This is a genomic window from Acetobacter fabarum (genome assembly GCF_022483405.1).
GTDB classification, from domain to species: Bacteria; Pseudomonadota; Alphaproteobacteria; order Acetobacterales; family Acetobacteraceae; genus Acetobacter; species Acetobacter fabarum.
Genome location: NZ_JAKVNI010000001.1, coordinates 1 through 54,936, shown reverse-complemented (window position 1 = coordinate 54,936; position 54,936 = coordinate 1). Strand labels below are relative to the sequence as shown.

The 54,936-nt window shown below is 60.7% G+C and carries 62 protein-coding genes; 40 read left to right on the top strand and 22 right to left on the bottom strand.

Going from position 1 to position 54,936, the window contains the following annotated elements; translation table 11 throughout:
* Positions 1-49: 49 nt before the first annotated feature.
* Entirely contained in the window at positions 50-430 is a 381-nt protein-coding gene (locus tag LKE65_RS00310) for a TIR domain-containing protein (protein ID WP_278741705.1), read from the bottom strand.
* Positions 431-1,000: 570 nt separating this feature from the next.
* Here LKE65_RS00310 and LKE65_RS00305 point away from each other — a divergent pair.
* Positions 1,001-1,411 (top strand): TIR domain-containing protein, encoded by a 411-nt coding sequence (locus LKE65_RS00305; protein ID WP_278739938.1) that lies wholly within the window; start codon positions 1,001-1,003, stop codon positions 1,409-1,411.
* 8 nt (positions 1,412-1,419) lie between these two features.
* Entirely contained in the window at positions 1,420-2,289 is an 870-nt protein-coding gene (locus tag LKE65_RS00300; RefSeq protein WP_278739936.1) for a DUF4231 domain-containing protein, read from the top strand.
* A 255-nt stretch (positions 2,290-2,544) separates the two neighbouring features.
* Here the strand turns inward: LKE65_RS00300 and LKE65_RS00295 are convergent, their stop codons facing one another.
* On the bottom strand, positions 2,545-3,987 hold the full coding sequence (locus tag LKE65_RS00295; RefSeq protein WP_278739935.1) for a DUF6880 family protein: 1,443 nt from the start codon (positions 3,985-3,987) through the stop codon (positions 2,545-2,547).
* Positions 3,988-4,266: 279 nt separating this feature from the next.
* On the opposite strand from LKE65_RS00295, the gene LKE65_RS00290 reads away from it, so the two are divergent.
* The 3 genes from LKE65_RS00290 to LKE65_RS00280 all read left to right on the top strand — a co-directional run bounded on the left by LKE65_RS00290 (position 4,267) and on the right by LKE65_RS00280 (position 6,694).
* Positions 4,267-4,947, top strand: coding sequence for a DNA methyltransferase (locus LKE65_RS00290; RefSeq protein ID WP_278739934.1), 681 nt, complete (start codon positions 4,267-4,269; stop codon positions 4,945-4,947).
* 361 nt (positions 4,948-5,308) lie between these two features.
* Positions 5,309-5,725 carry a hypothetical protein gene (locus LKE65_RS00285; protein WP_278739933.1) on the top strand — a complete coding sequence of 139 codons (417 nt, stop codon included), beginning with the start codon at positions 5,309-5,311 and terminating at the stop codon, positions 5,723-5,725.
* Positions 5,726-6,376: 651 nt separating this feature from the next.
* Entirely contained in the window at positions 6,377-6,694 is a 318-nt protein-coding gene (locus tag LKE65_RS00280; protein WP_025861645.1) for a DUF736 domain-containing protein, read from the top strand.
* A gap of 51 nt (positions 6,695-6,745) precedes the next feature.
* On the opposite strand, the gene LKE65_RS00275 is transcribed toward LKE65_RS00280, so the two are convergent.
* Positions 6,746-6,997 carry a helix-turn-helix domain-containing protein gene (locus tag LKE65_RS00275; RefSeq protein WP_278739932.1) on the bottom strand — a complete coding sequence of 84 codons (252 nt, stop codon included), beginning with the start codon at positions 6,995-6,997 and terminating at the stop codon, positions 6,746-6,748.
* A gap of 272 nt (positions 6,998-7,269) precedes the next feature.
* Between LKE65_RS00275 and LKE65_RS00270 the strand changes: the two genes are divergently transcribed.
* The 10 genes from LKE65_RS00270 to istB all read left to right on the top strand — a co-directional run bounded on the left by LKE65_RS00270 (position 7,270) and on the right by istB (position 14,271).
* Positions 7,270-7,476, top strand: a complete 207-nt coding sequence (locus LKE65_RS00270) for a transcriptional regulator domain-containing protein (protein WP_278739931.1) — start codon at positions 7,270-7,272, stop codon at positions 7,474-7,476.
* Positions 7,477-7,621: 145 nt separating this feature from the next.
* A complete protein-coding gene (locus tag LKE65_RS00265) occupies positions 7,622-8,056 on the top strand; it encodes a DNA -binding domain-containing protein (protein ID WP_278739930.1) in 435 nt (144 codons plus the stop codon).
* Positions 8,057-8,152: 96 nt separating this feature from the next.
* Positions 8,153-8,449: a helix-turn-helix transcriptional regulator gene (locus tag LKE65_RS00260; RefSeq protein WP_278739929.1), complete on the top strand. Its 297-nt coding sequence runs from the start codon at positions 8,153-8,155 to the stop codon at positions 8,447-8,449.
* Positions 8,446-9,522, top strand: a complete 1,077-nt coding sequence (locus tag LKE65_RS00255) for a replication initiator protein A (RefSeq protein WP_278739928.1) — start codon at positions 8,446-8,448, stop codon at positions 9,520-9,522. The genes LKE65_RS00260 and LKE65_RS00255 overlap by 4 nt, the downstream gene beginning before the upstream one ends.
* On the top strand, positions 9,519-10,007 hold the full coding sequence (locus tag LKE65_RS00250) for a DUF2840 domain-containing protein (RefSeq protein WP_278739927.1): 489 nt from the start codon (positions 9,519-9,521) through the stop codon (positions 10,005-10,007). The genes LKE65_RS00255 and LKE65_RS00250 overlap by 4 nt, the downstream gene beginning before the upstream one ends.
* A complete protein-coding gene (locus LKE65_RS00245; RefSeq protein ID WP_278739926.1) occupies positions 10,004-10,633 on the top strand; it encodes a S26 family signal peptidase in 630 nt (209 codons plus the stop codon). The genes LKE65_RS00250 and LKE65_RS00245 overlap by 4 nt, the downstream gene beginning before the upstream one ends.
* A 58-nt stretch (positions 10,634-10,691) precedes the next feature.
* Positions 10,692-11,033: a DUF736 domain-containing protein gene (locus tag LKE65_RS00240; protein WP_278739925.1), complete on the top strand. Its 342-nt coding sequence runs from the start codon at positions 10,692-10,694 to the stop codon at positions 11,031-11,033.
* Complete coding sequence (locus LKE65_RS00235; RefSeq protein WP_278739924.1) at positions 11,030-11,701, top strand: lytic transglycosylase domain-containing protein; 672 nt, start codon at positions 11,030-11,032, stop codon at positions 11,699-11,701. The genes LKE65_RS00240 and LKE65_RS00235 overlap by 4 nt, the downstream gene beginning before the upstream one ends.
* Before the next feature lie 277 nt (positions 11,702-11,978).
* The gene (istA, locus tag LKE65_RS00230; protein WP_165926476.1) at positions 11,979-13,502 is read left to right on the top strand and encodes an IS21 family transposase; all 1,524 of its coding nucleotides are present in this window, start codon (positions 11,979-11,981) and stop codon (positions 13,500-13,502) included.
* Positions 13,492-14,271 carry an IS21-like element helper ATPase IstB gene (gene istB / locus LKE65_RS00225; protein WP_025437151.1) on the top strand — a complete coding sequence of 260 codons (780 nt, stop codon included), beginning with the start codon at positions 13,492-13,494 and terminating at the stop codon, positions 14,269-14,271. The genes istA and istB overlap by 11 nt, the downstream gene beginning before the upstream one ends.
* Positions 14,272-14,378: 107 nt before the next feature.
* On the opposite strand, the gene LKE65_RS00220 is transcribed toward istB, so the two are convergent.
* Positions 14,379-15,992: an ISL3 family transposase gene (locus tag LKE65_RS00220; protein WP_278739923.1), complete on the bottom strand. Its 1,614-nt coding sequence runs from the start codon at positions 15,990-15,992 to the stop codon at positions 14,379-14,381.
* A 180-nt stretch (positions 15,993-16,172) separates the two neighbouring features.
* On the opposite strand from LKE65_RS00220, the gene LKE65_RS00215 reads away from it, so the two are divergent.
* On the top strand, positions 16,173-16,865 hold the full coding sequence (locus LKE65_RS00215; RefSeq protein WP_278739922.1) for an aspartate/glutamate racemase family protein: 693 nt from the start codon (positions 16,173-16,175) through the stop codon (positions 16,863-16,865).
* A gap of 36 nt (positions 16,866-16,901) precedes the next feature.
* On the opposite strand, the gene LKE65_RS00210 is transcribed toward LKE65_RS00215, so the two are convergent.
* From LKE65_RS00210 to LKE65_RS00195, 4 genes are all read right to left on the bottom strand, one after another.
* A complete protein-coding gene (locus LKE65_RS00210) occupies positions 16,902-17,312 on the bottom strand; it encodes a gamma-glutamylcyclotransferase family protein (RefSeq protein ID WP_278739921.1) in 411 nt (136 codons plus the stop codon).
* Between the two features lie 47 nt (positions 17,313-17,359).
* Complete coding sequence (locus LKE65_RS00205) at positions 17,360-17,902, bottom strand: hypothetical protein (protein WP_278739920.1); 543 nt, start codon at positions 17,900-17,902, stop codon at positions 17,360-17,362.
* Between the two features lie 93 nt (positions 17,903-17,995).
* Positions 17,996-18,418 (bottom strand): hypothetical protein, encoded by a 423-nt coding sequence (locus tag LKE65_RS00200; protein WP_278739919.1) that lies wholly within the window; start codon positions 18,416-18,418, stop codon positions 17,996-17,998.
* 75 nt (positions 18,419-18,493) lie between these two features.
* The gene (locus LKE65_RS00195) at positions 18,494-18,643 is read right to left on the bottom strand and encodes a hypothetical protein (protein ID WP_278739918.1); all 150 of its coding nucleotides are present in this window, start codon (positions 18,641-18,643) and stop codon (positions 18,494-18,496) included.
* A gap of 173 nt (positions 18,644-18,816) precedes the next feature.
* Between LKE65_RS00195 and LKE65_RS00190 the strand changes: the two genes are divergently transcribed.
* The 12 genes from LKE65_RS00190 (at position 18,817) to LKE65_RS00135 (ending at position 30,766) form a co-directional block, all read left to right on the top strand.
* Positions 18,817-20,817 carry a conjugal transfer protein TraG gene (locus LKE65_RS00190; protein ID WP_278739917.1) on the top strand — a complete coding sequence of 667 codons (2,001 nt, stop codon included), beginning with the start codon at positions 18,817-18,819 and terminating at the stop codon, positions 20,815-20,817.
* A gap of 7 nt (positions 20,818-20,824) precedes the next feature.
* Positions 20,825-21,256 carry a CopG family transcriptional regulator gene (locus LKE65_RS00185; protein ID WP_278741704.1) on the top strand — a complete coding sequence of 144 codons (432 nt, stop codon included), beginning with the start codon at positions 20,825-20,827 and terminating at the stop codon, positions 21,254-21,256.
* A 148-nt stretch (positions 21,257-21,404) separates the two neighbouring features.
* Entirely contained in the window at positions 21,405-22,382 is a 978-nt protein-coding gene (gene trbB, locus LKE65_RS00180; RefSeq protein ID WP_278739916.1) for a P-type conjugative transfer ATPase TrbB, read from the top strand.
* Positions 22,379-22,711 carry a TrbC/VirB2 family protein gene (locus LKE65_RS00175; protein WP_278739915.1) on the top strand — a complete coding sequence of 111 codons (333 nt, stop codon included), beginning with the start codon at positions 22,379-22,381 and terminating at the stop codon, positions 22,709-22,711. Before trbB ends, LKE65_RS00175 begins: the two co-directional genes overlap by 4 nt.
* Positions 22,711-22,986: a VirB3 family type IV secretion system protein gene (locus tag LKE65_RS00170; RefSeq protein ID WP_278739914.1), complete on the top strand. Its 276-nt coding sequence runs from the start codon at positions 22,711-22,713 to the stop codon at positions 22,984-22,986. The genes LKE65_RS00175 and LKE65_RS00170 overlap by 1 nt, the downstream gene beginning before the upstream one ends.
* Before the next feature lie 13 nt (positions 22,987-22,999).
* Complete coding sequence (gene trbE / locus LKE65_RS00165) at positions 23,000-25,438, top strand: conjugal transfer protein TrbE (RefSeq protein WP_278739913.1); 2,439 nt, start codon at positions 23,000-23,002, stop codon at positions 25,436-25,438.
* Complete coding sequence (trbJ, locus tag LKE65_RS00160) at positions 25,435-26,208, top strand: P-type conjugative transfer protein TrbJ (protein ID WP_278739911.1); 774 nt, start codon at positions 25,435-25,437, stop codon at positions 26,206-26,208. The genes trbE and trbJ overlap by 4 nt, the downstream gene beginning before the upstream one ends.
* Positions 26,209-26,213: 5 nt before the next feature.
* A complete protein-coding gene (trbL, locus tag LKE65_RS00155) occupies positions 26,214-27,665 on the top strand; it encodes a P-type conjugative transfer protein TrbL (RefSeq protein ID WP_278739908.1) in 1,452 nt (483 codons plus the stop codon).
* Between the two features lie 5 nt (positions 27,666-27,670).
* Positions 27,671-28,354: a conjugal transfer protein TrbF gene (gene trbF / locus LKE65_RS00150; RefSeq protein ID WP_278739907.1), complete on the top strand. Its 684-nt coding sequence runs from the start codon at positions 27,671-27,673 to the stop codon at positions 28,352-28,354.
* Positions 28,351-29,358, top strand: coding sequence for a P-type conjugative transfer protein TrbG (gene trbG / locus LKE65_RS00145; RefSeq protein WP_278739906.1), 1,008 nt, complete (start codon positions 28,351-28,353; stop codon positions 29,356-29,358). Before trbF ends, trbG begins: the two co-directional genes overlap by 4 nt.
* Entirely contained in the window at positions 29,355-30,536 is a 1,182-nt protein-coding gene (locus tag LKE65_RS00140) for a TrbI/VirB10 family protein (protein WP_278739905.1), read from the top strand. Before trbG ends, LKE65_RS00140 begins: the two co-directional genes overlap by 4 nt.
* Positions 30,533-30,766, top strand: a complete 234-nt coding sequence (locus LKE65_RS00135; protein ID WP_278739904.1) for a DUF2274 domain-containing protein — start codon at positions 30,533-30,535, stop codon at positions 30,764-30,766. The genes LKE65_RS00140 and LKE65_RS00135 overlap by 4 nt, the downstream gene beginning before the upstream one ends.
* Before the next feature lie 2 nt (positions 30,767-30,768).
* On the opposite strand, the gene LKE65_RS00130 is transcribed toward LKE65_RS00135, so the two are convergent.
* The 5 genes from LKE65_RS00130 to LKE65_RS00110 are packed head-to-tail and all read right to left on the bottom strand — an operon-like array spanning position 30,769 to position 36,212.
* Positions 30,769-31,683, bottom strand: a complete 915-nt coding sequence (locus LKE65_RS00130) for a LysR family transcriptional regulator (RefSeq protein ID WP_278739903.1) — start codon at positions 31,681-31,683, stop codon at positions 30,769-30,771.
* 46 nt (positions 31,684-31,729) lie between these two features.
* Positions 31,730-33,148: an efflux transporter outer membrane subunit gene (locus LKE65_RS00125; protein ID WP_278739902.1), complete on the bottom strand. Its 1,419-nt coding sequence runs from the start codon at positions 33,146-33,148 to the stop codon at positions 31,730-31,732.
* Positions 33,145-34,686 (bottom strand): MFS transporter, encoded by a 1,542-nt coding sequence (locus tag LKE65_RS00120; RefSeq protein WP_278739901.1) that lies wholly within the window; start codon positions 34,684-34,686, stop codon positions 33,145-33,147. The genes LKE65_RS00125 and LKE65_RS00120 overlap by 4 nt, the downstream gene beginning before the upstream one ends.
* Before the next feature lie 8 nt (positions 34,687-34,694).
* Positions 34,695-35,816 carry an HlyD family secretion protein gene (locus LKE65_RS00115; RefSeq protein ID WP_278739900.1) on the bottom strand — a complete coding sequence of 374 codons (1,122 nt, stop codon included), beginning with the start codon at positions 35,814-35,816 and terminating at the stop codon, positions 34,695-34,697.
* A 12-nt stretch (positions 35,817-35,828) separates the two neighbouring features.
* Entirely contained in the window at positions 35,829-36,212 is a 384-nt protein-coding gene (locus tag LKE65_RS00110) for a carboxymuconolactone decarboxylase family protein (protein WP_278739899.1), read from the bottom strand.
* Positions 36,213-36,390: 178 nt separating this feature from the next.
* On the opposite strand from LKE65_RS00110, the gene LKE65_RS00105 reads away from it, so the two are divergent.
* Positions 36,391-37,119, top strand: a complete 729-nt coding sequence (locus tag LKE65_RS00105) for a TetR/AcrR family transcriptional regulator (RefSeq protein ID WP_278739898.1) — start codon at positions 36,391-36,393, stop codon at positions 37,117-37,119.
* On the opposite strand, the gene LKE65_RS00100 is transcribed toward LKE65_RS00105, so the two are convergent.
* Both LKE65_RS00100 and LKE65_RS00095 read right to left on the bottom strand, forming a co-directional pair.
* The gene (locus tag LKE65_RS00100) at positions 37,058-37,456 is read right to left on the bottom strand and encodes a GlcG/HbpS family heme-binding protein (protein WP_278739897.1); all 399 of its coding nucleotides are present in this window, start codon (positions 37,454-37,456) and stop codon (positions 37,058-37,060) included. The genes LKE65_RS00105 and LKE65_RS00100 overlap by 62 nt on opposite strands.
* Before the next feature lie 135 nt (positions 37,457-37,591).
* Positions 37,592-38,470, bottom strand: a complete 879-nt coding sequence (locus LKE65_RS00095) for a LysR family transcriptional regulator (RefSeq protein WP_278739896.1) — start codon at positions 38,468-38,470, stop codon at positions 37,592-37,594.
* A 221-nt stretch (positions 38,471-38,691) separates the two neighbouring features.
* On the opposite strand from LKE65_RS00095, the gene LKE65_RS00090 reads away from it, so the two are divergent.
* The 3 genes from LKE65_RS00090 to LKE65_RS00080 all read left to right on the top strand — a co-directional run bounded on the left by LKE65_RS00090 (position 38,692) and on the right by LKE65_RS00080 (position 41,458).
* On the top strand, positions 38,692-39,375 hold the full coding sequence (locus tag LKE65_RS00090) for a type 1 glutamine amidotransferase domain-containing protein (protein ID WP_278739895.1): 684 nt from the start codon (positions 38,692-38,694) through the stop codon (positions 39,373-39,375).
* Between the two features lie 10 nt (positions 39,376-39,385).
* Positions 39,386-40,465 carry an SDR family oxidoreductase gene (locus LKE65_RS00085; protein WP_278739894.1) on the top strand — a complete coding sequence of 360 codons (1,080 nt, stop codon included), beginning with the start codon at positions 39,386-39,388 and terminating at the stop codon, positions 40,463-40,465.
* 102 nt (positions 40,466-40,567) lie between these two features.
* Complete coding sequence (locus LKE65_RS00080; RefSeq protein ID WP_278739891.1) at positions 40,568-41,458, top strand: aldo/keto reductase; 891 nt, start codon at positions 40,568-40,570, stop codon at positions 41,456-41,458.
* A 23-nt stretch (positions 41,459-41,481) separates the two neighbouring features.
* Here the strand turns inward: LKE65_RS00080 and LKE65_RS00075 are convergent, their stop codons facing one another.
* A complete protein-coding gene (locus LKE65_RS00075) occupies positions 41,482-42,075 on the bottom strand; it encodes a glutathione S-transferase family protein (RefSeq protein ID WP_278741703.1) in 594 nt (197 codons plus the stop codon).
* 109 nt (positions 42,076-42,184) lie between these two features.
* On the opposite strand from LKE65_RS00075, the gene LKE65_RS00070 reads away from it, so the two are divergent.
* The 4 genes from LKE65_RS00070 to LKE65_RS00055 all read left to right on the top strand — a co-directional run bounded on the left by LKE65_RS00070 (position 42,185) and on the right by LKE65_RS00055 (position 45,085).
* Complete coding sequence (locus tag LKE65_RS00070) at positions 42,185-42,739, top strand: TetR/AcrR family transcriptional regulator (RefSeq protein ID WP_341461202.1); 555 nt, start codon at positions 42,185-42,187, stop codon at positions 42,737-42,739.
* On the top strand, positions 42,736-43,254 hold the full coding sequence (locus tag LKE65_RS00065) for a GNAT family N-acetyltransferase (RefSeq protein WP_278739887.1): 519 nt from the start codon (positions 42,736-42,738) through the stop codon (positions 43,252-43,254). The genes LKE65_RS00070 and LKE65_RS00065 overlap by 4 nt, the downstream gene beginning before the upstream one ends.
* Positions 43,248-44,252, top strand: coding sequence for a zinc-binding dehydrogenase (locus LKE65_RS00060; RefSeq protein ID WP_278739886.1), 1,005 nt, complete (start codon positions 43,248-43,250; stop codon positions 44,250-44,252). The genes LKE65_RS00065 and LKE65_RS00060 overlap by 7 nt, the downstream gene beginning before the upstream one ends.
* A gap of 308 nt (positions 44,253-44,560) precedes the next feature.
* A complete protein-coding gene (locus LKE65_RS00055; protein ID WP_278739885.1) occupies positions 44,561-45,085 on the top strand; it encodes an alpha/beta fold hydrolase in 525 nt (174 codons plus the stop codon).
* A 354-nt stretch (positions 45,086-45,439) separates the two neighbouring features.
* On the opposite strand, the gene LKE65_RS00050 is transcribed toward LKE65_RS00055, so the two are convergent.
* A complete protein-coding gene (locus LKE65_RS00050) occupies positions 45,440-46,387 on the bottom strand; it encodes a GlxA family transcriptional regulator (RefSeq protein WP_278739884.1) in 948 nt (315 codons plus the stop codon).
* Between the two features lie 81 nt (positions 46,388-46,468).
* Here LKE65_RS00050 and LKE65_RS00045 point away from each other — a divergent pair, with 81 nt between their 5' ends.
* Positions 46,469-47,164 carry a DJ-1/PfpI family protein gene (locus LKE65_RS00045; RefSeq protein ID WP_211555683.1) on the top strand — a complete coding sequence of 232 codons (696 nt, stop codon included), beginning with the start codon at positions 46,469-46,471 and terminating at the stop codon, positions 47,162-47,164.
* A 530-nt stretch (positions 47,165-47,694) separates the two neighbouring features.
* Here LKE65_RS00045 and LKE65_RS00040 read toward each other — a convergent pair.
* From LKE65_RS00040 to LKE65_RS00030, 3 genes are all read right to left on the bottom strand, one after another.
* Complete coding sequence (locus LKE65_RS00040) at positions 47,695-48,171, bottom strand: MBL fold metallo-hydrolase (RefSeq protein ID WP_278739882.1); 477 nt, start codon at positions 48,169-48,171, stop codon at positions 47,695-47,697.
* Between the two features lie 114 nt (positions 48,172-48,285).
* Entirely contained in the window at positions 48,286-48,693 is a 408-nt protein-coding gene (locus LKE65_RS00035) for a tautomerase family protein (protein WP_152832560.1), read from the bottom strand.
* A gap of 16 nt (positions 48,694-48,709) precedes the next feature.
* Positions 48,710-50,353: a GMC family oxidoreductase gene (locus tag LKE65_RS00030; protein WP_152832562.1), complete on the bottom strand. Its 1,644-nt coding sequence runs from the start codon at positions 50,351-50,353 to the stop codon at positions 48,710-48,712.
* A 166-nt stretch (positions 50,354-50,519) separates the two neighbouring features.
* Here LKE65_RS00030 and LKE65_RS00025 point away from each other — a divergent pair, with 166 nt between their 5' ends.
* Complete coding sequence (locus tag LKE65_RS00025; RefSeq protein WP_152832564.1) at positions 50,520-51,395, top strand: LysR family transcriptional regulator; 876 nt, start codon at positions 50,520-50,522, stop codon at positions 51,393-51,395.
* A 174-nt stretch (positions 51,396-51,569) separates the two neighbouring features.
* On the opposite strand, the gene LKE65_RS00020 is transcribed toward LKE65_RS00025, so the two are convergent.
* Positions 51,570-52,652 carry an IS5 family transposase gene (locus LKE65_RS00020; RefSeq protein WP_278741702.1) on the bottom strand — a complete coding sequence of 361 codons (1,083 nt, stop codon included), beginning with the start codon at positions 52,650-52,652 and terminating at the stop codon, positions 51,570-51,572.
* A gap of 77 nt (positions 52,653-52,729) precedes the next feature.
* The gene (locus LKE65_RS00015; RefSeq protein WP_034927508.1) at positions 52,730-53,092 is read right to left on the bottom strand and encodes a winged helix-turn-helix transcriptional regulator; all 363 of its coding nucleotides are present in this window, start codon (positions 53,090-53,092) and stop codon (positions 52,730-52,732) included.
* Between the two features lie 115 nt (positions 53,093-53,207).
* On the opposite strand from LKE65_RS00015, the gene LKE65_RS00010 reads away from it, so the two are divergent.
* The gene (locus LKE65_RS00010) at positions 53,208-54,332 is read left to right on the top strand and encodes an alkene reductase (RefSeq protein ID WP_278739881.1); all 1,125 of its coding nucleotides are present in this window, start codon (positions 53,208-53,210) and stop codon (positions 54,330-54,332) included.
* Between the two features lie 16 nt (positions 54,333-54,348).
* Positions 54,349-54,936 (top strand): aldehyde dehydrogenase family protein (locus LKE65_RS00005; RefSeq protein WP_278739880.1); only part of this gene is annotated, 588 nt, incomplete at its 3' end.

The window sequence follows — 54,936 nt, the reverse complement described above, 5'->3', positions numbered from 1 at the left end:
TTTGTCACTATATCTCTAATAATAGTTCTCAGATCTAATTCTCTGCGAATCAGTATCCAACTTTAGCCTCTTTGAGGGCATCGACGATGCGATCGCGTTCAAAGCTGGTCGCCCAAGATGTGCCGACGTTTAATAGACCGGCAGGGGTGATGTTGGCCTTATTCAGTTTTACTGCAGCTAACTTAATCTTGACGTCATCCTGCTTGGCTCGTGCTATCTCCCATGCTATCCAGTCGCTGGTGCTGCTTTTTTCACCCACAATCACCAACAGATGCGTGGCAGATTTGAGCAATTTCGTCAAAGAGGCCTTAATCACTGCTGAATTGTCACTATCGATTGGAATATTTGGACCACGACTGTCGAAAAGAAGATATTTGTATGAAGCATCTTCTGAATGATCATAGCTAACGAAAACTTTTGTCTTTGCGATTGCTGTTTCCTGATTGCACTCAAATTTATTAAGAATTTTAACTTGGAGGCAGAATCATGGCGATAGCGTGTTGACGCTTATCGCGATTCTTTTTGTTCCCTGACCATAAACTGTAAGTATCGATGTGATCTAATTCTATCGAGGCGGATCAGAAAGTTGGACTGAAAGTGATAAACTATTCCAATCGTAATACAGGGTATTTAGGTAAACTTATGAGGAAACGGTATTCGGGTCAAGCCCTAGGTGGCTCTTGGGCGATCCGTGGCGAGCAGACGTTGCCCGAACTGGCATCGAAATACGAGGTGCATCAGAGGGTGATCGCTCAGTGGAAGTGCTAGACGTTCGGGGGTGTTGCGGTGGTCTTATCTGGCAAGGCCATTGTGGTCTCTGCGGACAGTATAGCCAAACTCGAGAAGCTTCACGCGAAAATCGGTCAGGTTCTGATGGGACGTGATTTTTTGCACGATACCTCTATTCGATTGGGTATGATCAGAGGCGGGAAATGATTGCTCGCGGCGTCTTGGCACGGTGCCTTAGGTGGCATAGTATTCTGGAAACGAGAGGAATACGATGCCCTATCTGCATAACTACAAGCTCTTCATCAGTCATGCTTGGAAGTACAGCGAGCGCTATCAGCGTGCCGTCAGTTTCTTGGACAATGCGTCAAATTTTTTGTGGTCAAATTTCTCAGTGCCCGAGGACGATGCCTTTCCACGTATGAGCTCTGCGGAGCTAACCGAAGCCATGCGCCGCCAGATACGCCCAGTCCAGTGCGTTGTTATTGTATCTGGGATGTATGTGAACCACAGTCAATGGATTCAATTCGAGATGGATTTTGCAAAATCGCTCGGCAAGCCAATCCTTGGGCTAAAACGGTGGGGTGAGCAGCGAACGCCTCAGAGTGTGGTCGACATCGCCGATGAAGTGGTAGCGTGGAACTCTAATTCGATTGTTGCCGCGATCCGGCGCCTAGTTCCGTAGAGGCAAAGGTGTTCTCATATCCAGCGCTCTACACCTCAGCGGGACAGCTTTCTGCTGCGTCGCAGACCAGATATTTACGCCTCATTTTGGGTGAGTACGGCCTGCTCTTATTGGCCTCGATCCTATCGCTCGATCTGGATGAATCTTCACTTTACTATATTGCATATGCATTTGTTTTTCTGGCCTCATTAGCCACTCTGGTTACCCGTAACTGGCAGAAGCCGGAGCAAGATTGGTACAAGGGACGTGCTCTCGCGGAGTCAATTAAGACTTCCTGTTGGCGTTATTGTATGCGTGCTGAACCTTTCGGTGATGCTGATAATATTGTTCAGCGACGAGCAGAGTTTCGAAACCATCTTCGAGCAATCCTTGAAGCTAATCGTCATATCGGAGATAGAATACCGCCAGACGCAGCTGCAAATGACCAAATTACAGTATCGATGGAAGAGACTAGAGCGCTTTCTCTTCAGGGACGTAAGGATTTTTACGATCGGAATCGTATCCGGGAGCAAAGATCTTGGTATCAATCCAAAGCTATTGCGAACAAAAAAGCAAGTAGGCACTGGATGATTGGTGGAGTTGTTGCTTATGCAATAGCTATTTTTCTAGTTCTTCTGCGGATTGTGCATCCAGAACAGAAAATTTGGCCTATTGATCCGTTGATAGTTGTGGCGTCTAGTATCATTGGATGGACACAGGTTAAGAAGTTCAATGAATTGGCATCGTCTTATACTCTGACCGCCCATGAAATTGGAATCATTCAAGGACGTGTTCAGGAAGTCGACACGGAAGCAGACTTTTCTGACTTTATCAATGATGCTGAGCAGGCATTTTCGCGTGAGCATACCCAATGGGTTGCCCGACAACAGAGTCAATAACGCTTGTGCAACGAGGGCGTGGAGGTTAGCACAAGCCCGTGCTGCTCATCGGCGGAAACGTCAATCCTATGCTACTCAGGTAGGTAATAGTAAGTCTCGTGAGTAGCGGTGCAATAGTTGGTCGGTTTTTTGACGCCGCAGGCTAAACGTCTTGGCTACAGACATGACCGTCTCTGCCTTGAACGTCAGCGCTACGAGTAGTTGGCTTTGCATCGCCAATTATAATACTGTCCGCTCTCCCCCCAATCGCCGTCCTTACTGTTCGCCGATCAGCGACCAGAATCCCAACTTACGCTTATGGCGAGCCTTCAGCCGTGACATGAAGTCTTCGTGGCTTTCCATTCCATCTGCTGTGGTCAGCATTGGCGCAAGCAGCCGACAGGAGGCGAGATCCTTCGCTGCATAGGAATAATAGCGGGAAAGCGCCTTATCCAGCACGGCCTCGACCAGCAGGCGGTAAAGAAGCGTCGCCTCATTGGGATACGCTTCCGACAGACGATCAGCAGCCGGACGTAGTGTCCCGTAATCACGCCCGTCCAGTTCTGCCGTATGCTCCTGCACGAGACGGGCAGCGGCGTCGAGCGCTGGCCATTCAAGAAGAGTGGAAAGGGCTACGCTCCTGACTGGGAAATTGCGGATGTGAGCGAGTGCCTGTTCTTCAGCATCAATCGCATCGTAATCGCTGAGATGGCGTTGGTACGCCCGCCAGTGCGGCAGGCTCAGGCGTTGCTGAAAGACTTTCCATCGCAGGGACTGGGCCTGGTCGCGGTCGCCCACGGCTTCGCACGCTTCGATCCGAAGGTCATCGTTTTCCCAGTGGAACCGGGATGTCTCATCGGTCTCCCGGTCGAGCCACTCGAGTGCCTCCTGAGGGCGGTTCCTGTCCAGCAGGCGGCGTGCAACATCGCCGATAGAGGCGGACTGACGTTCACTCAGGTTGACTGCTTCGATATAGGCATCAACGTCACCCATCGCGTCGGCCAGATCCTTCAGGTGCCCGAGGGTCTGCATCTGCCCGATGTCGGTACGATAGTCTCCTTTCGCCTTTGAGGCGGGAAGGTCGTGCAATCGTGCAAGAAGCGTGCTTCTGAGTATGGCCGCGCCCGCAATCCCCAGTGCCTCGCCGCACGATGCGATTAGATGGTCACACGTGCCATACCTGTCGTTATCGAGAAGCGTGAGCAGATCCCTGACGGTCACAGCCGGATCCCGGCCAGCCTGTCGTCCCCAGAGGGTGCCAAGGTCGGAGGCCGCTTCGCGAAACACATCTGACAGGTAACCGGAACTGTCATCAGAGCGCTCATAGACGGAAGGAGCAAGTTCCACGAGAAGACGCATCGCGGAAATGGCCTGTCCGACATCCGTCGTTGCAACATCATCGAGAATGGATTGCCGCAAGGCATCGAGTTCCGTGGCGAGGGGTTTGATCCGGTCCCAGGGCAGGAAACCACGGGAGCGCTGAATCGATCGCAGCCTTTTCTCAATCTCCTTGCCAAGCTTGTCTTTCGCATGGGCGGCTGTCAGTGCCATGCGCAGCTTCCGGGTGAGCACGGCATCCTGTTCCGACAGCTCGACCAGAAGGTCTGCAAGCCGATCCGCACCAAGGGCTTTCAGATTGTCTTTCGTGACGGTCGTGCCGACTTTCGCGGATGCGGCGGATTTGCGGGTGGCAGATTTTGTAGAAGGAGTGCGGGCCATGAATGCAGATTATGACTGTGCCCCCAGGGACGCAAGCAAATGCCAGTGCCAATGAATAAAGAGGAAAAAGGGCTAATGGCGCTGCCCTCGCGCCGGCAAGGGTTCGCGTCAGCGCGCTGACGCCGCCCGATGGGGTGTCCCCGATCTTCCTGCGCTGCGCTCCGTGCAGATCTGGAGATACCCCTCCCCACCGGTCGCCCTTGCCGTTGCTACCCCGCTGCTCGCCGCGAGGCAGAGAAACAGCGGGGGCTGTTCCTCGCGGAACAAAGGGCAAAGACCATGACCGGCAACACCACCACGGCGACCGATTTCCGCAACACCATTCTCAACGGCGACAGTGTGCAGCTTATGCGCGCACTTCCACGCAATGCGGTGGACTTCATTCTGACCGACCCGCCGTACCTGGTGAACTATCAGGGCAGGGACGGGCGAAGGGTCCGCAACGACGATAATTCCCGCTGGCTCCGACCCGCCTTCAACCAGATGCACCGTGTCCTGAAATGGGGCGGGTTTGCCGTTTCGTTCTATGGCTGGAACCGCATCGACCTGTTTGCCGATGCCTGGAAGGCGGCGGGGTTCCGCATGGTCGGGCATATCGTTTTTCGCAAGTCCTATTCATCCTCTTCCCGGTTTCTCCAGTATGAACATGAAAGCGCCTACCTGCTGGCCAAGGGAAACGTGACGCCGCCAGCAAAACCTATCCCGGATGTGATCGACATGCCGTATTCGGGAAACAAGCTGCACCCGACGCAAAAGCCGGTGGCTTCGCTCCTTCCCTTGGTGGAAACCTTCTGCCCGGTGGGTGGGCTGGTTCTGGACCCGTTCGCGGGTTCGGGGGCATCGCTGGTGGCGGCGCAACATCTTGGCCGCGACTGGCTGGGGATGGAACTGGACCCGGACCACGCGGCCACGGCAACCCGTCGGCTGGCCTGGCATGGGACGGGGAGGGCGGCGGCGTAAGCCGCCCCCTTTCTTTGCCTTAGCGGGCGGCCAGAAAATCGCGCCGTTCCTTCGGGACCGGCGGCCGGGACGCGTCGTTGCCCGGCGCGTGCGGCGCTCGCCGGCGGGGCCGGCTCGCGGATAAGGTGGCCGGAAAGGGGACGTTCCTGGCGCGGTAGCCCCAACGCTACGAGGACAACGTGCCGCGTCCACGGCGCGAGCGGAAGGCGCCAACAGGGGGCGCCTCGGTCATAGTCCGGCGCGCTCCGCGCGCTGTCCCGATCGTGAAAACAGATCCACAAAAACCACTTCTATTTCATGGATATTCCTGAATCGTCGCGGCATGTGTGTGGTGTTCCCCCTCGTGGAAAGGACACGATCCATGCTGCTCGGTCTCGACATTGTCCTCGGCTTCGCCAGTATCGGTTTCCTGTGCTGGCTGCTGTTTCTGTGCGCGGTCTATGCCGCCCCTCTGTTCGTGGCGGCGATGGTCGGCACCATGCTCTACGACCATGGCGTGCTGTCCGGCGCGCACGCCACGCTCGCGGGCATCGCCGCCGGGATCATGGTCCTGGCATGCGGCCAGGCGATCCTCGCCTCCTCGCACGATCCCGCAATCCGGGGGGTGGTGTCGCTCCTGCTCGCCCTGCCGGCCGCGCTGGCGGGATTTGGCACGACGCTGGGTTTCTGCGGCATGGGCGAGATGGGCGTCGTCCCCGGATACCTGTTCGCGACGTTCGGGGCGCTGTGCGTCGGTGGAGCGGCATGGTCCCGGCTTTGCGCCATCCAGCCCGCGTAAGTCCCGGTGTCAGAATACCTGATCCGACCGGGTCAAGAAGGTCAGCATGGGGCGGTCAGTCCCCGTTGCGCGAGTACGGGCGGACCAAGGTTCAGGATAGGCAGCGCCTTCCTTCCAGCGAGAGAAGCCCGGTACAGGCCCAACCGGAGTGAAACGGCGGCCAGCTTCAGTGCGGAAAACGCATGTCGTGCTACCGGCGTGACCGGCGGCCTGGCGTCAACGTCCCGTTTGTTGAGCAGGAAGAGCAAGGAACATGGTACCGGCCAGCGGGTTCTCCCGGCGGCGGATACGGTTCGATCTGCATGTTGTCGGGAAACGGATGTCCCCCCGACAACCTGCGCCCCTGTTATGGAACACGACGGACTGAGCTGTCTCTCCACAGGGCTGACGGTACCGCACGTCATGGCCTTTCGATATGGCCGATCTGCCCGAAGACCGGCTCCGCCTCGCCCGGCTATGGCGCAACGGCGTCCCGCGACTTTCTTCCCCTGCCGGCTGCGCCGTCATTCCGCGCGGAGCAAGAAAGTTCTGGGCCGCCGTCCTCCGGGTTGCTCAGGCCTGCAAGCAGGTGCGCCGCCGGTCGTCTCCGGGCTGTCGATGGCCATCGAGGCCACGGTGGTCGCGGCCCGATACAAGCCAGGAGACAGGACAATGATCATCGGTTCATTCAAAAAGGTCGGCGAGGGGTACGAAGGCGAAATCGTCACCCTGACACAGAAAATCCGGGGTATCCGCTTCGTGCCCGAAGCCAACCGGGCCAGCGACAATGTTCCCAACTTCCGGGTGCAGATCGGCAAACTCGAAGCCGGGGCCGCCTGGATCAAGCACACCACGGACTGGCGCGAATATCTCAGCGTGAAGCTGGACGATCCGACCCTTCCCGGTCCGATCTTCGCCAGCCTCTTCGAAGAGGAAGGCGGCGCCTACAACCTGGTCTGGAGCCGCCAGCGTCCGCGCAACGGGGACTGACCGTCCCCAAGCCCCTCCGGCGAACCGGAGGGGCTTTCTTCTTCAGGCCGGTTATGGCTTCCCGCCGGTCGGTGCCTCTTCTGTAGCAACAACGTGGCTTTCATCCAGCAGCGCGGCCGGCCGCACGTCCAGCGCCTGTGACGCATGCCACAGCGAGAGCAGCGTCGCGTTCTGGCGCCCGGTCTCGATCCAGCTGATATAGGCGCGGTCCACGCCCATCCGTTCCGCCAGAGCCTCCTGGCTGAGACCGGCGGCGCGTCGCAGGCGCCTCACGTTCGCGCCGAAAAGTCCTCGGATGTCCATCCGCAGGATAGGAACGATTTGTGTATTATCGCGCTACGTATTATAATACACGGAACACCAAGCGCCTTTTCGTGTGATGCGCCACGGGCATCACGTGATGTCGCGCAAACCGACCTTTTCGGCCCGTCTGGCGTCAATATCCCCCCCGATATAGAAATAATCACGAGGCCACAGGATATTTTCGGGATCACCCCCCTGAGTCTTCGGGACTACCCGTTCCGGTTTCGCACCGGATACTGGGTCGAATCCATGACATATCGGGGGAGGGGGACGTGCCGACAATCCGGCCGTGGGATGCCGCACCCCTTCGTCGCGCCTTCGCCGGTCTCGACCCTGCCGGTCTCGCCCAGGAATGGCTGCGACATAACCCAGCCTATCGGCGCGATCATGCAGCAACCATGATGACGGGCAAGGTTGACGCCGAGGCATGGCGCGCCTTTGCCCGTCGCTGGGGGTTGCGTTTTCCCAGTCGATCCTGATCTCCCCGCCTGGCTTGCACCCGCGTTCTGGGATCCTGATGTTGTGCCGGAGGTCGCCGTGCGTGGCGATGGGGGTGACATTCTGTCCCGCCTCGCGCCATACGCGCGGGCACGGCATGATGGTACGGATGGCGTCCATCTCATATTGGACAGTGACTCTGGTCCTCTGCGCATCGTCATTGTCGTCGATCGGCAGCCCGGTGCGTCAGGAACCTGGTTCATCATCGATGACGGCCACCTCCCGACCCGTCTGGCCTGCGTTGCGCGCTTCGGCCGCCTGCTTGCCGGTCAGATGCCCGGTTCTCTTCCCTCCACGTTGCGCCTGAGTCCCCAGCAGAAACTCCGTCAGGTTCGCATGCTCTGCATCGCGGAAGGTCGGCGCAAGGGGGTGACAGCGAAGCGGATCGCAGCCGGTCTCCACGGTGCCCACGTCCTGCGGCTCTCAAACCGCGAGTGGCATGCCAGTTCATGGCACCGGGCTTTCCACCGCGATCTCGACGGTGCCGCGTTCTACCAGAACGGCGGCCACATTGCTCTCCTTCAGGGGCTGAAGCAGGGGGGTGACATTCTGGCGGCCTGAACTTTGTCATCCCTCCCCACAGTCGATTATCCGGCAGCGTCCTCCCATGAGCCGCGACATTCCGCACGCGGCCCGATCCACCGCGAGGAAGACCCCATGCGTGTCCAGCCGACACTGCCACCGCGCTATCTGCGCACCCCGGACGCGGCCAATTTCGTTGGCCTGTCCATCCGCACCCTCGAAAAACACCGCAGTTGCGGTACCGGTCCGCTCTACCGCCAGCTTGGCGGCCGGATCGTCTATGCCGTGGAAGACCTCTGCGCCTGGGCCGATCTAAACGTCCGGCTGTCCACCGGGGATGGTGGCGGCATTCCCATGCCGGCCGATCCCCGCGCCTATATCATCCGCTTGCAGGCCAGGCCTCGCAAGGCGCAGCGGAGTGCCGGACGATGATGCCGGCCGCCGATAGCTGGCGTCAGCCTGACCGCCGGTTTGTGGTCTGCGGGCCTGCCAGCCCGCGTGACATCCACGACCTGATGGATCGTCCGTTCTTCGCGCTCGGGAAAATGCCGCGTCATGAGCCGATCCGTCACCGGTCGGGCTACAGCGAGGTTCACGTCGTGTCCTCCGGCGACGCCGGGCTGGCGACACTCATGGATGCCGACGTGCTGCTCTGGCTTGCCGGGCAGCTCAGGGGCGCGCTGAATGAGGGGCAATGGATTTCCCGCCATGTCCGCTTCACGCCCTGGCGGCTGTTTCAGGACCTCGGCTGGGATGCCGGCGCGCATCAGTACCGCCGTCTGCGTGGTGCGCTGGCCCGCCTCGCGGCCACGATGGTGATGACGAATATCCGCAATGGTCCGGACTGGCGGGAACGTCCGTTCGCCTGGGTCAGTGATGTCCGTATCTCCCGCGACGATGGCGTCGCCCTGACACTGCCGGACTGGTTCCTCGCCGCTATCACTGAACCCACACGCGTGCTGACCGTGCATCCGGCCTATTTCCACATGGGGAATGGGATCGGACGCTGGCTTTACCGGTTCGCCCGCCGACGTGTCGGACGGCAGAAGGGACAATGGCTGTTTGATTTTACCGAATTGCATGGCCGTTCCGGCACACTGATGCAACGATATGATTTTGCGCTCGCGCTGGGAAAGATCGTTCGGGCGCAATCGCTTCCGGGATACCATCTTTCGACCTGTCTGCGACATGGCACCGACTATCTGCGGATTGAAGCAACGACGCCGTCCACAGGGCCTGTGGAGAAGCCTGTGGAACCACTCGTTGCCAAAACGGTGGAAAGACACGTTGGAACAGATACTGTTGTATCGTTGGGTCGTTCAAAAAACCACTATGTAACCCATTGTTCCAGAAGAAGAACCGCGAGCCGTAACTTCTTAACTTATAAGTACAATATTATAGGTAGTAGTACGAAGGGTATTTTTCGCGATAATTTCGACCCGTCCGGACAGGGCAAAAAAGAGGCTCGGGAAGCGGTCGCGGATCGCGGGGCAGGTGTCCCATGACCGCCCCCTCTCTCCGATCGCAGGGCGATGCGCTCACCACGGTCGAACTGACCTGGATCGAGACGCGCATCGAACACTGGGTCCGCTTCGGCCGTCCCGTCGAGGATCGGATTCTCGACCGTCGGCGCCGGCTGATGAGCTTCACGCCCGACAGCGTGTTCGCCTTCATCCGCTGGGCTGCCAACGATTTCGGCACCGTGGTGTCCTGCATCGACATCGTGCGGGCCGTGGGCGCTCAGGAAGCCTGCCAGACCGTGCCCTTCGTACGTCCCGGTGGCGAGAGCCTGCTGCGGCAGAGTGGATGGCCCAAGGTGCGGCGCGTGCTGGAAGCGATCGACGGCGTAGAGGCGCTGGGAATTGATCCTGTCGCAGCCTGTCCCGATCACTGGCGGCATCTGCATCACCGTCTCACGGCGGCGCAGGAGCCGCGTCCCTACACGCGTGAGCGCCATCAGGCGTGGTTGCGCAGGGGAGCCGTGTCATGACGCGGCGCGGCTGGTTCTTCGCCACGTATTTCGCCGTGCTCGGCGTGGGCGCCTCCCTGGCGTTTCATCCCGTGCCGCGCTGGGTCTGGAACGAGACGGCCAGCGTTCCGGTCGGGCTGTATCGCATCCAGTCCACCGTGCCCATCAGCGTCGGCGACATTGTCGCGCTCCGTCTGCCGGAGCGTGAGGCGACGCTGTTGGCGACGCGGGGCTACCTGTCGTTCGGCGTGCCGCTGCTCAAGCCCGTGGCGGCACTCGCCGGGCAGAGTGTCTGTCGCACCGGCATGCACGTCACGATCGACGGAAAGGCCGTCGGTGACGCGAAGACCGTCGATCATCGGGGCCGCAAGCTGCCGGTCTGGCAGGGCTGCCAACGTCTCGGAGCGGGGCAGGTCTTCGTCATGAACGCCGCCGTGCCGACCAGCCTGGACGGACGATATTTCGGTGTCCTGTCGATGGATACCGTCATCGGGCATGCCGTGCCGGTTCATGTCCGCACGGGTGAGGCGGAGCAATCGCCCCCGCATTTCGATCCCCTCCCGGATCTGCGCGATCCGGTGCGGGAACGGTCGCTTCTGGGACCGCCCATGATGCCCACGAAAGAGAGCGAGCCGCCCATCGAATGATGATCGTAGGGCACACGGATTTTCCATCATCCCTATCATTTCCGAAAGGATTTTTCTCATGAGCCAGATCGGATTTTTTACCCGCACCCCCGATGGTTTTGCCGGTCGCGTGCGCACCCTGTCGCTGGATGCCGAACTGACGTTCATGCCAGTGGAAAACAATGGCGCGGAGCATGCGCCGGATTATCGCATCCATCTCGGTGATGGAGACGCTGGGCCGGAAATCGGTGCCGGGTGGACCCGCACCGGGGAGCGTGCCGGCGAATATATTTCCATCGTCCTGGATGACCCTTCGTTCATGCAGCCGGTCCGCGCCACGCTGTTTCAGGCCGGGCGCGGCGGGCGTGAGTGGCAACTGGTGTGGAGCCGGCCTACGAAACGTCCGGGAGGCCGGGAATGAGTGCCCGGTTTTTCCTGCCCGGCCGCATGCTGGCCGTGCTCGCGCTGACGCTCTCGTCAGCCATCGCCCGCGCACAGGATTGGGACGATTTGGTGCGTCAGGCGGCGGAACGGAACGCGATCCCGGTGACGTGGGTAAGAGCGGTTTTGCAAGCCGAAAGTGCCGGAGATTCGCGTGCGGTATCCAGCGCCGGTGCGATGGGCCTGATGCAGCTCATGCCCGGCACCTGGCACGATGTTAGGCGCACGCTCAATCTGGGCGCTGATCCCTTCGATCCGCACGACAATATCGTGGCCGGGGCAACCTATCTGCGATGGCTGCACGATCGTTATGGCGATGCAGGTTTCCTCGCCGCCTACAATGCCGGTCCCGGTCGTTATGACGATCATCTGGCGACCGGTCGGCCACTGCCTGGCGAGACGGTCTCTTACGTGGAATTTGTCACGAGGTTGATGAAAAAACCATCGTCTGACCTTCATCTTCCCGTTTCTTTTATGCCCTTTCCGGCTCGTTCCTGGGTGACGGCCGCGCTCTTCGTTTCAGGCCAGCCCGATGCGTTTCGAGCACCCAAGGCACATCATGTCGCTGCTCCCGACAACCTCTTCGCAGGCCATGCCGGGGAGAGGTCCGGCATGGCCCCGCTGCGAGGATCGGAGCAGGTCCAGTGATGCGTGAAAACCCCGGAAAAGGACTGAAAAAGTGAGGGCTGGATAAAAGGCCGCACATCGCGGCTCGGTTGGGGTGGCTGTTTTCCGGGGTTTTTGAAGTCTTGTTGCGAGGTGCAGAGATTTTCCATACCTCACGTCGAGGCGTCATCTCTTTGATCCGACGTTGTTGATTTTCACTGAGAACTGACCCGGGTAGGGCGGAAATTTTCATCGAGATTTGACCCATGCCTTCACACTCCCCGGCATCATCTGCTGGGGGGTTTTTGGAGTGATTGACATGGAGCTTCTGAGTGTGATCCGCCGGTGGCACTGCCGGGATCATCTTCCGATCCGCGAGATCGAACGCCGGACGGGACTGTCACGCAATACGATCCGGAAATATCTCCGGGCACAGAGTATTGAACCGCGGTTCCAGGTCCCCGAACGTCCCAGCCGACTGGACCCGTTTGCTGACAGGCTGAGGGGATGGCTGGTCCTGGAAGCCGCTCGCCCCCGCAAGAATCGGCGCACGGCGCGACGACTGCATGAAGACCTTGTGGCACTGGGTTATGATGGATCCTACGGACGGGTGGCCGCTTTCATCCGGCAGTGGAAACACGAACAGCACCAGGCACGCCAGACAACGGGTCGGGGTGTTTTTGTGCCCCTGTGCTTCCAGCCCGGGGAAGCGTTCCAGTTCGACTGGGGCGAGGACTGGGCGGTCATTGCCGGCCGTCGCGTCAAGCTGCAGGTTGCCCACACCAAACTGTCCTTCAGCCGGGCCTTCATACTCAGGGCCTATCCCCTGCAGACCCACGAGATGCTTTTTGATGCGCTGACCGAGGCCTTCCGCGTGCTCGGTGGCGTGCCACGGCGGGGTATTTTTGATAACATGAAGACCGCCGTGGACCGGATTGGCTCTGGCAAGGCACGTCAGGTCAATCTGCGCTTCATGGCCCTGGCCAGCCATTACCTGTTCGAGACGACCTTCTGCAATCCGGCAGCCGGATGGGAGAAAGGGCAGATCGAGAAGACCGTGCAGGATGCCCGGCGCCAGATCTGGCAGGATCTGCCTGCCTTTCCTGATCTGGGGGCGCTGAATGCCTGGCTGGAAGCCCGCTGCCTGGACTGCTGGGAACGGCTGCAGCATATCGAACTGGCCCGGAGCATCGCCGAGGTCCATGCTAGCGAGCGTCCTCACCTCATGGTGCCGGGGCGTCCCTTTGACGGGTTTGTCGAACAGACCAAGCGCGTCTCACCAACCTGCCTGATCCAGTTCGATGGCAACCGCTACAGCGTGCCGGCCTCCTTTGCCAATCGTCCGGTCAGCCTGCGGGTTTATCCCGACAAGCTGCGCATTATCGCCGAAGGGCAAGTTCTGTGCGTGCATGACCGGATCATCACGCGTTCGCATGGTGTGCCAGGCCGCACGGTGTATGACTGGCGGCATTATCTGGCGGTCATCCAGCGCAAACCGGGCGCCCTACGCAATGGCGCGCCGTTTACCGAATTGCCAGCCGCCTTCCGGACCCTGCAGGATCAACTGCTCAGGCGGCCTGGAGGCGACCGGGAAATGGCTGAAATCCTGGCCCTTGTGCTGCAGCATGATGAGCAGGCTGTCCTCTGCGCGGTTGAACTGGCACTTGAAGACGGCGTGGCGACCAAGACCCATGTTCTCAATACGCTTCATCGCCTGATCGATGCCAAGAGAACCGTGGTTCCCCGGCTCGATGCCCCACAGGCCCTGGTGCTCGAACACGAACCGTGCGCCGATACAGGGCGGTATGACATCCTGCGAAGGGACAGCCGCCATGCGTCATGATCCTGCGGCTGCTTCACTTGTGGTCATGCTCCGTGGATTGCGGATGTATGGCATGTCCCAGGCCACGGCCGACCTCATCGAGCAGGGGGCACCTGCCTTCGAGGCGGCCATCCCCATCCTCTCACAACTCCTGAAGGCGGAACTGGCCGAACGCGAAGTGCGCTCCATCGCCTACCAGACAAAGACCGCCCGGTTCCCCGCCTACAAGGACCTGTCCGGGTTCTCCTTTGCCGATACGCAGGTCAACGAGCCCATGATCCGCCAGCTCCATAGCGGGGACTTCATCGAGCGTGCTGAAAATGTCGTGCTGATCGGCGGTCCGGGAACCGGGAAAACCCACCTGGCGACCGCGCTGGCCATCCAGGCGATCACCCATCACCGCAAGAAGGCGCGCTTCTGGTCAACGGTCGATCTGGTCAATGCGCTCGAACAGGAAAAGACCGCCAACCGGGCCGGGCAGATTGCCGACAGGCTGCTCCGCCTGGATCTCGTGATCCTTGATGAACTCGGTTATCTCCCCTTCAGTGCGTCTGGGGGCGCCCTGCTGTTCCATCTGCTCAGCCGCCTCTACGAGCGCACCAGTGTCATCATCACAACCAATCTGAGCTTCAGTGAATGGGGAGACGTCTTTGGTGACCCGAAGATGACAACGGCGCTCCTCGATCGGCTGACCCATCACTGTCATATCCTCGAGACAGGAAATGACAGCTACAGGTTCCGCGCCAGCACCGCCGCGTCAAAAAACAGAAAGGACAGATCCTCTTCTTGACCGCCCGCCCGACTGTGCCTGAAATAGCATCTGGCTGGGTCAATTCCTGATGAAAAACCCGGGTCAGTTCTCGGTTCTTCCGCACTTTTCGTGATGATGTTTTTTGATTATGCGGGCTGAAGGACACGCGCCCTGAGGAGTTCGAAGCCTGCTCTTCCGAACATGGTTCGCTTGATCATTTTCAGTCGGCTGATCTGTCCTTCAACCGGGCTGGTTGTCCAAGGTGTGACAAGAGACGCTTCAATGGCAGCCGCATCCCGTTCAAGCGCGGGAATCAGACGTGACAGCAGCGTCGTCTTTCCTTCTTCCAGCAGAGCCTTCAGATCGCCTCCCGTGCAGGTGTCACCCCTTTTACAGAGCAGGGTCTGCATTTTCCTGAGCCAGCAGAGTGTGACGGCAAGGTGCGGTTCAGCTTCCAGAAGGGCAGGAACCAGCAGTCCCTCCTGTCCGGCAGATAACGGATCCTCTGCGAGGAGAAGCCGCGCAAGTCTGCGTCCCCGAGGTGCAACGACATGCGCGGAAGGAACGGGTTTCGCGGAACATCCCTGTCGCGTCGCCACCCATTTCCAGACGGTGCCATATTGTCCTGCAAAGCCCTGCTCCAGGAGTTCCCGCCATAGCTGACGACTATTGCGACATCCTTCGGACCATCTCTTTTCCAGGTGGGCTGCGTAAGGCACGAGTATGCTGCGTAGCGGAACCGTCCTTTTCCATGGTGGTGCATGGCCCCGCTGAAACCAGCGCCGCACGGTTTTTCTCTCTACCCCGATCGTTGTGGCGATAGCCTGAATGCTGTGTCCCTCTGCTTTCAGGGCAAGAGCTTCCTTGAAAAGAATATCACGTCGTTCCCCAGAGGCTGACCTGACGACCGCCTGCGCCTCTTCTGGATGCGCTCTGATTGTTTCAGATATTTTGCTTACTGCCGTTGATACGTTCAGCTGTCGTGTCAGGGTCCTCACTGTTGTCGTAAAACGGTCCAGAATGCTGACAAAAGCGTCTGACAGGTTCTTCAGCAGATGCCAGCGGTCTGTCACCTGAAGAGCGGATGGTGCGCCTCTGCGGCATCCGTCTGCATAAGCACCGGCACGGTCTCTGGCAATGATTTCAATACCGGGATGGACCTGCAGCCATCGGGCAAGGGTATCAGCGTCCCGATCTGGCAGGAGGTCAATGACATCATTTTTCTCAAGATCAACCACAATCGTTCCATAGTGATGTCCCCGCCGCCATGCCCAGTCATCCACCCCCACCACACGTGTACGGGCCATGCCTTTTGTGGTGTTCTGCGCACGTGAGAGAAGACGGCGGACAAGAGTATCGGCGCTGATGGGGCAACACAGGCGCACGGTCATTCGTGCTCCAGCGGAACCGCCCAGGGTATGGGCGATATAATAATGAAGATCGGCAAGACGTGTGGTCTGTCTGCCATGACGCACGGTTATCCCCTCAAGGGGCATGACAAACGTCCGACGTGGACAAAGCATCGTCTGGCAGAAAAAGCGCGGCACAGAAACGATCAGCGTGGCTGGACGGCCCTGCCATGGAAGATCCGCGAGTTTTCTCTGATAGAAACTGTGAATGCGTCGTGTCGGGCACTGACAGTCCGGACACACTGCACTCCGCTTTCGCAGACCGACTTCGATCTCCACTCTGTTGTCCAGTGCAACAACACGACGAACGACGAGGGAACGGGGAAGATCAAGAGACCGAAGGCGTGACACTGGGGAATATCCATGAAAGTGAACGACTTTCTGGATTTCCCAGTTCCGGAACCTAAGTACAAGATACCCATCACGAAAAGTGCGGAAGAACCCAGTTCTCAGTGAAAATCAACACATTTTGTTCAAGACCCGTCCCCTGGCTTCGATAGTAACGGTCACGGACAGGAAAGGGAGAAGAAAATGCGCGTTCTTGGTCTTCTGGGTGGAATGAGCTGGGAAAGCACAGCGATCTACTATCGGCTACTGAACGAAGGCGTTCGGGCGCGAAAAGGTGGTCTGCACTCGGCCCCCTTGCTGCTCTGGTCACCGGATTTCGCGCCGATCGCGGACCGCCAATGTGAGGATGACTGGTCGGCGCTGGCGGAACAATTAGGCCGGGCCGGTCAGCACTTGAAACGGTCAGGCGCTGAGGCGCTGCTGATCTGCAGCAACACCATGCACTGTCTTCATGAGGCCATCGAATTGGCGACCGGAGTCCCGACACTGCATATCGCGGACGCAACCGGTGAAGCGTTGCAACGCGCCGGGCGTAAACACCCCGCGCTTCTTGCGACCCGTTTCACCATGGAAGGCACGTTCTACGCGCAACGGCTGCGCGATCTGTTCGGTATCACGGCCATGATTCCCGATGAGGATGCGCGGAGCGGCATTCATCGCATTATCTACGAAGAACTTTGCCGTGGTGTCATACGCGACGAAAGCCGGGCGTATTATCGTGACGTCATCAAACAAATGAAAGCAGAAGGAGCCGACAGCGTCATTTTGGGATGCACGGAAATCACCATGCTGGTCACGCAGGATGATACCGATCTGCCCGTTTTTGATACCACGGCGCTTCACGCCGAGGCAGGCGTTTCCTGGATGCTGGCTTGAAAAGCGTAATGGTCGTTCGGATGCCTCGATCAGGTTTCATAGTCTGTCGATATAGTGGGAAGGTAGGCCGACTTTCCGTGCCGCCTCACGGAGTTTTTCGCGATATTCGTTGTTGGTGATGCCTCTTTCCGGAGGTATAGGCAGATTGAAACAAAGGGCTGCGATGCTTGTGCCATCGGAGAGGCGGGCCAGGACAGCCTCTGGCCGGTATGAGGCGACGCTTTCGTCGGCGTAAAGACGGTCGATATGGTTTTGAGTCAGGTCCATGACTATTCCATGCACTGAACCAGATATGTCAGGGACAAGAGTGGCGCGGCTTCCGACACAAAGCGCCATTCCCGCGACCTCAGCCGGTCGAGGGTTCGCAGGTTTAAATCCCTGCGTCCGCAGGACATCCGCGTCCATGAACAGGCCATAGAAGAAAATCGCAATGGGGCGTGAAGTCATCTCCGCTCTCATTTCAATTTTTGCTCGTTCCGAGTTTGGTGTCGCCATCAGCGGAACAACAGGACGTTGGTGTCCGGCCGGAACCGGAGCAGAAGATCCATATCGCGGCTGTTCATGGACACCAGGATGGTATTCTGCTCGCGGGCGCTCAGGAAGAGTAGGGTGTCATTGATCAGCTTCCGGCGCAGGCCCTCCTGGCAGCACGCTTCAGCTGACGTCAGCGTGCTCTTTGGCTTTGCAAGATACTGCGTTCGGGCCAGGATACCGGCGATCGCTCCCGCTTCGGCCCAGGTTTCCGCGCTGGGAGCCACGATATCCGTCCGGTCGATCGCATCCAGCATATCTAGGACGACCTGGCGGTTATGTGGCGTGGCGGGATGAGCCGGATCGAGGATACCGGCGCTGATGGCCAGTTCGCTGCATGCGACACCGCTATGCAGAATCCTCCGGCTGGCTACGAAGGCAGCCAGATCCGGAGCGAGCTTTCCCTGGAGGCGCCGCAGATAGAAATTCGTGTCGAGCATGACCGGCAGGTCCGGCGGCTGGGCCGCGATGTCGAATGGAAGCTTCGTGTCGGGTCGCCGTGCCATCGCCCGTGTATAGGCACCGGGGTCATGCCGTCGAACGATGTCGGCGGCGGTTTCGTTGCCGCGCGGTCCTGCTGGCGTCCTCACGATCGCGGCTTATACAGCGAGTTCAAAATCGTCCGTGACCATGTTCTGGCTTTCCATGAGCCAGGTCTTGAAGCGGTCGGGCGCTGCCGCCATCGTCAGGCTGGCGTTGATGACGTCGGCATCGTTCGTCAGTCCGAATCGCTTCCGGGCCGCGTCCATCACGCCGGGATCGACCCGCGTCGAAATCTTCTTCGAGCGGACGCCGGTAACGACGCCCTGGTGCGTCAGGAAGACAACGGCGCGTGCAACAGCCGGATCGCGCTCCATCAGGTTCGCGAACGCCTTGCTCCGGAACACCCGTGTCATGTCACTTTCCGCTGTCGGCTGGCTGGTTTTCCCACGCTGGCGAGCCGGGCGGGCAGCAGGGCCGATACTGGCCGGTGCAGCCACGCCGGGCTTTCTGCCATCTTGCTGTCGGCTCGTATGTGCCATCGGAATCTCCCTTGTGTCGGACGTTTCTATCATAAATGTCCGACACATGCACGCTTCAAGTAGAGACGACCCGTTTCAAAGCGTCGGAAATTCATCGCTCAGGAAGCCGCGTCGCGTGTGCAATGCGTTCAGCGCGTCGATCACGTGGTTGAGCTTCCGCTGTTCCTCCGTGCCTTGCTGATCAACGGCGTCGGCAGACCGGGGCGGGTTCTGCGGGCCAGTCATGGCGCGACTCCTTCCGAGGGAACTCACAAGCATGATGCGCGGGTTTGGCTGTAGCCCGCAACGCGCAAGTATTTCTTCGCTCCAGCCCGCTCCTGTACGACGGCCTCCAGTTCGCGCTTGCACGCTGGAAAACCTCGGTTCTTCGCTGTCTCCCATGACAAGGGGAGGGATCGATGGACCAGCCGGGAACACGCATCCAGTGGGGACAGGCGCTCGTGGTCCTGTCCATGATCGTGCTGTCCTGGTGGACGGCGACACAATGGACGGCCTGGGAACTGGCGTTCCAGCCGGAACTCGGCCGACCGTGGTTCACGATCCTGCATCGCTGGCCGGTCTATGCGCCGCCGCTGTTTTTCTGGTGGTGGTACGAGTTCGACGCCTACGCGCCGACGGTGTTCGCGCGCGGCGCCTGGATCGCGGGTTCCGGCGGTGTGCTGGCTTTTGCAGCGGCCGTGGCGCTGTCCCTTCATCGCGCGCGGGAGGCGAAGCGGGCCGCGACCTATGGCTCCGCCCGCTGGGCCGAAGACACGGAAATTCGTGCGGCGGGGCTGCTGGGCGAGGATGGCGTGATGCTGGGCAAATATCGCCGCAGCTATCTCCGGCATGATGGCCCCGAGCACGTCCTGATCTTCGCGCCGACGCGTACCGGCAAGGGGGTGGGTATGGTGATTCCCACACTCCTGACATGGCCGGGGTCCGCCATTATCCACGACATCAAGGGCGAAAACTGGCAGATCACCGCAGGTTTCCGTGCAACCTTTGGACGGGTGCTGCTGTTCGACCCCACCAATCCTGCCTCGTCGGCCTATAATCCGCTGCTGGAGGTACGGCGCGGGGCGTCAGAGGTCCGCGACGTGCAGAACATTGCCGACATTCTGGTCGATCCCGAGGGATCGCTGGAGCGGCGGAACCATTGGGAGAAAACCTCCCATGCCCTGCTGGTCGGCGCGATCCTGCACGTGCTGTATGCCGAGGACGACAAGACCCTCGCCGGGGTGGCGAAATTCCTCTCCGACCCGAAGCGGTCGATCGAGGCGACCCTGTCCGCCATGATGCGGACACCGCATCTCGGGAAAGCGGGGCCTCACCCCGTCGTGGCCTCCGCCGCGCGGGAGCTGCTGAACAAGTCCGACAACGAGCGTTCGGGCGTGCTGTCCACCGCCATGTCGTTTCTCGGCCTCTATCGCGATCCGGTGGTGGCCACAGTGACCAGTCGCTGCGAATGGCGGATCAGTGATCTGCTGGAGGGTGACCGGCCTGTTTCCCTGTATTTTGTCATCCCGCCGTCGGATATCAGCCGCACCAAGCCGCTGATCCGCCTGATCCTGAACCAGATCGGGCGGCGGCTGACGGAGGATCTGTCCGGTCGCGCGGGCCGGCGTCGCCTGCTGCTGATGCTCGACGAGTTTCCTGCCCTCGGCCGTCTGGATTTCTTCGAGAGCGCGCTGGCCTTCATGGCGGGCTACGGGATCAAGGCGTTCCTGATTGCCCAGAGCCTGAACCAGATCGATAAAGCCTACGGCCAGAACAACAGCATTCTCGATAATTGTCATGTCCGGGTCAGTTTCGCCACCAATGACGAGCGCACGGCGAAGCGCGTGTCCGACGGGCTGGGGGTGGCCACCGAGATCCGGTCGCAGAAAAACTATGCCGGACACCGGTTGTCGCCCTGGCTTGGGCATCTCATGGTGTCGCGTCAGGAAAGCGCGCGGCCTCTGATGACGGTGGGCGAAGTCATGCAGCTTCCGGCGCGGGATGAGGTCGTCATGGTGGCAGGCTGTCCGCCGATCCGAGCACGGAAGGCACGGTATTTCCGGGATCGCCGTTTTGTCGAGCGCATCATGCCGCCACCCGATCCGGCACAATTGCCACGGCTCATCAGGCCCGATGACTGGAGTGGTCGTCCATCTCCTGCCACCCCGTCACCGGAGGAGACGGCACCGTCAGCAGCGCCTGACCGGCCCGACGACGCCGATAGTGATGAATCCCTCGGCACGGGACTGAAATGGTCGCGCGAGTATGACCCGGCGGAGGTGGGCAAGAACAGGCAACGCACAGTTCCCGATCTGTTTGGGGAGGAACTACCACCGGATCCAGAAGCGCGGGACCGTGCCGACCTGACGCGGATTGCCCGGCAGGCTGGCCTCGACCGTGGCAATGACCTTGGGGTGTGAGGGTGTGATGAGAACATCCCCGAAGAAGGCGCGGCTGTCGGTCTATCTGGAACCGAAGCTGCTGGACGCCCTGACCGCCCATGCAGCACGGCGCGACTTGTCTTTGTCACTTGTGGCGGAAGCCGCCATCACATCCTTCCTGTCGCCTGATGCCGATGAGCGGCGGGAAGCGGCAATGAGCCGCAGGCTGGACCGTCTCGATCGGCAGGTTGCCCGCATGGAGCGGGATCTCGGGATCAGCCTTGAGACGCTGGCCCTGTTCATCCGCTACTGGATGACGGTCAGCCCGCCCTTGCCGGAACCGGCGGCTGCTGCCGCGCGGGCACAGGGAGCGGAACGGTATGAGGCGTTCGTCGCCGCCCTTGGGCGGCGACTCAGTCGGGGGCCATTTTTCCGGCAGGAAATTCCTGACGACATACAACCTGCGCCGGAATCATGAGGTCCGCAGTCAGCAAGTAAAAACCGCATCCGTTACGATCCTGTACGATCGCAGGAGAATGCTGTTGAAAACGGGAGAAAACAGCACTCTCTAATGATCCCCGTCGTCGTCCGGGCAGGCCGGATGACCCAGGCAGACGGGGGCTTCCATGGCGTTCACACCGATTGAAAGTGGCGCCCGACAGCGTGGAATTTCCATGCTGCGTACAGCGATGGGACCGGCGATCGCGGGGCATCTTGTCGACCCGGCGGTGGTCGAGGTCATGCTTAACCCCGACGGGCGGCTGTGGATTGACCGCCTGTCCGAAGGGTTATCCGATACGAGCGAAACCATCACGCCTGCCAATGCCGAACGCATCGTGCGGCTGGTCGCGCACCATGTCGGGGCGGAGGTGCATGACGCGGCACCGCGCGTCTCGGCCGAACTGCCGACCGGGGAGCGGTTCGAGGGTTTGCTCCCGCCCGTGGTGACAGCCCCGAGTTTCGCAATCCGTAAACCCGCTGTCGCCGTGTTCACGCTCGACGATTATGTCGCAGTCGGGACTATGACGGCATCGGAAGCGGCATTCCTGCGTAGCGCCGTTGCAGACAGGAAGAACATCCTGATCGCGGGCGGAACCTCGACCGGCAAGACCACGCTGGTCAACGCCCTTCTGGCCGAGGTCGCAAAAACCGACGACCGTGTTGTGCTGATCGAGGATACGCGCGAACTGCAATGCGCGGCCCCCAATCTCGTGTCGCTCCGCACAAAGGACGGCATCGTCACGCTGTCCGAACTGGTGCGCTCGGCCCTGCGCCTGAGGCCTGACCGTATTCCCATCGGCGAGGTGCGCGGCCCCGAGGCGCTCGACCTGCTCAAGGCGTGGGGCACGGGTCACCCCGGCGGCATTGGCACGCTTCATGCCGGCACCGCCATCGGTGCTCTGCATCGCATGGAGCAGCTCATTCAGGAGATCGTCGTCACGGTGCCGCGCGCGCTGATCGCGGAAACCATCGACGTGATCGCGGTCCTGTCCGGACGGGGTAACGCCCGCCGGCTGTCCGAACTCGCCACCGTGGACGGGCTCGATCCCGCCAGCGACGCCTATCGCATTCATTCAATTGAGACCGATGGAGATTTCCAATGAACCTCACGCTGTTCCGCGTGCGTCGGCACGCGCCTGTCCTTTCCGCCATACTGTTGCTGTCCATCGCATGGTGCTCCTCGGCTCTGGCTTCGGGTTCCGACATGCCGTGGGAGGAACCGCTTAACCAGATCCTGGAATCCGTGCAGGGACCGGTGGCGCGCATCGTGTCGGTGATCATCATCACCGTGACCGGCCTGACGTTGGCCTTCGGGGAAACCTCGGGCGGCTTCCGTCGCCTGATCCAGATCGTCTTTGGCCTGTCCATCGCTTTTGCGGCGTCCAGCTTCTTCCTGTCGTTCTTTTCATTCTCGGGCGGGGCGCTGATCTGATGGCGGGATATGACGATGATGCGGTGCCGGGCTTTCATGTCCCGGTGCATCGTTCCCTGACTGACCCGATCCTGCTGGGTGGTGCTCCCCGCACACTGGCGATTGCCAACGGCACGCTGGGGGCGGCGATTTCGCTGGGTTTGCGGCTCTGGCTGGTCGGCGCGCTGTTCTGGATCGTCGGGCATAGCCTCGCGGTCTGGGGCGCGAAGCGCGACCCGCTGTTTGTCGAGGTGGGACGGCGGCATCTTCGCTACCCCGCCTGGCTCCGGGCATAGGGAGGGCAGGGCAATGATGTCCCTTGGCGAATACCGCAATCGGAATTCCCTCCTGTCCGACTTCCTGCCCTGGGCGGCGCTGGTCGAAAAAGGTGTCGTGTTGAACAAGGACGGTTCCTTCCAGCGCACGGCAAAGATACGCGGTCCTGATCTGGACAGCGCGACGCCTGCCGAACTGGTGGGTGTGACGGGACGCCTGAACAATGCGCTCCGCCGTCTGGGTTCCGGCTGGGCGGTGTTCGTGGAGGCACAGCGTGTGCCGGCGACACTTTATCCCGAGAGCGATTTCCCCGATGCGGCCAGCCAGATGGTTGATCTGGAACGCCGGGAGCAGTTCGAGGATGAGGGCGCGCATTTCGAAAGCCGGTATTTCCTCACGTTGGTCTGGCTGCCCCCTGCGGAATCTTCAGGGCGAGCAGAACGGTTTCTCTATGAGGGCAGGGAACATGACGGTCCAGATCCGCACGGCATGCTCCATACGTTCGTGGACCGCACGGATCGGATGCTGGCCTTGCTGGACGGGTTCATGCCCGAGGCAGTCTGGCTCGATGACGGCGAGACGCTGACCTATCTGCATTCGACCATCTCCACCCGTAACCAGCACGTCAGAGTGCCGGAAATCCCCATGCATCTCGACGCCCTGCTGGTGGATCAGCCTCTGGCGGGTGGGCTGGAACCCAAACTGGGTGATGGGTTCCTGAAAACCCTGACCATTACCGGTTTTCCCAGCCGTACTTTTCCCGGAATCCTGGACGACCTGAACCGGCTGGCCATGCCCTACCGCTGGTCCACCCGTGCCGTCCTGCTCGACAAGACCGACGCCACGAAGGTGCTGACGAAGATCCGGCGACAGTGGTTCGCAAAACGCAAGAGCATTGCCGCCATTGTCCGGGAAGTGATGACGAACGAGGCGTCGGTTCTGGTTGACAACGATGCGGCCAACAAGGCGGCCGATGCCGACCTGGCCTTGCAGTCGCTCGGCGCCGATGATGTCGGGCAGGCGTACATTACAGCCACGGTCACGGTCTGGGACGGCAGCGCCAGTATCGCAACCGAGAAGCTGCGTCTGGTGGAAAAGATCATTCAGGGTCGCGATTTCACCTGCATGGCGGAAAGCCTCAATGCGGTGGAAGCCTGGCTCGGGAGCCTGCCGGGCCATGTTTATGCCAATGTCCGTCAGCCTCCGGTTTCGACCCTGAACCTTGCCCATATGATCCCGCTGTCAGCGGTGTGGGCGGGGCCGGAACGGGATGTGCATTTCAAGGCGCCGCCGCTGTTCTACGGCAAAACGGCGGGGGCGACGCCATTCCGGTTTTCCCTGCATGTCGGGGATGTCGGTCACACCCTGATCGCCGGCCCGACAGGGGCGGGTAAATCCGTGCTGTTGGCCCTGATGGCGTTGCAGTTCCGGCGCTATCAGGACGCGCAGGTTTTTGCTTTCGACTTCGGCGGGTCCATGCGTGCGGCAACGCTGGCGATGGGTGGGGACTGGCACGATCTGGGGGGAGGGCTGACGGACGAGGGCGATGGCGATGGGCATCCCGCCGTTTCCCTCCAGCCACTGGCGTGGATTGATGATCCCGACGAACGCAAATGGGCGAGCGAATGGCTGGGGCAGATCCTTCTCGGCGAGGGGGTGATGCTTACCCCGGACGTCAAAGCCCATCTCTGGTCGGCCCTGAATTCCCTTGCGTCCTCGCCCAGCCATGAACGCACGATCTCCGGTATTGTGGCGCTACTCCAGTCCAACGCGCTCAAGCAGGCATTGGCGCTTTACTGCCTGGGTGGCCCTTATGGCCGCCTGCTGGACGCGGATGCCGAGCGGTTCGGGGATGCCGATGTGGTGGTGTTCGAGACTGAAGGGCTGATCGGCTCAGGCGCGGCGTCTTCGGTTCTCGCCTTCCTGTTCCATCGGATCGAGAGCCGTCTGGACGGTCGTCCGACCCTGCTGGTCATCGACGAGGGCTGGCTGGTCCTGGATGATGGCGATTTCGCCGGACAACTCCGGGAATGGCTGAAAACCTTGCGCAAGAAGAACGCATCGGTGATTTTTGCCACTCAGTCCCTGTCGGACATCGCCAATTCTCCGATTGCGCCGGCCGTGGTCGAAAGTTGTCCGACCCGGATATTCCTCCCCAACGAACGGGCGATCGAGCCGCAGATCATGGCGCTCTATCGGGATTTCGGTCTGAATGACCGGCAGATCGCGATCATCGCGCGCGCGGCGTCCAAGCGGGAATATTACTGCCAGACCCAGAGGGGAAACCGCCTGTTCGAACTGGGCCTCGGTCCTGTGGCGCTGGCATTGTGCGCTGCGTCCGGCAAAGACGATCATCGACTGATCGATAGCGTGCTGACCAAGCACGGGCGGGATGGTTTCCTGCCTGCGTGGTTCGAGGCACGTGGTGTCATGTGGGCCGCCGATCTTCTGCGGGAAGGGGGCGCGCCATGATGGAAAAACTTTTCCGTATCCGGGCAAAAGATTTCCGCTCCGGATATGTCGTGGCCGTGGGAACGGCTCTGGTTTTTCTCGTGCCGGTCGTGCCTGCCTATGCGCAGTGGGCGGTCTATGACGGCGCGAACCACGTCGAGAACGTGCTGATCGCGGCGCGCACGCTCCAGCAGATCGACAACCAGATCACATCGCTGGCCAACCAGGCACAGATGCTGGTCAATCAGGGACGCAATCTGGCAAGCCTGCCGCTCTCGACACTCTCCACGTTGCAATCGACAATTTCCCAGACCACCGTACTGCTCGCGCAGGCGCAGAACATCGCTTACAGCGTCCAGTCGGTCGAGCAGCAATACCAGCAGGCTTACACGTCCGTTTCGTCCGGCATGTCCGACAGCGCCCTGTTCAGCCAGGCACAGACACGCTGGCAGAATTCCGTCGGCGGGTTCGAGGATGCGCTGAAATTGCAGGCCCGCGTGGTCGGAAACATCCCGAGCGACAGTTCTGCCATGACGCAACTGGTTTCGGCCAGCCAGAGTTCAACCGGGGCGTTGCAGGCCGCGCAGGCGGGCAATCAGCTTATGGCCCTGCAATCCCGGCAACTATCCGACATTCAGGCCGAACTGGCCGCCAACGGTCGCGCCACGGCCCTGCAACAGGCGCGTGATGCTGCGACGGAAGCGGAAAGTGACGCGCAGTATCAGCATTTTTCGCAGCATGACGTCTATGTGCCGGGCACGGTGTCCATGTTCGGCAGCGGCGGGGACTGACGGCCATGGCCACCAATGACGTGGGCGTTATCGACAATTTTCTGAATACCTTCACGACCACGATCGACAGCGGTTTCGGGCTCCTGAAAGGGAATGTGGTTTCGCTGGCGGGATCGCTGTCCGTGCTCGACATCGCGCTGGCCGGGCTGTTCTGGGCGTGGGCAGCGGATGAGGACATCATCCAGCGTCTGGTGAAGAAGACACTGTATATCGGGTTCTTCGCTTTCCTGATCAACAATTTCGACCATCTCGCGAAGGTGGTGTTCGACAGTTTCGCCGCCATGGGCCTGAAGGCGGGCGGCGGCAGTCTGACACTGTCGGATTTCCTCCGTCCCGGACGGCTGGCCGCGACCGGGTTCGATGCGGCGCAGCCGCTGCTGGAGTCCGTTCATAATCTTCTCGGTCCCGTCGCGTTTTTCAAAAACTTCATCCAGATCTTCGTGCTCTGCCTATCCTGGCTGATCGTGCTGGCGGCGTTCTTCATCCTGGCCGTGCAGCTTTTCGTGGCGCTGATCGAGTTCAAGCTGACCAGCCTCGCCGGTTTCGTGCTGATCCCGTTCGCGCTGTTCAACCGGACGGCCTTCCTGGCGGAGAAGGTGCTGGGCAATGTCGTCTCCTCGGGCGTGAAGGTGATGGTGCTGGCGGTGATCTCTGGCATCGCCTCGGTGCTCTTCCGGCAGTTCAACACCTCGTATGGCGATGTCGTGCCGACCATCGGCCAGGCGGTCTCTGTCGTGCTGGCCTCGGTATCGATCGTGGGCCTGTCCATTTACGGCGGCAGCATCGCCAACGGCCTGATCTCCGGCACGCCCCAGCTTGGGGCGGGTGCGGCTGTTGGCACGGGTATGGCGGTCGGCGCCATGGGCGCTGCTGCCGTGGCCGCACCCGCTGCGATCGCATCCGGCGCTGGTGCCGCCCTCGGGGCGACGGCTGCTGCCGCACGGGGAGGGGCTGCGATCGCGGGGGCCGCCACGACGGCCTACAGCGCCGGAGCGGCGGGAGCAGGCGGGGCCGGAAGTCTGGCGGCCGGGATCGGCGGCATGGGCCGGGCGGCCGGTGGTGCTGCGGTGAACGCCGTGAAGGGCAGGGCCAGCGCGGCAGCCTCCTCATTGAAGGAAAGCTACGCCGCCGGTGGCCGCTGGGCCGCGCGTGGAATGGGTGGGGGCGGAAACGACGCTGGCGGCGCGGGTGGTGGGAATGGCGGTGGCGGAAGCAGCGGTGGTTCCGGCACGGGGCCAGGTGGCGGGGGCAATCCCGGCGCCGGTGGTCCGGCCGGTAGCGGTCCTTCGGGAGGTGGCGATGGCTCCGGCTCCCCGCCCGACGGCAAGCCGCCCCGGTGGGCACGGAGCATGAAGCGCCGCAATGCCGCGACCCATGCCGCCGAGGCTGCCCATATCATCCGTTCTGCCGATGGCGGCGGCGGAAGTTCCAGCATTGATCTCTCGGAAAAGGAATGAGGACGATGTTCCGTCGCTCCACCTCACGCTACGGGATCACGCCCGAACCGGTCACGCCCTATCAGAAAGCCGCGCAGGCGTGGGATGAACGGATCGGATCGGCCCGCGTGCAGGCCCGTAACTGGCGGCTGATGGCCTTTGGCTCCCTGTTCCTGTCCGCCGGTCTCGGGGCCGGGCTGGTCTGGCAGTCTGCGCGCGGCACCGTCGCGCCATGGGTGGTGCAGGTCGATCGGCTGGGTCAGGCGCAGGTCGTGGTTCCCGCAACGGCGGGCTACACACCGACCGATCCGCAGATTGCCTGGTATCTGGCGCAGTTTATCGGCGATGTTCGTGGCCTGTCATCGGATGCCGTGGTGGTTCGCCATAACTGGCTGCGCGCCTACGATTTCACTACTATTTCGGGGGCGCAGGCTCTCAACGATTATGCGCGCCTGAATGATCCGTTTTCGCGGATCGGCCGTGAGCAGGTCGAGGTGGACATCGCCTCGGTCATCCGGGCTTCTCCATCCAGTTTCCGTGTCGCCTGGACCGAGCGCCATTACCGTGACGGCGCGTTCACCGGCACCGAGCGCTGGACCGCCATCGTGTCGGTCGTGCTGCGCACGCCGCGCGACGCGGATCATCTGCGGAAAAACCCGCTCGGAATCTACGTCTCCGCCATCAACTGGTCGAAGGAACTCGGACAATGATCCGCATGGTCATGCGCGCCGTTCCACTGGCGCTGCTCACCCTGTCCGCCTGCGCGGGGCAGTATCATCCGCCTGTCATCCGTTACGATGACGCTGTTCAGGCCGTGCGCCTGCCGGACCCGCCGAAGCCTGTGCAGGTCGTGGAGGTGCCAACGCCGCTTCCTCTGCCGGGGCAGCTCAAGCCGTTGCCATCCCGCAGATCGACGGCGCGACGCATCGTAACCGAAGCCCCTGACCCGACGGTCCGGGTGACGCAGGCCAATCTGGCGGCGCGCATCCAGCCCACGCGGGCCGGTTACGTGAATGCGGTGCAGATTTACCCCTACAGCGCTGGGGCGCTCTATCAGGTCTATGCGTCTCCCGGGGAAATCACCGACATCATGCTCCAGCCTGGCGAGAAGCTGGTCGGAACCGGTCCCGTGGCGGCAGGTGACACGGTGCGGTGGATCATTGGGGACACGTCGAGCGGGACGGCGGCCACGAAGCGCGTGCATATCCTGGTTAAACCCACGCGTCCGGATCTGACCACCAACCTGATCGTCAACACGGACCGGCGGACCTATCTCGCCGAACTGCGCTCCACACCGGCTACCTACATGGCATCGGTGTCATGGGATTATCCCGAGGATGACCTGATCGCACTGCATCGGCAGGATAGTGCGGCTGATGACGAAGCGTCCATTGAAACGGGCCTCAATCTCGACGCCCTGAATTTCCGTTATGCCATTCAGCCGGTCAAAGGCGGGACACCACCCTGGCTGCCCAGTCGCGCCTTCGATGACGGCCACAAGGTCTATATCGCCTTTCCATCGGGGATCGGGCAGGGCGAACTGCCGCCGCTCTTTGTCCTGGGGGCGGATGGTGGCCCGGAACTGGTCAATTACCGGGTCCGGCAGAACTGGATGATCGTCGACCGCCTGTTCGCCGCCGCCGAATTGCGCCTGGGTGACAAACACTCCGAGCAGCGTGTGCGGATCGTGCGCACCGATGGACGGCGGACATGACCGGGCAGGCCCCGACAGCGGGAAGCCCTGCAGGTGCTGCGCTAGCGTCACCACCACCCGATCTGCGTCTGAGGGCTGATCGGCCGCGCGTGGTCCGTCTGTCGCGCACCGTGGTCTGGTCGCTGGGCGGGGTCGGCATGGTCGCGGTGGCCTTCGCGCTGGGCTATGCCCTTCAGGCCAGCCATCGGCCACCATCGCCGCCTGCCGCGCAGGACACTGATGTCCGTCCCTCGGCCGACGGGCTGGCCGGACTGCCGTCCGATTATGTCGGAAGCGGCGTGCCGAAGCTGGGGTCGCCGCTGCCCGGTGATCTGGGCAAGCCGATCCTCAACGCGCAGCGGCAGGGCCGTGCGGGGCCGGTTCCTGGCATGGGGGATCGTCGCGGCGACCAGGAGATCGAGGCCGCGCGGACTAGCCGACTTTTCGCGCAGGTTGAGGTGCGGGAGGGGCAGAGTGCGCAAGCGGTGCCGGTGATGGCGACCGCTCCCGGAGCGCAGGCATCATCGGCAGGAACCGACCAGCAGGCTGGCAATCGCGCCTTTCTGGCCGGCCAACCCGATCGTGCGACGGTCAGCCCGGACCGGATTATGTCGCCAGCGTCTCCCTATATTCTTCAGGCGGGCACTGTCATCGCTGGTGCGCTGAACACCAAAATCAGCTCCGACCTGTTAGGCCAGATCACCGGCCACGTCACCCAGAACGTCTATGACAGCCCGACCGGGCGGTATCTTCTGATCCCGCAGGGCAGCACCCTGTTCGGGGCCTATAACAGCAGCGTCTCCTTCGGGCAGCAGCGCACCCAGATCATCTGGACCCGCCTGATCTACCCGAACGGCGGCAGCTTCGTGCTGGAAAAACTGCCTGGTGGCGATGCCATCGGGCAGTCCGGCCTGTCCGACGAGGTCAATAACCATTGGGGGCAACTGTTCCGCGCAGCCCTCGTCACGACCCTGCTCAGCGTGGGCTCCGAAGCGGGCACGTCATGGAACGAGAACAGTCTGATGCAGGCCATCCGTAGCGGTGCATCTAACGGATTTTCCATGGTCGGCAATCGTTTGATCGACCGCAGCCTGAATGTTCAGCCCACCCTGACCGACCGGCCGGGGCTGCCATTCACAGTCCTGGTCGGGCACGATCTGCTGCTCAAGCCCTATCGGGATCAGGGAGATACACGATGACGGACCTGAAAATCAGGGAACTTCCCGACGAGAAACCGGTCAGAATGACCGTGGGGTTACCTCCCGATATCCATCGCGACCTGCTTGCCTACGCAGCACTTCTTTCCGGTAGCGGCGAGGCAATGGATCCAGCCCGGCTTGTCGCACCCATGCTCCGGCAGTTCATGATGTCGGACAAAGGATTTGCCAGGGCACGACGGCAGGCAAAAGCAGCGTCATCGGGAAAATAGGCTCACTTTCGATGAGATTCGAGATACCGGGCAAAGGTTTGGGCACAGGGATTTTCATTGTCGGGCCGCCAGGCAATGCCGAATTCCAGATGGGAGGAACCGTCCGTATCCCGGATTTCCATGATCGCGACGTCGTGGCCATGCTGATCGCGGATCAACGGCAGCCACGAGGCAGGAAGCAGGGCGATGCCTTCGCGGCTCTGGACGAGTGCGATGACCCGGTTGCTGCCGATATCATGACGGCGGATTCTGGGATGGATATCGGTTTCACCGAGTTTTCGCCGGATAAGTTCCTTGAAATCCTGACCGGCATTATCACGTCCGATCAGGAATGTTTCATGACGTAGATCTTGCCATGAGATTTCCCGGCGTGTCGCCAGAGGGTGATCAGCGGAGAGTGCCGCCACGATGCGGTCGCTCCAAAGGGGCGTGACCCGCAGGGCTGGCGCCAGATTGCGACGCGTGACGACGGCGAAATCGATCTGTCCGCGCAGAAGTCGACGCAGTAGTCTTTTGCCTGTGCCTTCGGAGTAAAGAAAAATGATATCGGGATGTGTGGTGCGGAACCCCGCAGTGAAGGTCGAGAACTTTCCTGGCAGGACACAGGTCTGGATGCCGACGGAGATCTGGCCGTTCTCGCCCTTGCCCGTCCGCCGAGCGCGAGCGTTCATGCCGGCCACGTTGTCCAGGATCGTCTGGCTCCAGTGGATGAACTCCCGACCGAACGTCGTTGGCGTGACACCAGCGGGGGAGCGGAGAAACAACGTGACATTCAGTCGTTCTTCAAGGTTGTGCAGGGAGCGGCTGACGGCCGACTGGCGGGTGTTCAGGAAACGTGCCGCGCCGTGGATACTGCCGTGCTGCGCGATTGCTCGCACGCACAGCAGTTGCCACAGATCGAAGGGCGGGCGTTTCATCAGCGTTTTACTTCAGATGGTGCGAGGTGGCTGTGGTGATTTGCCATCATCGGCCGCCCCTCGAAAGAACGGGACGCCAGCCTCCGCCCAGCGCTTTATAAAGTGCGATGCTTGCAAGCGCTGTTTCTTGCCGGGTCGCAAAAGCCTGATCGTTGATTCTGTCCACTGTGCTGTCTTGAACAAGAACCAACGACAGGGCAGTTTCCCCAGCGTGGAATTGCCGTTGTGCATGTGCGCGTTTTTCCTGGGCTGCACGTAGTTCAACATTTACGGACGACACCCGGCTTTCGGTATCGGCCACTGTGGCGAGCCGGTCCTCCACATCGCGTAGCGCGTTAAGCACAGTCTGTTGGTATCCAAGCCATGCCGCATCACGTTGGAGGCGCGCCGCGTCGATCTGCGCTGTGCGTCGGCCACCGGCATAGATTGTCTCTCCAGCCGTGACACCGAGCTGCCACAGAAGGCTGGCGGTGGTGAACGCCTGATGCAACGTGCTGGTGGTCACTCCGAAATCCAGCGGGATTGCGACTCTTGGGTAGAGGGAGGCGACGGCGACCCCGATCTCTGCATTGTCCCGCGCATAGCGGAATGTCGCGCTCTGGATATCCGGCCTGCGTGTCAGCACCTCGGAGGGAAGTGATGGTGGCCGCGCTGGTGGCATGGGGACGGAGAAGTCGACGCGCGGCGTCAGTCGCATGGTTTCCGGCGTCGTCGCGGTCAGGATCGCAAGGGCATCTTTCATATGCGCGCCCTGCGCGATGAGGGGCGGGACAGTTTGTTGCGCAGCCGCGAGGTCCGCCTCAGCCTGGTCGACATCGGCGCGGGCGCGCGCACCGGCGGTCCACTCATGTGTCACGAGATCGCGCTGCCGCGTGGCCAGGAACACACGATGCTCCGCGACCCGCACCCGCGCCTCGATCGCGCACCAGGTCACATAATCCGCGCCGACTTCTGCCAGAAGCCGCAGGCGTAGCCCGTTGCGTTCGGCCGCCATTTCGGCCGCTGACGCTCGAGCGGCTTCCGTGCGGCGTCGCGTCATGCCGAACAGGTCCAGCTCCCACGAACCGTCGAACCCAAGAGACCAGTACCGGTAATTGCCGGCACTCGCTCTGGGGGGCCACTGGATGGTCTGCGACTGGCGTCGGTTCTCTGCGATACCGCCAAGGCCAATGACGGGCGACGAGGCCGCCGCTTCGATTCTGATCTGCTCACGCGCGGCCTCGACATGTTTTTCTGCGGCAGCAAGGTCATTGTTGCGTGTCAGCGCGTCGTGGATGAGCCGGCTCAACTGTGGATCGTTGAATCCAGCCCACCAGATTTCATCCGGAACCAGCCTGCTTGAAGTGCCAGGCTGACCCGCCCATTGTGGTGGCGCATCGGTATGGGGCTGGATATACCTTGGACCCACGGTACAGCCTGTCACTGCGATGAGCGCCAGGACCGAAACCGTGTGTCTCGTTCTCATGGCTGCTCTCCCGGTCGATCAGCGCCAACTGGTGGCATGCAGGCAGCAATGATGCAGGTTACACCCAGCATGAGCGCCAGATCGGCCAGCAGCGTCGAAAAGCCAATGACGACCGACTGGTGCCGTACCAGCGTGCCGAAGACCGACCGGGCGCGGTGATCCAGCAGGGTCGGATCGGGTGTTATCCTGGGTAAGGCACCAGCCCCGTTCCACGCTGCAACCATGCGATGATGTGGCTGAAACCCGGTACTGGTAAGCAGTTCACCGTAGCGTCCCTCGGCTCGCAGCCGTAGCCCGGTTGCCGCCCACGCCGTTGCCACCGTGCCGGCGAGGCTGCGCGCGACATTGAAGATGGCGGCTGCGTAAAGCCCTTCGCTCGGCACCACGTCGCCTACGAAAAGCATCAGCAATGGCAGGAGGATCCAAGGCAGGCCGATCCCCTGCAGGATTTGTCCCGCGAGGAAATTGCCGGAAATCCAGTCGCTCGTGACGTTCAGGTCGAGCAGGCAGGCCAGTGCGTTCAGGCCGAAACCCATAACAAGGAAGGTTCGGGCTTCCATCCATCCATAGCGCAACGCCATGACGCAGACGGGGTAAGCGAGGGCCTGCGGCCAGAACACCGCGTCGAGCGTGGGAGCGATCTGCTCCGGCCGGTAAGCGGGGATATCGGCGAGGAAGGCGGGGACCAGACTGCCCGAAAGGACTGACGCGAACTGATAGGGAATGGCGATGAGCGCACCGAGCAGGGCATTGCGGCGGGTCAGCAATCGCGTCATCAGGATTGGATGGACCACCCGGCGTCCACCCAACGTCAGAACGCCGATAAGCAGCACGATGCCCATGACGACAGCGAACAGGGTGAGCGGTGTCTCCGACCAGTGCAGCCGGTTTCCCTGACTGATGCCGCCGCCGAGCAGAATGGCGCCCAGCGAAAAGGCGAAGACCACGGGCAGATCGGCGCGAACAAACAACAGCCAGCGGACCCGTTCGCGCCACAGGCCGAGATATCCGCAGACGAATGCGATAAGCCCCAACGGTACCGCGATCCAGAAGATCGCCGGCGTGCCCCAGCGATCGACCAGCCAGGCATCCAGAGGGGCCGCAGCCTGGGGTGCCATCGTCGCTGCCGAGGAATAGAGCGCAATGGCCAGCGCGCGCCATACCGGGGGAAAGGTTCGCAACTCGGTGATGATGGCGAGTGGTACGATGATCCCGGCAGCGAAACCCATACCCGAGCGTGCCAGGATCATCATTGTCAGGTCATGCGTTACAGCCGCGATGACGGAGACGATCATGAACAGCATGATCGCAGGCAGCATGACTCGGCGCAGGGAGAAGATGACGGCCAGCCAGCATCCAAGAGCGACACCGACCGGCTCGAATGCCAGGTAGCTCGCGGCGAGCCATGAACCCTCATCCGGACCGATCCCCAGCACGCCCTCGATATCGGGAAGGGAGAGCGCGAAGAACCGCGTCGTCATCATGGCCATCCAGGCTGCGCAGACACCGCAGGTTCCCGTGAGGATCCGTCCTCGCATCTCGGGTATTATCGGTCGCCTCCGGCATCGGTCTGCACCGAGACGAGTGACGACATGCCAGGCCGCAGGAGGCGGACGCTTTCCTGACCTGGCTCAAGGACGATCTTGACCGGGAAGCGTTGGACGATATGGGTGAAGTTGCCGGTGGCGTTGTCGGGCGGCAACAGGGCTGTTTCCGCGCCCGACACTGGCCCGATGCTGTCCACATGGCCCCGAAGGATACGGCCGGGAAAAGCATCGATTGCGATTGATGTGGTCTGGCCGACCTGCATGTGCGTCAGCTGCACCTCGCGGAAATTCGCGACGATCCAGACATCCGGGAGTGGCGCTACCCGTGCGACCTGGGTGCCGATACCGACATATTCGCCGGGATAGACCATCCGCGCGGTTACCTGGCCGGAGACAGGGCTGGTAATCCGCGTGTAGCCGAGGTCAATCGTGGCGAGATCGCGCGAAGCCCTCGTTGCCTCGACGGCCTCTCGCGCCTGTCCGAGCCTGGCTTGCAGGACATCCTGCATCCGCCGTGCGGCATCCAGAAGAGCCGCGTCGCGATCCCGTGCCGCCGTCAGTCGGGCCAGATCGGCGTCCGCGACCTCAAGGTCGCGATGGGACGTGCTGCCATCGGTGATAAGGTCATGCTGTCGCCGTCGTTCCAGGCGTCGTTGCGTGACATCGGCTTCGGCCATGCGCAACGTCGCGGCTGCTGCTGCGACCTGCGACGTCTCCAGGACGATTTGCCGCTGAACGACCTCCAGCGCCGCGCCGGCCTCACGGAACGTGGCCTCTTTCTCCGCCAGGCGGGCACGATAATCATCGTCCCGGATCGCGATCAGCGTCTGCCCGATGGAAACTCGTGCGTTGTCGGCAACCGGAGCCTGAGTAATGTATCCGGCAACGTGAGCGGAGAGTACGACCGTATCCGCATGGACGAAGGCGTCGTCGGTGCTTTCGCAGCGCAGACAGGTTGTTATGGCATCGCCATGCAGAAGCATCCGGGTGGTGAGGATCGCACCGGATGCAACGAGGATCAGGCCCAGTGCCATGATCCGACCCCATCCGGCAGGCATGATGAGCTTCATCAGCCTGAACGGAAGCAGTCGTACGAAATGTGTGTCACGGATGCCGGGCAAGCGGACCTGGGCCTATTCTTCCGGCGTTTCGGCGAAAACCTCACCTGCGATCTGCAATGCGGCCAGCGCGGCGGGAACGCCGGCGATGATTCCCGTCTGCACGCAGATATCGGCGATTGCCCTGCGCGTCAGGCCGGCGCGCAGGGCCGACCCGATGCGCAGACGCAGCACACCCGCCGCCGTGGCGCCGCGTGCGGTGCAGGCGGCGATCATCACCGCTTCGCGCAGCCGGGCATCCAGCCGGGTCTGGCCATAGACATCGGCGAATTCCCACTCCATGACGAAGCGGCCCATTTCGGGGGCCGTCGTTGCAAGTGAGTCCAGAAAGGCGGAGGCCGGCACGCCGGTGATCTCCTCGAAGGCGCGCTTGCCTTCTGTGAAGCGTTCGTCTGCCATGTGATCTGTCTCCGATGATCGTTGGGTCGGCTGGAAGTCTGTCATCGCGGCGCTTTACTATAATGACCGGACGATAATTAATGTGCAGATATTGGTGGTCGTTCGTCAAGCATATTTGCCGGTCGGTCATCTGTTTCGTTAGAATGATTTTCAAAGTGCAGAGAGGGACGGAGCCAGGATGGCAGTCGAAAACAGAGCTGCTTCGTCGAAACAGAAGCGGCGTCGCCTTGATCCGGAGGATCGCGAGCGCGAGATCATTGATGGTGCCGTCGGGTTCTTTGCGGAGGTCGGCTTCGACGGAGGGCTGCGCGATCTGGCAAAAAGACTCGGGATCACGCACCAGAATCTGTTCCGCTATTTCCCGACCAAAGAGGCGCTGATCGACCGGGTTTATGAGGAAGTCTATCTCGGGCGCTGGCAGGTCGAATGGGAGGTGCTGCTCGCTGACCGTACCATCGCGCTTGAGCAGCGGCTCATGCAGTTCTACCGGTCATATCTTCAGGCCATCTTCCGCTATGACTGGGTACGGATATTCGTCTTTGCCGGTCTGAAGGGCGTTGGCATTACGCAGCGCTATCTGGAACTGGTTCAGGCGCGGGTCGTGGAGCCATTGGCACGGGAACTGCGGGCGGCCACCGGTCTTCCTGACACGAGCGAGGTTCCGCTGTTGCCGGAAGAAACCGAACTGGCCTGGGGCTTGCATGGTGAACTGTTTTATCTGGCGGTTCGGCGTTGGGTCTATGACATGAAAGTCCCTGACGACCTGGATATGGTCGTCAGGGTCGCGGTGGTGAAGTTCCTTGCCGGAGCGCCAAGTGCCGTGCGGCTGCTCCATGAAGACACTGTCAGAACGCCTGCACCCCAGCCTGGGCGACGCGCTCGTCCTGCTCGCCGGAACCCCCGCTGATTCCGATCGCGCCGACGATCTGCGCGCCACGCTGGAGCAGCACGCCGCCTGCGAAGATCATGATGCGCCCGTTATTCGAGGCATGGATGCCGAAGAATGGGCCGCCTGGTTGGCTGTATTCGGCAAGGTCGGCCGTGCTCATATCGAACGCGCGGGCTGTGAAAGCCTTGTTGATCGCAATGTCGATCGCGCCGATCCGTGCGCCGTCCATTCGGGCATGCGCGACGAGATGGCCGCCAGCATCGACCACGGCGATGTTCATTGGCTGTCCGATCGTCAGGGCCTCGGCTTCGGCCGCCGCGATGACACGCCTTGCGTCTTCGAGGGAGCAGGTCATGGGCACCTCCATAAGTGACCGAACGGTAAATAAAGAAATGGGCAGCCACCGTCAAGCTCGGCAGAGTCTGCGTTGTCGTCGACTGGAGAGTTGGGATCGGATGGATGGTGAATAATGATACCCGATAACAAAACGCTATTCGGATAGTGCTGCCAGCAATGCATCACGAGCAAAAGCCACGCGTGGTTGCCGGAGCGCGGTGCGTGCCCACACCAGATGGAATGAGTTGCGTGGTACAGCTATCGGTGCTTCGATTTCCCGGAGGCTGCCGGCCTGCCGCTGCTCCTGCGTCAGGTAGTCCGGCATCACCGACCAGCCAATGCCCGCAATAAGCATCGCACGCAGTACGCGCATATCCGGCGCGGTAGCAACCGGCGGTCGATCGACAGAAAGATCGTTCGCGCTCAGCCATGTGCGAAGCAGCGGACGTTCGAGATCATAGGCGATATGGGGCACGATGCGCAGTCCGTCTGCCAGACCCAGATCATGGATACGGTCGGCGATTTCCGGGGTGGCCACGGCCTGAAGGGTCTCCGTCCCGAGCGGGATCCAGTCCAGGCGCGGGTCTTCCGGTACGGACGCCGTCAGTCCGAGATGGACCGCGTCCGACAGCAGCCAGCCATACAGGGCGTCTCGCCCCCCGATATGCAGTCGCAGGTCCAGTCCCGCTTTGATCAGCGGGGCGAGGCGCGGAGCAACATATTCGGCCAGATACTCCGCCGGAGCCGCCAGATGCAGCGTTCCGGTGAGATCGGCCGATCGCGCTTTTACTGTCGCCAACGCCGTTTCGGCCCGGTCGAGCCCGTCGCCGATTGCCGCCGCCAGATCGTCCGCAGCTGGGGTTGGGCGTACGCCTCGGGCGTGACGGACGAACAGCGGTCGCTCCAGCTGAGCTTCCAGTGACGCGATATGTTGCGAGACAGCTGGCTGTGTCAGCGACAATGCCCGCGCTGCTTCGCTGATTGAGCGGCATCGGTGGACTTCGACAAAGGTGCGCAGATGGATGAGTGACATCAATTACCCATAACAGAAGTTATGGAAGGCCATCGATAAGCTTTGATGTCGTGATGGGTCTCTCTGACTTAAGCTGTTGCATTCATTCAGGAGAAACAGTCATGCAAAGTCGCCGGAGAGTGATTCTGGGTGCGGGGGCCGCCAGTCTCGTGGGAAGAGGATCGGCCGCTGCCCCGGCGCGGCGGCATGACACGGTCGGGAAGCGTGGAGGCAAAACACAGATGAAAATCCTTATGATTGCGACGTCTGCTGATCGACTGGGGCAAAGTGGTCACGCGACTGGCGTATGGCTTGAGGAGCTGACGACGCCGTTCTACGCCTTCCGGGATGCGGGTGCGGACGTCACGCTCGCCTCCATCGCGGGCGGCGCCGTGCCGGTCGATACACGGAGCGTGAAAGAGGCGGGGCAGAATGAGGCGTCAGTGGATCGCTATCTGGCGGATCCGACACTGCGGCAGACGGTCGCCGAAACACCGAAATTCACGACGATTGATGCGGCTGGTTTCGACGCGGTCTTTCTGCCCGGAGGCCACGGGACGATGACGGACTATCCCGAGAATCCTGACCTTGCGCGTCTGATCGAACTGTTCGATCGGAGCGGACGGATTGTCTCCGCTGTCTGTCACGGTCCGGCTGGGCTGCTGTCGGCGCGGAAGCCCGACGGGACGCCATTCGTTGCCGGACGCCGTGTCAGTGCTTTTGCCGATAGTGAAGAACGGGCGGTTGGATTGGAACACACGGTGCCGTTCCTGCTTGAAGACCGTTTGCGTGCATTGGGCGCCATTTATGAAAAAGGGCCTGATTTTGCGTCGTTCGCCACGCAGGACGGTACTCTTCTGACCGGTCAGAATCCGGCCTCGGCGGCCCGTGTCGCGGCTTTGGTGGTCGAACGGCTCAAGGTGTGAGAGAACGACCATGACACAACCCATCGCTCTGGTCGCCGGAGCAAACGGCATCATAGGCAATGCCACAGCACAGGAACTGAGGCGTCAGGGCTGGAAAGTCCGGACGCTGGGGCGGCATGCGGTCGCCGATTTTGAGTCCTTGACCGCCGATCTGACGGATGCCGCGTCCACGCGGGAGGCGCTGGTTCACGCGGCGGACACGACGCATCTGTTCTACGCCTCGTTGTCCCCGGACCCGGACCTTGCGATCGAAGCAGACCGTAATGCCGGAATGCTGAGTCATCTGCTTGATGGCCTTGAGGCCGCCAGAGCACCTCTTCGGCGCGTCGTGATCTACCAGGGCTTCAAGATCTACGGCATCCATCTTGGCGCTGCGGTCCGCACACCTGCTCGCGAGAGCGATCCGCCACACATGCCGCCGAACCTGTATATGGCGCAGGAGGACGTTCTGCGGAGATATGCCGAACGCGCTTCGTGGGATTACGTCGCTCTGCGCCCGGATGTGGTAGTCGGCGACGTGATCGGCAATCCGATGAATATTGCCCTCGTTGTCGGAGTTTTCGCCGAAATTTCGCGGGCTCTTGGCATTCCGCTACGTTTTCCCGGCACCGAGCGTGCCTATCGTCAACTCGTCCAGTTTACGGATGCCGGGCTACTGGCCCGCGCCAGTCACTGGGCGGCGGTGACCCCGCAGGCAGGCGGAGAGGCGTTCAATGTCACGAACGGCGATGTCTTCCGATGGGAGCGAATGTGGGAGGATGTCGGATCGCATCTCGGTCTTGCGATTGCGTCGCCGGTGCCCCTGACACTCACGTGGCATATGGCTGACAAGGGGCCGTTATGGCGCGCTCTTGCCGAGCGGCATGGATTGGTCGAGCCGGATATCGCCCGGCTTGTGGGGTGGGGATTCGGAGACTTCATTTTCCATACGGAAACTGACGTTATCTCGGACGTGAACAAAATTCATCGTTTCGGCTTTTCCGAGCGAATGGACTCCACGGCATCCCTGATTGGCGCGCTCGCCCGGTTGCGGGAACGCAAGGCACTCCCATCTCTATTTGAAAAGACACTTTCCGTCCTGCGATCGTGATCGACGCTATTGCCTGTTGCGGTCGCCGATCGACATTCGACAAACTGGCGGAGACATCGGTGTGGCGGGAACGGGACAATCTTCTTGAGGAAAGGCAGCACGATGAGTATTTCCAGTCATAATGCCATCAAATCAGGCACCTTCAGGATCGGTGGCAATCTCGACGTCAATCGCCTTGGTTTTGGCGCGATGCGGATCACCGGCAAGGGCATATGGGGACCGCCCGCCGATCATGACGAGGCCATCCGCACGCTCAGGCGCCTTCCCGAACTGGGTGTCAACTTCATCGACACGGCGGACGCCTACGGTCCGGACGTTTCCGAATGGCTGATCAGGGAGGCGCTGCATCCCTACCCGAGGGGCCTCGTGATCGCCACGAAGGGCGGCCTGACCCGTTCGGGGCCGGACATATGGAAGCCGGTCGGGCGACCGGAATACCTGCTTCAACAGGTGCATAAAAGTCTGCGCAATCTTGGCGTCGAACAGATCGATCTCTGGCAGTTGCACCGCATCGATCCAAAGGTTCCGGCGGACGAACAGTTCGATGCGATCAGGTCGCTGCTCGATGCAAAACTCATTCGTCACGCTGGTCTGAGCGAGGTGTCCGTCGAAGACATCAAGGCGGCATCGAAGTTCTTTGATGTGGCAACGGTCCAGAACCGTTACAATCTGGTCGATCGCACCAGCGAAGATGTGCTCGACCATTGCGCCGCTCAAGGCATCGGATTCATTCCCTGGTTCCCGCTCGCTGCTGGCGATCTTGCAAAACCCGGCTCGATCCTTGATACCGTGGCGGGGAAATACTCTGCGACGCCAGGTCAGATCGCGTTGGCGTGGATTTTGAAGCGCAGCCCGGTCATGCTGCCGATTCCAGGAGCCTCCAGGGTTGCACATCTGGAGCAGAACGTCGCTGCCGTCGACATTACATTGTCGGATGAAGATTTTGCTGCGCTGGACGCTGAAGGCCGCAAGGCGTTCCAGTCGACTACCTGATGGCCGTGTGAAGCATCTGCTGATCACAGACCCGGCATGGAGATAAAACCCGGCAGATTCCGGACGCGATCGAACCAGCGTCCGAGGGCCGGGTAGGGGGCAAGGTCGATACCGCCCTCGGGTGCCAGTGCGAGGTAGGGAAAGAGAGCGCAGTCAGCGATCGTAGGGTGACCGAGCGCAAACCAGTCCTGTGTCTCGACATGCGCATTGAGCAGCGGCAGGAGTTTGTCGGTCCAGCGCATGGCGGTCTCCATATCAAGGGGGGAGCCGAATTTGCGGATCAGACGGGCAGTGTTGGGGCCGTTGCGTACCTCGCTCGACGCCACGGAAAGCCACTGTGTGATGGTGGCCTGTGACATGGCATCTTCAGGCCACCAGCTTCGGTCCGTCAGCCGACCGGCGAGGTAGACCAGAATGGCCTGGGAATCCCGGAGTATGAGGTCGCCATCCACCAGGACGGGGACTTCCCCGAACGGGTTCAGTTTCCGGAAATCGGGATCATGGTTCTCACCCGACGCAAGATCGACAGGAACGAGGTCCAGCTTCGTACCGGTAAGGCCCGCGAAAAGCCGGATCTTGTAGCAGTTTCCGGAGACATCCAGATCATAGAGTAGCATCACGGGGTGTCCTTTGACCGGAGATAGGAGGGCAGGAGGCGGACGGGACTTGCCCGGCGGCACCATGCATCCTACTGTGACGAACGACTGTTCGTGCGTCAAAGGCGAAATGAGAGAACCCGTTCCTATCCACCGGATTGTTGTCGAAGCCCGCGAACTGTTTCGCGAGTATGGCTACGAAGGGGCATCCATGCGCGATCTGGCCGATCGCGTGGGTCTGCGTCCGCAAAGCCTCTACACGCGCTTTCCGTCAAAGGAATCGCTGGTGCGCGAGGTGCTGGCCCTGACGCTCGACGACGCGCTGGTCGGTCTTCCGGATCCTGAGACGGACTGGCGTGCGGCCTGGCGGACACTGATCGGGCGGATTGCGGAAACGTTCGAGACACGGGGGCGCTGCGTGGGGTTGCATCTCGCCTATGGCGTGACGGCACAGACACCGGATGCCCAGAACGCGGTGCGGGCGTTCTTCGCGCGATTACGCGATGTGATGGCGGGGATTCTGGATGCCGGGACAATTTTCGAACCGGCGTCCGTTGCAGCGGATACTCTTGCGCAACTCGAAGGGGCAACGCTCTGGATCACAACCGAAGGCGACATGGAGCCTCTCCGGCATGCTGTGGAGCGTGCCTTGCGTGTTGGTGATCAGGAAGGGAGAGCAATGTGATCGAAACCGAAAGATTGCGTCTCTCGCTCCATCATATGACGGATTTCCACGATCTGCGCGCGATGTGGAGCGATCCGGATGTCGTTCGTCACATCAGCGGCATTCCATCGTCGGAACAGGAAAGCTGGTTTCGCCTTCTCCGTTATCGGGGCCTTTGGGGTCTTCTGGGTTATGGATACTGGTGCGTCCGCACGAAAGCGGATGGGCGCTATGTTGGCGATGGCGGCTTCGCTGATTGGAAGCGCGAGGTCGAGCCTCCTTTGGGCACCGTGCCGGAAGCCGGCTGGGTTCTGGCGCGCTGGGCGCATGGCCAGGGATTTGCGACCAAAGCGCTTCAGGCTGCATCGGCATGGATGGATGGGCGCAGTGTGGACCGCACGGTTTGCATCATGGCGCCGGAAAACGGCTCATCCCGCAGAGTAGCTGAGAAATGCGGATATTTCCTGAAGGGCAATGTCCGTTTTGGGGATCGGCCGACGGTGCTTTTGCAGCGGGACAGGAGACATCAGTGGTGAACGCACACGCATCCACATTTCGCGCTTGGACCTGGCAGGTGCCGGGTGAGCCTGAGCAGCTTCGGCTGGAAATGCGGGGTGCCATTTCGCCAGGACCGGGTGAGATCGTCGTGCGCAATACCATGATCGCGCTTAATCCCGTTGACTGGAAAGTCATTGCCGTCAGTCCCGATGGGTGGCGGCCGGGGCATGTGCCGGGCGTGGACGGTGTCGGAATTGTCGTGGAGGTTGGAGACGGCGTGGACGTCCCCTTGGGAACGCGGGTCGCATATCATCAGGGGCTCGGCAAACCGGGTAGCTTCGCGGAATATACGACCGTGGATGCCGACTGCGCGCTGGTTATTCCCGATGGTGTCAGCGACGAGAGCGCCGCCGGAATTCCGTGTCCGGGGCTGACGGCGTGGCAGGCGCTTGCCAAGGTGCCGGATAGACCGAACCGAGATGTGCTGGTGACCGGGGCAGGCGGTGCCGTTTCGCTGATCCTGGCGCAACTGGCACTGCGTCGGGACTGGCGCGTCTGGGCGACCGCGTCGCCGGTTCATCGCGAACGGCTGCTGGCGCTGGGCATTGCCGGCACGTTCGATTATCGCGATGAGGGCTGGCGTGCGCAATTGGTTGCAGCACTCGGGCCGCGCCGCCTCTTTGCTGCATTCGACACCACGAACGGAGCGTATGCGCGGGGTCTTGCGCCGCTGGTGGGGTATAACGGGCATCTGGTCTGCATTCAGGATCGCCTGGAATCGCCACCCCTGCCGCCATTCACGACGGCGCTGTCCCTGCATGAAGTCGCGCTGAACAGCGCGCACGGCCACGCGACGACGGAGGAATGGCGGGAGTGGCGCCAGGCCGGAGCACAGTTGTTCGACGCTGTCCGGATTGGTGCCCTGGATCTTCAGCAGCATATCGTCACCGGGTTCGATGATCTGCCGGCAAGCCTCTCCGCCCTTAAGCACGGGCGCATCAACGGGAGGAAGATTCTCGTGCGCATTGAGGCTTGAAGCCGTAATACCAGCGTGCCCGTGCACTTAGCGACGTGCGCAAGTAGAGTTTCCAAACTGTGTGGTGACTGACTTCGGGCTGCCATGGATCCCGTGGCGTAGACTGATGGCAGATCTGGGGGGAAGGGAAAGTCCGCTATCTGCGCTTGAACGTAAAATAGCAGACGTTCTTATTCACCTAAACTGTATGTCGAACGATGTGAAAACCTTCCTCTGGTATGGGCGGCGTGAAACCTTGAGAAGGTAACGTTGTCGTTGATAATCTCACTGCACGATCCAGAGCAATTCAACCGTATGAAAGCCATTGAATGTTTGACACAGGGAAGTTTGTATCCGTTGGCGATACAAATTTGTTTGTCTCTGAAGCCGGGAACCCAAAAGGAAGAGTTATAGTCCTGCTTCATGGTGGCTTGCAGAGCCGTCTCGATTTCATCCCACTCGCAAAGCATCTCTCAGAAGATTACAGGCTGATTGCTATTGATACGCGTGGGCATGGTCGATCCGGGATCGGGACCGCCCCTCTGACATATCGACAGCTTCAGGATGACTTTACCGTGGTTCTTACCACGATGGGGCTGCAAAAATCCGGTATAATTGGACATAGTGACGGTGGCATTGTCGCTTTGCGGCTGGCTGCATCGCGTGCCGTACAACCGGAGTTCGTCATAGCGGTCGGCGCGCATTGGGTGTTGCCGGAAAATGATCCGGCTCGGCAGATTTATCAGACGATCACTCTTGAAAAATGGCGTGCGATGTTCGGGAGTCAAATATCGGTCTACAACGTGGAAAATCCCGACCCGGATTTCGGCAAGCTATTCACGGCGGCGACGTAGATGTGGCTCGGCTGCGATGAAGATGCCTATCCCGGCGCGTCTGTAAAAAACATCCGGTGCCCTCTGCTCGTAGTGCATGGTGACGACGATATGCTGGTGTCGCGGCAACAGGCCTTCGACCTTACTGAGCAGGTCAAAGGTGCCAGGTTACTTAACCTGCCCTTCGCTAAACACACGCTACTTGAAGACATGCCTGAGAGTGTTCTTCCCTTCTTACAGGATTTCATCACGCGCGTTACAATCTGAAGGCTAAGCAGTTTTATGTCCCGTCATAGCAATCCCTTTCTGATTCCCCAATGTCTGCCATGAGGCGATTTCCGCCGTGTCCGCGTTGTCGGCCATGAGGAAGGGGTCTTAACTCCTTGCCGCGTTCCGGCGCATTGCCTGCGGCGGGAGGCCGAAAACACGGAGGAAGGCACGGCGCATGCGTTCGGGGTCGCGAAAGCCGGTTGCCACGGCGACCATCTCGATTGGCGTCATGGAATGCTCGACCCGCTCGCGCGCCGCTTCCAGCCTCAGCCGCTCGACGGCCCGGGCCGGGCTCATGCCGACAGACAGGCGGAACGCCCGTGAGAAATTGCGCGGACTCATGGAAGCCTGTTCCGCAAGCGCCTCCACGGTCAGCCGTTCGGCAAGATGAGACCTGATCCAGCCTAGAATTTCCGCGATGCGTCCCTCGCCGTCGCTCATGTCGAGCAGCGCCGAAAACTGTGATTGCCCGCCTGGACGGCGGTAGAACACGACCATTTGCTGCGCGACGCGCCGGGCCACTGCCTCCCCGAGATCCCCGGCGATAAGCGCCAAGACCAAGTCGATCCCCGCGCTGATGCCTGCGGACGTCCAGACCGAGCCGTCTTGGATGTGGATGGCATCCGGATCGACCCGAATAGTCGGGAACAGACGTGCCAGTTCCTCCGCTCTTTCCCAGTGAGTCGTGGCGCGCCGTCCCTCTAGCAAGCCGGCCGCCGCCAGAAGAAACGCACCCGAGCAGACGCTGCAAACCCGCCGCGCGCGTGTCGCCTGAGCCTGGAGAAAAGCGCGCAACTCTGGGCACCGCATGGCATGACGGCTTCCATCCCCTCCTGCGACGATCAGCGTATCGAGCGGAGCGGCTTGCCGGGCCGCCGTCGTTTCCAGCGCCACACCCGACGAAGAGCGGACCAGACCGCCGTCGCGCGACAGGATCGTAAGGACGTAGGCGCGATCCGCCATGCGTCCGGCGATCTCGAACGCCGCGATCGGCCCTGTCGCGTCGAGGATCTGAAAATCGGGATAGAGAAGGATGCCGATGTGCCGGATCATGGCCTAAAATGAGGGATCCGTGTCCTTTCGTCAATCGGCGGAACGAGGGATAGTGATATGGTCACATGAAGGAAGTGTGCTTTGAGCCAGCCCCCGTTTCGCATCCTGTTCGCTGTCTATCCCGGTATGACGCAGCTTGATTTCACCGGGCCGCATCAATTTCTCTCCCGCATGCCGGACAGCGAGACGCTCGTCGCGAGCCGTGACGGCGGAGAGGTTCCAAGCGAAGGGCTGGTCTTCGCCGGCACGTTGCGCCTTGGTGACGTTTCAGGCTGCGATCTGCTCTGCGTGCCAGGGGGTCTCAATGCCCTGGATGCGGCGCTGGACGAGCAATTCATCACCGAGATCCGTCGCCTTGCCGACAGCGCGCGCTATGTGACCTCGATCTGCACCGGTTCGCTGATCCTCGGAGCAGCTGGCCTGCTTCGGGGGCGGCGTGCGGCATGCCATTGGGCTTGGCGTCATCTGCTGCCGATCTTCGGCGCGATCCCGGATGAGGGGCGTGTGGTCCGGGACGGTAACGTGATCACCGGCGGCGGCGTGACAGCGGGCATTGATTTCGCGCTGACCGTTCTGGCGGAGATCGCTGGAGCCGAGGTGGCGCAAAAACTTCAGCTCGGCCTCGAATACGCACCGGCTCCGCCATTCGATGCCGGTCGCCCCGAGACGGCATCGCCGACGATCCTGGCGTGCTACCGCGAGGGGATTGCGCCGCTTCTTGTCAAACGGGAGGTCCAGGCACGCGAGGCCGCGGCCCGCCTTTCCACCAATTCCTGAACCGGAGTTCCGTCGATGTCCCGCCTGTCTGAACTGGGTTTATAGAAGGCCGTTTTGGGCGCGCAAGGCGTTTACAGTCTCTGGAACTGCTGGGTGTCATGATGAATGACCGCTTTGCGGAGTGAACTCATGTACAACCAGCGACCGGAATGACGGCGAATTCAGACCGTCTTGATTTCTATCTTTTATACCAGTCAATCAACGTTTAGCCTCTGATGCGGAGGTCCGGGCCATCAAGCCGGTGTGGAACCGTCGTGGAGGCAGTGCAGTATGACTTTGGTGAACGGCTCCGAGAGTGACGGAGACTAACCAACTGTAGGCGAAGCATCGAGATTGGTTATTTCCCGCCAAATTTCGTTCCGCCAACCAATTTCCGCTTCAACCGGACGCTGACTTTTGTCGTGACTTGTTGGGACGATGGCTCTGTCCCACGCCCGGTCTATCGCGGCTCACCTGACAATGGCGGCTTTCGGCCCGCTACGATGACTACTTTGATGCCTGACTTGTAGGCGACGACCGGTATGGATAGACTAAAGATCGTAAGTCAGACGGAATGCGTCTTTGTAGTTCTCTATTGTCGCTCTAACCGGTGCATTAAAATGTACGCCCGTGACATATCGATTATTGCGGGGAAGTTCGGTTAAAATCTTACGGCGTGTCTTTGCGGCCAAGCCGGGATTGTGATCAAAAGCAAATGTGACGTCAGGCCGAGCTACCTGAATATGGGGGAAATGCAGGACATCGCCCCAGATCAGGAGAGAGTCGTCTTCACTTTCCAAAAGATAGCCGGAATGACCTGGCGTATGCCCTGGTAAGTGGACGGCTATGATCCCGGGGAGCAGAACATCTCCGCCCTCGAAAGGTGTTATCTGCTGCTGGTAAGCATCAAGGACATTGCGAGCAACGTCGAACAGGCGCTGATGTGCAACATGTAGGATCTGGAAAGCCGTCACTGGGTATAAGAAGAATAATCGTTGTCGCGCCATGTGTGCGCTACTGGCGGTCATGCTGGACCGTGACGAGAAAGGAACCGGCCTGAGAGCTGAGTGCCTTCATCTACAGAAACCCGGCTTCGTTGCAGACAAGACCGGAGGGATTCCCGGCCTTGCCTGCAAGTCAGATCACGAGACCTTGGGTGTGCCGAGCTTGCCAGTGAGGAACTGCGCCTCGCCGTTACCGAACGACCAGTCGGCATCTGTGTTCTCGACATAATTGACCATCACGTCGCTGGCCGCGATGCCGCATTTCTCAGTCAGAGCCTCGGTCAGCAGCCGGTAGAACGCGGTCTTCTCCTCGACCGAACGTGGGCGTGTCGTCACCGAGATAATCATCACATCGTCGGTGCGTTCGATGCCAAGTCCGGTATCCTCGATCCGGACACGGCTTTTCTTGTGCTCGTACACAATCTGATACCGGTCACGCGGCGGCACCCCGAAGGCATCGAGCATTGCCTGATGGGCGGCGTCCAGAATACCAGCCAGTTCGGTCTCGGAGCGGCCTTCGAGCAGGTCAAAGCGGATAAGAGGCATGAAAGTAATCCTTCGTTCAGGCGACAAGCGCCGGGATTGCCGGTGATTTGGCAGCAGCGAGAATCATCGCCGCGGCTTTCTCACCGATCATGATGCTCGGAGCATTGGTGTTGCCCGAGGTAATTCGAGGCATAATCGAAGCGTCCGCCACGCGGAGCCCTCCTATGCCATGCACACGCAGTTCGTGATCGACCACGGCCTGCGCTCCCTGTCCCATGGCGGCGGTGCCGACGGGATGGAAGATAGTCGTGGAGATTTCCCCCACTGCCTTTTCCAGTTCGGCATCGCTTTGCAGCGACGGTCCCGGACGGAACTCTTCGGGCCTGTAACGCGCGAGTGCCGGCTGCGCCACAATCCGTCGTGTCAGGCGCACGGATTCAACGGCGACGCGACGATCCTCCTCAGTGGAAAGATAGTTCGGATGAATCGCAGGCGGTGCGGCGGGATCGGCCGACTTGAGATGAACGCTGCCACGGCTCTCCGGACGAATATTCGTGACCGCAGCGGTAAAGGCGGGGAACGGGTCGAGCGCGCCCCCGAAGGCCGCAAGACTGAGAGGCTGGACGTGATATTCCAGGTTCGCCGTCGCATAGCGCGGATCGGATCGCGTAAAGACGCCCAACTGGCTGGGTGCCATCGACATGGGGCCAGAGCGGGTAAGCAGATATTGCAGCCCGATCCTCGCCTTGCCGAACAGCGACCCGGCCTCGGTATTAAGTGTCTCCACACCGCTTACCTTGTAGGCCGTACGAATCTGGAGATGGTCCTGAAGATTTTCGCCGACGCCGGCAAGGTCTTTCACGACATCGATACCGAGTGTTTGCAGCCTCTCTCCGGGGCCAATTCCAGAGCGCTGCAGGATCGCAGGGGAGCCGATCGCGCCTCCCGAGAGGATCACTTCGCCGGAAGCCCGGGCGGTATGAACCGTTCCATCAATCTCAAAGCGGACACCGACCGCGCGGCCGTCCCGGATCAGCACGCGATGCACCAAGGCACCGGTTTGGACGCGAAGATTGGGCCGTTTCATCGCCGGGTGCAGGTAGCCACGCGCGGCGCTCCAGCGAAACCCGTTTTTCTGTGTCACCTGGAAATAGGAGGAACCTTCGTTGTCGCCCCGGTTGAAATCGTCCGTCTTCGGGATGCCAGCCTGTTCAGCGGCGTCGCGAAAGGCATCGAGCAAGGACCAGCTCAACCGTTGCCGATCGACATGCAACGGGCCGCCCACGCCGTGAAAGGCATTCCGGCCAACGACATTGTCCTCGGCCCTGATGAAATAGGGCAGGACGTCGTCCCATCCCCAGCCTGTATTGCCCAGTTGCCGCCAGCCATCGTAATCGGCAGCCTGTCCGCGCATGTAGATCATGCCGTTGATCGATGAGCATCCCCCCAGCAGACGTCCGCGCGGATAGTTCAGGATGCGGTTGCCGAGATGAGCCTCGGGATCGGTTTTGAACATCCAGTCGGCACGCGGATTGCCCATCGCGAACAGATAGCCGACCGGGACATGGATCCAGATCCAGTTGTCATTGCCGCCGGCTTCCAGAACCAGCACCTTGTTGCGTGGATCGGCGCTGAGGCGGTTTGCAAGAACGCACCCCGCGCTTCCGGCGCCGATCACAATATAGTCGAACTCACCAAAATCTTCGGTCTTGGTCGCCATGCGACGAACTCCTCCCCTTTGGCCGGAGGGCTTGCGGGCCATCGCGCGACTGCTGCGCTGCATCCGGTGGAGGGAAGGTTATTCTTCGACATGTCGCGCGGGAAATGACGTGGACGTGAAGAATTAGAATTGACTGAATGTAAAGCAGTCCAATATGGAATAGTTTATGGAGATCAAGATATTACGCATGTTCGTCGCGGTCGTGCGTGAGGGAGGCTTTTCGCAGGCAGCCAAGGCGGTGCTGTCCACTCAATCCACGGTGAGCAAGGCAGTGAAGCGTCTGGAGGATGAACTGGACCTGCTCCTCATCGACCGGGGAGCGCCTGGCGCCACACTGACAGACGCCGGCGAAGTGGTGTTCCGCCGGGCACTTGCCATCCTGGCCGAGCGCGATGACCTTCTACTGGAACTGGGAGAATTGCGCGGCCTGAAGCGTGGTGTGCTGCATCTTGGCTTACCCCCCATCGGCAGCGACACGCTGTTCGCACCGTCTTTCGTGGCCTTCCGGCACCGTTATCCCGGAATCGAAATCCAGTTGGTCGAACGGGGATGCCAGGATCTGGAGCATCTGCTGCGTGCGGGTGAGATCGATCTGGCTGGTCTGCTTCTGCCCTTTGGCGATGAATTCGCGTGGCAGGACGTCTGTTCGGAGCCGATTGTGGGCGTGGTTTCAGCCAGCCATCCGCTGACGGCGCGCGAATCGGCACCGATTGCCGCATTTGCAGGCTCCCCTTTCCTGCTGTTCGAGACAGGGTTCTCGCTGAACCAGATCGTGCTCGCCGCCTGTCGCCGCAGTGGCTTCACACCGAATGTCACCGCACGCTCCACCCAGGTTGAATTTCTCTTCGACCTGATCGCGGCAGGTCTCGGAGTTGGTTTCCTGCCGCGCATGATGGTGGAAGCGCGCCAGCATGACGGTATCCGCGCCATTGCGCTCGACGATCCTGATATGTGCTGGCACATGGCGCTCGCCTGGCGACGGAACGGCTATCTTTCGGAGGCGGCCAAGGCGTGGCTTGCGCTGGTCCGGCGGCCGGCATGATTTTTCGGCAACTCTACGCGGGTTTGAAAGCGTGCCGGAATTGGAGGGATCGAAGAACTATTGGTTGATGTACCTTGGTTTTGATTTTGGGCTTTTGGCGTGCTGATTGACGCTATCTGGGGTAGCATTCGATCTGCGTTTTGAGCAGATCGAGTGTTGTCCCCTGCTGAATGACTACGCGCTCGCGTTCAATCTTTCGAGGAAGAGGAAGCGGCGCATGTTGTAGACGATATTGGCCAGGCCGATCCTCATGGTGGCTCGGGTGATACCGACAGTCCGGACAAACAGCCCCGCCTGTGACTTCTGATCGGCAAAGACATGCTCGACACGCGAGCGGATGACCGACTTTCCAGCATTTGATTTCTGGATATGCCGGGGCATAGGCTTGAGATGCGGCTTTTTGCGATGAACCTTGGAGACAAAACCCTGCTTTTCCATGAAGTCTTCGTTGGCTTTTGAGCGATAGGCCGTGTCGGCCCAGACACTTGAGGCCGTATTGGTTTTATCCAGAAGCCCCTCTCTCAATCGCGCGCCATCACTGGCAGCGGCATGCGTTGTTTTCCATTTGCGGATGAACCGGTATTTCCGATCGATGGAAACATGCGATTTATAGCCAAAGAACGGGATGGCGAGATCGCTGGATGGCATGGTTCCATCATCCTGCCGCTTCGCCTTCGTGAACTTCAGTGTCCAGCGCGCATGACGATCCTTGTGCGACAGCTTTGCGGGTTTGTCCTGCCAGTCTTCAGGAATACGTCCTTCCCGAAGATCGGCTTTCTCTGCATTGGTGTTCCGCTGCTTCGGAGCCGCTACCAGCGTGGCATCCAGGATCTGGCCTGACATCGGCAAATACCCGGCGTTGCGCAGGGTCGCATCAAAGCGGTTGAACAGCCCATCGATCGCACCCGCCTGGGTCAGACGCTCGCGAAACAGCCAGACCGTTTTGGCATCCGGCACCCGATCTGAAAGTCCCAGCCCAAGGAAACGCATAAAGGAGAGGCGATCGTTGATCAGATATTCCGTCCGCTCATCAGACAAATTGTTGAGCGTCTGGATCACCAGAATTTTGAACATCAGCACCGGATCAAATGGCGGTCGTCCGCCTTTGCTTCCATCGGAATACGCCAGAGCCTTCTCCAGGTCAGGGCGGAAGACTTCAAAATCCACAGTCCGGGAAAATGCTTCGAGCTGATCACCAAGCCCGCTCAGCCGGGCAAGCCGCTCTTCAACGTCAAAAAATCCCGCCTGCTTCATGATCCATACTCCAATCAACGCAAGGAAAATGGAATCACAGAGCAGACCTCAATACCAGAGGGTTTTTCGAACCCTCCATCTCAATCACCAGCTTTGTTCCGCTGGAGAGAATGCGCATACCGATCTCCCCATGTTTTGAGTGCCTGAATAACTGGTTTCAGGGTTTTGCCCAGATCGGTCAGGGCGTATTCCACATGCGGTGGCACCTCGGGGAAGACGGTGCGTGACACCAGGCCGTCTGCCTCGAGTTCGCGCAACTGGTTGGTCAGCATCCGCTGTGTGACATTGGGCAGGCGGCGGCGCAGTTCGCCAAACCGCAGCACCCCGTCCTCGAACAGGTGATACAGGATCAGCGCCTTCCATTTCCCACCAAACAGTTCGAGCGTGGCTTCCACCGTGCAACCGGGGCTACAGGCCAGCGTGGTGTGACGGATGCGGGGCATGGTATCATTCCTGACACTAGTGGCGGTTTATGTGCGTTCTTGCGCACATGATGAGGCGGGTCAATGTTTACATAAAGGCCGGACGGATGGCCTGAATTTGTGAACAAGGACGATCATGTCTTCATCTTCGTTATTCGGGCCAGTGCAACTGGGCGACCTGCTTCTTGAAAATCGGATATTCCTGCCGCCGCTGACACGCTGTCGCAGCACCCAGCCGGGAGACGTCGCCAATGCGCTGATGGCGGACTATTATGCACAGCGTACGCAGGCGGGTTTCCTGATTACCGAAGGCACACAGATCGAACCTCGCGGACAGGGCTATGCCTGGACGCCGGGCATCTATTCACCCGAACAAATTGCGGGCTGGAAATGTGTCACAGATGCCGTGCATGCAAAGCAACGGCCCATCTTTGCGCAGTTGTGGCATGTCGGTCGCGTCTCACATCGTGCGTTGCAGCCCGGTCATGAGGCACCGATCGCCCCGTCGGCGGTTGCGGCAACAGGCGTGAACGTCTTCATCCCCACGGGGCCGGGCACAGGAAAGCTGGTGCCGCCTGACATGCCGCGCGCACTCTCCATCCCCGAAATCCATGAACTGGTGGAGATGTATGCGCAGGCAGCGCGCAACGCGCTGTCCGCAGGCTTCGATGGGGTGGAGATCCACGCGGCCAATGGCTACCTGATCAACCAGTTCCTATCCGAACGGGCCAATTTCCGCACCGATGCCTATGGCGGCAGCCTGTCCAACCGCCTGCGCTTCCTGCGCGAGGTGGTGGAGGCCGTTTCCGCCGTGGTCACGCCCGACAGAATGGGCGTACGGTTTTCTCCGCTGTTTGGTACGACCACGGAAGAGCGCGTCTATCTCGGCCTGCTGGAGGACAATCCGGCAGAAACCTATACGGCGGCCGTGCGCGTGCTGGCAGATGCAGGCATCGCCTATGTCTCACTGGCCGAGGCTGACTGGGACAATGCGCCGGAAATGCCGGATGCCTTTCGCGCCAGCGTGCGCGACATCTTTGGCGGCCGCATCCTGTACGCGGGCCGTTACGACCTGCACAAGGCACAGCATGTGCTGGGCCATGGATGGGCGGACATGATCGGCTTTGGCCGGAAGTTCATCGCCAATCCGGATCTGCCTGCGCGGCTGGAACATAACTGGCCGCTCAATCCGCTGGACCCGGCGACGATGTATGGCGGCAGCGCACATGGCTACACCGACTACCCTTTCCATAATCAATAAACAGGGAAACGGACCAATGAGTTTTTACCAGACCCTCAACCCGACCACGGAAATCGTGGAACGCACGTTTGAACTACATACTGCCGTGCAGATGAAGGCGATTGTCGATCGTGGGGACCATGTGTGGAAGACCGACTGGAAAAAGCGTGACATCGCCGAGCGTAAAGGCATCATGTCAAAGGCCGCCGATCTGCTGCGCCGCGACCGTGTGGCCCATGCGCGCCTGATCGCGACCGAAATGGGCAAGGCGCTGCCGGACGCGCTGGAAGAAATCGACATCACCGCCGATATCCTGTCCTTCTACGCCGATGGCGCGGAGAAATTCCTCGCCCCCACGGATCTGAAGGTCAAGGAAGGCCGTGCAAAGATCATCAATCAGCCGCTGGGCGTGATCTACTGCATCGAACCCTGGAACTTCCCCTATTATCAGCTTGCCCGCGTGGCAGGACCGAACCTGATGGCGGGCAACGTGGTCATCGCGAAACACGCGCACAACGTGCCGCAATGTGCGCTGGCCTTTGAAAAGCTGTTCCATGACGCAGGCGCGCCTGCTGGCGTCTATACCAATATCTTTCTCGACAATGACCAGTCCGCTGAACTTATC

Excerpts from the sequence above, each read along its gene's own strand:
- LKE65_RS00070 (WP_341461202.1), top strand. The coding sequence starts at position 42,185 with ATGAGAGAACCCGTTCCTATCCACCGGATTGTTGTCGAAGCCCGCGAA.
- LKE65_RS00125 (WP_278739902.1), bottom strand. The coding sequence starts at position 33,148 with ATGAGAACGAGACACACGGTTTCGGTCCTGGCGCTCATCGCAGTGACA.
- LKE65_RS00105 (WP_278739898.1), top strand. The coding sequence starts at position 36,391 with ATGGCAGTCGAAAACAGAGCTGCTTCGTCGAAACAGAAGCGGCGTCGC.
- LKE65_RS00130 (WP_278739903.1), bottom strand. The coding sequence starts at position 31,683 with ATGAAACGCCCGCCCTTCGATCTGTGGCAACTGCTGTGCGTGCGAGCA.
- LKE65_RS00295 (WP_278739935.1), bottom strand. The coding sequence starts at position 3,987 with ATGGCCCGCACTCCTTCTACAAAATCTGCCACCCGCAAATCCGCCGCA.
- LKE65_RS00305 (WP_278739938.1), top strand. The coding sequence starts at position 1,001 with ATGCCCTATCTGCATAACTACAAGCTCTTCATCAGTCATGCTTGGAAG.
- LKE65_RS00205 (WP_278739920.1), bottom strand. The coding sequence starts at position 17,902 with ATGGCACGGCGACCCGACACGAAGCTTCCATTCGACATCGCGGCCCAG.
- LKE65_RS00235 (WP_278739924.1), top strand. The coding sequence starts at position 11,030 with ATGAGTGCCCGGTTTTTCCTGCCCGGCCGCATGCTGGCCGTGCTCGCG.
- LKE65_RS00195 (WP_278739918.1), bottom strand. The coding sequence starts at position 18,643 with ATGACTGGCCCGCAGAACCCGCCCCGGTCTGCCGACGCCGTTGATCAG.
- trbB (WP_278739916.1), top strand. The coding sequence starts at position 21,405 with ATGGCGTTCACACCGATTGAAAGTGGCGCCCGACAGCGTGGAATTTCC.
- LKE65_RS00240 (WP_278739925.1), top strand. The coding sequence starts at position 10,692 with ATGAGCCAGATCGGATTTTTTACCCGCACCCCCGATGGTTTTGCCGGT.
- LKE65_RS00275 (WP_278739932.1), bottom strand. The coding sequence starts at position 6,997 with ATGGACATCCGAGGACTTTTCGGCGCGAACGTGAGGCGCCTGCGACGC.
- LKE65_RS00025 (WP_152832564.1), top strand. The coding sequence starts at position 50,520 with ATGGAGATCAAGATATTACGCATGTTCGTCGCGGTCGTGCGTGAGGGA.
- LKE65_RS00015 (WP_034927508.1), bottom strand. The coding sequence starts at position 53,092 with ATGCCCCGCATCCGTCACACCACGCTGGCCTGTAGCCCCGGTTGCACG.
- LKE65_RS00035 (WP_152832560.1), bottom strand. The coding sequence starts at position 48,693 with ATGCCTCTTATCCGCTTTGACCTGCTCGAAGGCCGCTCCGAGACCGAA.
- LKE65_RS00215 (WP_278739922.1), top strand. The coding sequence starts at position 16,173 with ATGCGCGTTCTTGGTCTTCTGGGTGGAATGAGCTGGGAAAGCACAGCG.
- LKE65_RS00135 (WP_278739904.1), top strand. The coding sequence starts at position 30,533 with ATGACGGACCTGAAAATCAGGGAACTTCCCGACGAGAAACCGGTCAGA.
- trbF (WP_278739907.1), top strand. The coding sequence starts at position 27,671 with ATGTTCCGTCGCTCCACCTCACGCTACGGGATCACGCCCGAACCGGTC.
- istA (WP_165926476.1), top strand. The coding sequence starts at position 11,979 with ATGGAGCTTCTGAGTGTGATCCGCCGGTGGCACTGCCGGGATCATCTT.
- LKE65_RS00175 (WP_278739915.1), top strand. The coding sequence starts at position 22,379 with ATGAACCTCACGCTGTTCCGCGTGCGTCGGCACGCGCCTGTCCTTTCC.
- istB (WP_025437151.1), top strand. The coding sequence starts at position 13,492 with ATGCGTCATGATCCTGCGGCTGCTTCACTTGTGGTCATGCTCCGTGGA.
- LKE65_RS00085 (WP_278739894.1), top strand. The coding sequence starts at position 39,386 with ATGACACAACCCATCGCTCTGGTCGCCGGAGCAAACGGCATCATAGGC.
- LKE65_RS00100 (WP_278739897.1), bottom strand. The coding sequence starts at position 37,456 with ATGACCTGCTCCCTCGAAGACGCAAGGCGTGTCATCGCGGCGGCCGAA.
- LKE65_RS00140 (WP_278739905.1), top strand. The coding sequence starts at position 29,355 with ATGACCGGGCAGGCCCCGACAGCGGGAAGCCCTGCAGGTGCTGCGCTA.
- trbG (WP_278739906.1), top strand. The coding sequence starts at position 28,351 with ATGATCCGCATGGTCATGCGCGCCGTTCCACTGGCGCTGCTCACCCTG.
- LKE65_RS00080 (WP_278739891.1), top strand. The coding sequence starts at position 40,568 with ATGAGTATTTCCAGTCATAATGCCATCAAATCAGGCACCTTCAGGATC.
- LKE65_RS00030 (WP_152832562.1), bottom strand. The coding sequence starts at position 50,353 with ATGGCGACCAAGACCGAAGATTTTGGTGAGTTCGACTATATTGTGATC.
- LKE65_RS00075 (WP_278741703.1), bottom strand. The coding sequence starts at position 42,075 with ATGCTACTCTATGATCTGGATGTCTCCGGAAACTGCTACAAGATCCGG.
- LKE65_RS00090 (WP_278739895.1), top strand. The coding sequence starts at position 38,692 with ATGAAAATCCTTATGATTGCGACGTCTGCTGATCGACTGGGGCAAAGT.
- LKE65_RS00010 (WP_278739881.1), top strand. The coding sequence starts at position 53,208 with ATGTCTTCATCTTCGTTATTCGGGCCAGTGCAACTGGGCGACCTGCTT.
- LKE65_RS00190 (WP_278739917.1), top strand. The coding sequence starts at position 18,817 with ATGGACCAGCCGGGAACACGCATCCAGTGGGGACAGGCGCTCGTGGTC.
- LKE65_RS00110 (WP_278739899.1), bottom strand. The coding sequence starts at position 36,212 with ATGGCAGACGAACGCTTCACAGAAGGCAAGCGCGCCTTCGAGGAGATC.
- LKE65_RS00185 (WP_278741704.1), top strand. The coding sequence starts at position 20,825 with ATGAGAACATCCCCGAAGAAGGCGCGGCTGTCGGTCTATCTGGAACCG.
- LKE65_RS00050 (WP_278739884.1), bottom strand. The coding sequence starts at position 46,387 with ATGATCCGGCACATCGGCATCCTTCTCTATCCCGATTTTCAGATCCTC.
- LKE65_RS00255 (WP_278739928.1), top strand. The coding sequence starts at position 8,446 with ATGATGCCGGCCGCCGATAGCTGGCGTCAGCCTGACCGCCGGTTTGTG.
- LKE65_RS00280 (WP_025861645.1), top strand. The coding sequence starts at position 6,377 with ATGATCATCGGTTCATTCAAAAAGGTCGGCGAGGGGTACGAAGGCGAA.
- trbJ (WP_278739911.1), top strand. The coding sequence starts at position 25,435 with ATGATGGAAAAACTTTTCCGTATCCGGGCAAAAGATTTCCGCTCCGGA.
- LKE65_RS00040 (WP_278739882.1), bottom strand. The coding sequence starts at position 48,171 with ATGACCGCCAGTAGCGCACACATGGCGCGACAACGATTATTCTTCTTA.
- LKE65_RS00095 (WP_278739896.1), bottom strand. The coding sequence starts at position 38,470 with ATGTCACTCATCCATCTGCGCACCTTTGTCGAAGTCCACCGATGCCGC.
- LKE65_RS00170 (WP_278739914.1), top strand. The coding sequence starts at position 22,711 with ATGGCGGGATATGACGATGATGCGGTGCCGGGCTTTCATGTCCCGGTG.
- LKE65_RS00290 (WP_278739934.1), top strand. The coding sequence starts at position 4,267 with ATGACCGGCAACACCACCACGGCGACCGATTTCCGCAACACCATTCTC.
- LKE65_RS00210 (WP_278739921.1), bottom strand. The coding sequence starts at position 17,312 with ATGACTTCACGCCCCATTGCGATTTTCTTCTATGGCCTGTTCATGGAC.
- LKE65_RS00250 (WP_278739927.1), top strand. The coding sequence starts at position 9,519 with ATGACCGCCCCCTCTCTCCGATCGCAGGGCGATGCGCTCACCACGGTC.
- LKE65_RS00245 (WP_278739926.1), top strand. The coding sequence starts at position 10,004 with ATGACGCGGCGCGGCTGGTTCTTCGCCACGTATTTCGCCGTGCTCGGC.
- LKE65_RS00285 (WP_278739933.1), top strand. The coding sequence starts at position 5,309 with ATGCTGCTCGGTCTCGACATTGTCCTCGGCTTCGCCAGTATCGGTTTC.
- LKE65_RS00120 (WP_278739901.1), bottom strand. The coding sequence starts at position 34,686 with ATGCGAGGACGGATCCTCACGGGAACCTGCGGTGTCTGCGCAGCCTGG.
- LKE65_RS00055 (WP_278739885.1), top strand. The coding sequence starts at position 44,561 with ATGTTTGACACAGGGAAGTTTGTATCCGTTGGCGATACAAATTTGTTT.
- LKE65_RS00200 (WP_278739919.1), bottom strand. The coding sequence starts at position 18,418 with ATGGCACATACGAGCCGACAGCAAGATGGCAGAAAGCCCGGCGTGGCT.
- trbL (WP_278739908.1), top strand. The coding sequence starts at position 26,214 with ATGGCCACCAATGACGTGGGCGTTATCGACAATTTTCTGAATACCTTC.
- LKE65_RS00260 (WP_278739929.1), top strand. The coding sequence starts at position 8,153 with ATGCGTGTCCAGCCGACACTGCCACCGCGCTATCTGCGCACCCCGGAC.
- trbE (WP_278739913.1), top strand. The coding sequence starts at position 23,000 with ATGATGTCCCTTGGCGAATACCGCAATCGGAATTCCCTCCTGTCCGAC.